We start from the raw sequence: 46,229 nt of genomic DNA on the forward strand, positions 1-46,229 counted from the left end.
TTCCTAGCTTCCATGCTTTCAAAATGTCCTAACCTGTGTGACTACGGCTATATTTATGCATTGAGGCAGGAGAAGCAGGGGGAGAAAAAAAGTCTTATCTCGACTGTATTGGGTCATACTTCATAGTTGAGAATTTTCGCTATTCAAACAGATGTAGAGATGTTGCAATGCAGCGTCTCTTGAAATTATCCAAAATCTAACACCATTGCTATAGTTCTACGGACATAGATTTGAGAAAAAAGATCACTATTTTTTCTCCTGAAAAATGTAAAAGGCAAGATGCCAAAGTGAATTGAGAGCATTAGATTTGGAATTAACCTCACCCAATGGAATGAATCTGCTGGATGAATCATAAATACTCTAAGTGATGGTAATCTAGGATTGTTAAGCTAAATTAAATAAAAACTTTAGTTTTTGAGACTTTTGTTTTTCGGACAATAGAAATTAAGTCATTAGCAATCAAGACTTGATTATGATTTAAGTAAGTTCTAGGAAATTTAGTTAATTTTTTAACAGGAGAAGTAGGGTGCTTAACAACTTTCATCGGTTATTATCTCCCCGTCAGTGGGGAATTTCCCTTGCGGGCTTAGGCTTACTTCTCGCTTTCGGCTGTATAGGCAACGAGACTGAAGTTGTCTCAGTTAAAAATGCTCCATTCTCATCGGCTCGGATTCAAAAAAGCTCTGAAACTTCTCTTTTATCAAGACTCAGACAAATTCGAGAACACAGAAGTCAACAGCAAATAGCTTCTGCGGATAGAGAAATTTTTGGTGATAGGAGCCAAAAAACAGCATCTACAAGCACAGCCCTGGTTCCAGATGCTGAAGCGGCTACAAAAGGGGTAGGAGTTTTGCCAAAAGCGAATTTTCCAACAAGAGATGGAATTTATCTTTACGGTCAATCGCCAAAAGCAAATCAGATCGGTCAAGCTTACATCATATTTCAGAAGCAACGTGACAGGGTGACTGGTGCTTTGTATATGCCTCAGTCAGAGTTTAATTGTTTTCAAGGTACACTCGACCAGTCGGGAGAGTTGGCGATGACGGTTAGTGCTTCACCCAATGACACCAGTGCTGATGCGTCTAATCAGGTGGCTACAAGCAATAGATTGCCTCAGGTTGGTGAAGATGAGCTAAGTACCTATGCTTACTCAGTAGCTTTGCAAGACTTCCATCGGTTAAATTCTATCAATGCTGGCGATCGCCGGATATTACAAATGTGTAAGTAATTTCCAAGAAGTTTCTACACGAAATTAGTCAAATAAAAGCATATTAAATCTCGATGGTGAATCCCAAGTAGCTCGGTTTACACAAAATCGAGCTACTTGGGATTCAATAAGCCAGATGCTCTATCAAGTAAAGTTTAAAATCCCAAATATTTTTGGGATAATTCAATACCTATAAATTTTCTTGTAATATATATTATTATATAGCACACAAAAATTGTGATCAAAGTGGCACTAAATATACAAAGTAAATTTAAATTATAAATAATTTGAATCCTACTTATTAAAGTATTTATGCCTTCAAGAACTAACATATGTATTAAATAAATCCCAAAAGAAAATTCGCCAAGAACAACTAAAACCTTGGGCCAATTATCGATGATTTTTCGCAAGCCTAGAAATAATAATATTAAACAAAAAGAGCATAAAATTGATGATATTTTAACCTGAGAACCAGCTAAGCTCTCTGATTCCAAAACTCTCCACAAATATAAGCTTTCTGTAATAGAAAACAATATGGAAGCTATATATAAAAAAATCACAATACCGATTTGATTTTTACAAAAATTAATTATTTTTTGCTGAGTTCTTGCTAGAATCCCAAAGTAATAAAATGTAGTCCATAGAGAAAAAGAAATTACATTCCAAGGAAAATTTATCTCATAGTTAAAATAGAGTTGCAAAAAATATAGAACCAATATGGATAAGGGAGTTAAGGATAGCCATAAAATACTTTTTGCTCTACTGTTTACAGATGAAATCATGAAGGGAGTTAGTATAATTAATTGTGTGAGAACAATTACAAAATAGTAAGGTCCTTGAACACGACCCGTAATTATATAGATAAATATCTTGTATAAGTTCCAATCGTAAGTAGATTTAAAAAACAAAATAATCAAAAAACACCAAAATAAATAAGGTATTAAAAGTCTAGTTAGTCGCTTCTTGTAAAAAATGAAGTAATCCGATACTGTAGAAAAATAATTTGTAGGTGCAAAAAAACCTGAGATGAATATAAAAGCTGCAACTCCATAATTAATAAATTGCCTAAGTACTAATGAAAGTTCGTAGTTTAAAGAGAAAAATTCACCATTAATAAATAATTTTCCTGTATTAGATGCGTGAATTGCCACTACTGCTACGATCGCAATTCCGCGAAATGCTTGAAAAGATAAATCTTTATTGTTAGTCATCAATTTATTGAATTATTATAGCGGTTCCCGATTACATGAGGTACAAAAATTTGTAGAGATCCATAGTTATGCGCCCCTACCTTGTACATCACGAAAGCGAGAATTGCTATATTACTAGACTAAGCAGAATATAGACAGAAGTCATATATAAATGACTTTACAAATCAAAAGATTTTCTTGCCGATCAAACTCAAATAGATGCTTGAACACACTAAAGTGTTTGCTCAGCAAGCAAATTTAATACTTCTGTTTGTTTCAGTGTAGTATTAGATTACCATATCCATACTTTGTTTCATAGCGTATCTATAAATTGCCGTATAGTAATTAAATATTTCCTCTGTTGATTGCTTAATACTCAATTCCTGGTTGCGCTTTCACACCTTGATCGCGGAAAGGATGCTTAACTAAGGTCATTTCTGTTACTAAATCAGCACGTTCAATTAAAGCAGCTGGCGCTCCTCTGCCTGTGAGAATAACGTGTTTGTTAGCTGGTTTTTCTGCCAAGCCTGCTAAAACTTCTTCTACTTCTAAATAAGCCATTTTGAGAGCGATATTGATTTCATCTAAAAGCACTAGATGAAAGTCTGGATTGCGGATGTATTCTAATGATTTTTGCCATGCAGCGCTAGCTTTGTCAAGGTCGCGATCGCGGTCTTGAGTTTCCCAGGTAAAGCCTTCGCCCATTGCGTGAAATTCTAACTGGTCTTGCCAGTGACTGAAAACCCTTTTTTCAGAAGGTTCCCAGCTACCTTTGATGAATTGGACGATCGCTACTTTATACCCGTGGCCAAGTGATCGTAACACCATTCCTAAAGCCGCAGTAGTTTTACCCTTACCGTTACCAGTATTTACAATAATTAACCCTTTTTCAGGTACAGCTTGTGCTATGCGTTTGTCCTGCACTTCTTTGCGTCGTTGCATCTTTTTACGATACTGTTCATCAGTCAGAGATGAGGACATGACTTCATCGATCAAGCGTTCAATCTCTCGATCTGAGTTCAATTCTTGCCGTGTGTCGTTTTTCATTAATTTTGTGTACAAATAACTGTTAAAAGTGTTGAAAATGAACCAAAATTATATTGATTATCTGATTTTACCTAAATCAGACAAATGGATATGTCTAGTCAGATTATGCAAAAATATTTATTCGATGTTAGATGTTTTTACATGTTTACCAAACAGACATGTAACAATATATGATATACAAATTAAAGTTATAATTTGAGTTAAATATTACTATTTTTAATATTTTAATTAATTTGATTTGAGCACTTTACTGGATAAATTTTCTGTTTTGGTCTGACAGGTTATTTGCGTAGGATAAAAATTATCGTTCATCACTCTCAGCAATTATTCGTAGCTTATTTGATGAAAAAACGAACATTTTGTCACACTCTCATATCTCACCATCTCCCTCATCCCTCATCTTCATCCCATTCATCATCTTCATTCCAATATTGCTGAGGTGCATTTCCGTGAGTTTCTAAAATCTTTGGTTTTTTGATTTTATTATCAGGTGAATTAATTGCTTCTAATTGCACATCAAATTCCCAGTTATCACCGAAATCATAAAGATAGGTCATTTTAGCACCTGGCTCTAGAGACAAATCACCAATCTGCACTTGGTCAGCAAATGGGGGTGTTTCCATGTAGGGATGGCCGATTTGAATTGTGCGTCCGAAAGGATTGAGTGTGCTTTCTAGCCGAGCAAATAAATCTTCCATAAAGAAAAATTCTAAATTCTAAATTCACGATTTAGCTTTGTATCTAACCCTGTTTTTTTATACTTTAAATACGGAAGTTATTTTCATAAATACTGACTTGCTTAATGTTACAACGGGAGTCACAACACCGTAAGCTTAATGAAATGTGAATAATAATAATATTTTCACGTTCTATTTGACAATCCTAGAAATTTGATATGAATAGTAACACTAGTTTACACATGATTTTAACTGATACACTTATTGATACAGTATTACCTGCGATCGCTCAACTAAATCTACCTAACTGGTGGTTAGCCGGAGGTGCAGTCAGAAATACAGTTTGGCGTTCGATTTTTGGCGAACATTGTGGCTTAGGTATTAAAGATTTTGATATTGCATTTTTTGATATCGAAGGAAATCGTTCGCAAGAACTAACAGCAAAGGCAAATCTCACAGAACAATTTCCTCTTGAGCAATTTGATGTCAAAAATCAAGCTAGTTTTGCTCGTTGGCGTCTTGGTCATAGACCCTACACTAGTACAGAGGATGGTATTACAGATTGGTTACACACTGCTACAGCTGTAGGAGTTCGACTAGACGCACAAGGGCAATGGCAATTTTTCACTCCTTACGGCTTAGATGACCTGTTTAGTGGCATTATTCGGCCTACACCAGCACATATTCATAATATTGATGCCCACAATAAAGCATCTGGGTTTTTAGAAAAGTGTCCTTATTTGCGGTTGGGGTAAAAGTTACAGTCAGATTTTAGCCTTGAGTACACTGTGGCGGATAAGACCAGGAGGTTAAGCACCTTGTCTTAATTTTTTGGTACGTAATCGCAATGTTAATAATTTTCTACGTATAGGGAATAATTGAAATAGAACCCCTTTCGGGAAAGAACGGGGGGTGATACGAATTTTATAACTTTATAATCAAAAATCAATGCCAAATCGTACTGGATATCAAATCAACTCGACTCTCCACGAAGGAATTCAAACGATTATTTATCAAACACAAAGACCAAACACACAACAGCAAGTTATTATCAAGCTACTTAAAAATGAATATCCTACCCTTGAAGCCTTTACTCGGCTGAAAAATGAGTATCAAATTCAGCAAGATTTAGACCATCCGAATATAGTTAAAGCCATCAGTTTAGAAACTTTTGACAATCGTGTAGGACTCTTATTAGAAGATTTTGGTGGTCAGTCTTTAGCACAAGTTTTACAAACAGAAAAGCTTGATTTAATTAACCATTTAAAAATTGCTATTCAACTGACTAAAGCTTTAGATTACTTGCATAAAAACCAGATTATTCATAAAGATATCAAACCTAGTAATATCATTATTAGCTCCCTGACAGGTATTGTTAAACTTACGGATTTTGGTATTGCTTCCCGCCTAAATAAGGAAAATCCTCAATTTACTAACCCTAACTCCGTTGAAGGCACACTTGCCTATATGTCTCCTGAACAAACTGGGAGAATGAATCGTATTATTGATTATCGCACTGACTTTTATTCTCTTGGTGTGACTTTATATGAAATGCTCACCAAGCAAACACCATTTTTTAGCGAAGATCCCCTAGAAATAGTTTATAGTCACATTGCTGTTCAACCAATAAACCCACAGTCATTAAATCCTAAGATTCCTGCCGCCATCTCTGAAATTATCATGAAGCTGATGGCCAAAAATGCCGAAGACAGATATCAAAGTGCCACAGGATTATTAGCAGACTTAGAATTATGTCTAAAGCAATTAGAAACTCAGGATACAATTAGTAATTTTGTTCCAGGTCGTTTAGATGTTTTAAGTCAGTTATTAATTCCTCAAAAATTATATGGTCGCGAACAACAAGTTCATGAACTGTTAGCAGCATTTGAGCGCGTGACATCTGGAACTAGTGAAATCATGCTAGTTTCTGGTTATTCTGGCATTGGCAAATCAGTTTTAGTCAACGAAGTCAATAAACCCATTACTCGCAGACAAGGTTATTTTATTTCTGGTAAATTTGACCAATTAAAACGAAATATACCTTATGCTTCTTTAATTCAAGCTTTTGCTTATTTAATGCGTTATTTGCTCACAGAGAATAATGAAAAAATAGAAATATGGCGTCATAAAATATTATCAGCTTTAGGAACCAATGGGAAAGTCATTACTGACGTAATTCCAGAAGTAGAATTAATTATTGGTACACAGCCAGAAGTTGCTCAAATTGGGGCAACAGAATCGCAAAATCGCTTCAATCGTGTTTTTAAAGAATTTATCCAAGTTTTCACTCAAAAAGAACATCCATTAGTCATATTTTTAGATGATTTACAATGGGCAGACTCAGCTACATTAAATTTAATTCAACTGCTGATAACTGACAGCGATACTAAACATTTGTTGTTTATTGGGGCATATAGAGATAATGAAGTGAGTCCCGCACATCCATTAATCCAAAAAATAGAAGAAATTAAGAGTATCGGCACAGTTGTTAATAATCTGGTGTTGCAGCCTTTGAATTTAGAAAATGTAACTCAGCTAGTTGCTGAAACTCTCCAAGAAACTGAAACCGGAGTTTTGAGTCAGCAAATTATCCAACTAGCTGAACTTATTTGTAATAAAACAGGTGGCAATCCCTTTTTTATTACACAATTAATTCAGGTACTTTATCAAGAAAAGCTTTTAAGATTTAACTTTGTTAATGCTAAATGGCAGTGGAATTTAGAGGAAATCCAAGCAATTGGAATTATTGACAAAAATGTAGTAGAACTCGTTGCAAGTCGGGTTAAAAAGCTACCAAAGGTCACCCAAGATGTTTTAAAGCTAGCAGCTTGTGTAGGTGATAGATTTAGTTTAGATATTTTATCGATAGTTAATGAAAAATCACCTTCTATCACAGCCAATGATTTACACTCGGCTTTGCAAGCAGGATTAATTCTACCTTTAAGTGAAGCTTATCGCATTCCTTTAGTTTTTAATCAAGAAGAAGCGGTAAATTTGAATTTCGATACTTCACGAGTAGGTTATAAGTTCTTGCATGACAGAGTTCAACAAGCAGCATATTCATTAATTCCAGAAGAGCGTAAGAAATCTACTCATTTAAAAATTGGTCAATTACTCCTACAAAATATACCCCAGCAGGAAATAGAAGCAAATATTTTTGATATTGTCAATCAGTTTAATGTAGGTATTGTTAACCTGAGAGAGCAATCTGAAAAAACTGAGTTAGCACGATTAAATTTAATTGCTGGGCAAAAAGCTAAAGGTTCTACAGCTTATGAAGCTGCTCTGAAATATTTAACAACTGGGATAGAACTTTTAAGTTTAGACTCTTGGCAAACTGAATATAACTTAACTGTAGGTTTATATGAAGGAGCCGCAGAGGTAGCCTATTTAAGCGGTAATTTTGAGCAGATGCAGCAATGGGCTAAGGTAGTGGAGCAAGAAGCTAAAATTCTTTTAGATAAAGTCAAAGTCTATGAAGTACAAATTATCGCTTCCATAATTCAAAGCAAACAGATTGAAGCTATTAAGATAGCAGTCTCGACTCTGCAATTGTTAGGAATCAGCTTTCCAGATGAACCGACATCAGTTGATATTCAACGGGGAATGGATGAAATCGCTGCTCATTTACAAGGGAAAGTGATTGCAGATTTAATTAACTTACCATTGATGACCGATCCTAACAAGATTGCAGCCATGAAAATCTTAATGGGAGTTCTCCCCGCAGCTTTTCAAACTGCTCCAGCAATGATGCCAATTATTGTCTGTGAAATGGTCAATTTGTCTTTAAAATATGGCAATACGGCTGTATCTGCTTATGGTTATAGTCTTTATGGATTACTTCTTTGTGGAGTTCAAGGAGAAATTGATTCTGGCTATGAATTTGGCAAATTGGGTTCCAGTTTAGTGTCACAATTTAATGCTCAAGAACTCAAGGCTAAAATTCTGACGGTTGTTAGCGCTCATGTGATGCACTGGAAAGAGCATGTTAAGCAGACATTAACATCATCAATGTCAGGATATTCTAGCGGTTTGGAAACTGGAGATTTAGAATATGCTGGCTATTGTGGTTACATTTATCCCTATCATTCATTTTGGTTGGGTAAGGAACTTTCTGTTTTAGAAAAAGAATTTATAGCTTATTGTGATTCGCTGAAAAAAATTAAGCAACAAGTAGCTTTAACTTGGAACTTAGTATATTTGCAAACAGTTTTAAATTTGCAAGGAAGTTGGGAAAATATTGATTGTTTAATTGGTGAAGCATACGATGAAGAAAGTATGCTACCAATTCATCAGCAAGTTAATGACCTTTATACAATTAATCATGTATTTGTGAATAAGCTGATGCTCTCTTACTTATTTGGAGAGTATTTTAAAGCTGTAGAAAATGCTGCGATCGCCGAAAATTCTTTAGGTGGTGTTACAGGATTATTTGTTGTTCCACTGTTCTATTTTTACGATTCTTTAGCGCACTTAGCTATCTATCATACTGCTAAAGAGTCTGAGCAGCAAGCTATTTTGAAAAAAGTCACAGCTAATCAGCAAAAAATGGAACTCTGGGCTACTCATGCTCCCACAAATCACTTACACAGATTTTATCTTGTGGAAGCAGAACGATATCAAGTTTTGGGTGACAAGCTGCAAGCAATGGACTACTACGAAAATTCTATTGCCACATCTGGCGAAAATGGCTTTCTCCAAGAAGAAGCTTTAGCTTATGAGTTAGCAGGCAAGTTTTATCAATTTCTAGGTAAACAGTTAATTTCTCAAACTTATATAACTAAAGCTTATTATGGCTATATTCGTTGGGGTGCGATCGCTAAAGTTAAACACCTTGAATCCAAGTATCCTTTTCTAGTAGGACAAATTACTAACGTAGAAACTTCTACTTCCAAACTAGATAAAATCCAGCTTACTACTACTACGACTACTAATAGTAGCTTAAGTGATTTTTTAGATTTTAATGCATTCATCAAGTTTTCACAAGCGATTACCAATGAAATTGTTTTAGAAAATTTGTTGAGTAAATTAATCAAAATTTTACTAGAAAATGCTGCTGCACACAAAGTATTGCTACTTTTACTTAAAGATAATCAGCTATATATCGAAGCTTCTGGAAATATTAATGAAAATTTAGTAACAGTTTTACACTCTATTCCTGTTGAAACCTATCAAGATTTACCGCTTACTGTTATTAACTATGTTTTGCGAACTCAGCAATATCTTGTCTTAAATGACGCCGTAATTGCAGAACCATTTAATTTTGATATCTATATTCAAGAATCAAAAACCAAGTCAATCTTTTGCTTACCGATTATTTATCAATCACAGCTGACTGGGATTATTTATTTAGAAAACAAATTATCGTCAGCAGCTTTTATTCCAGAAAGGGTAGAGGTATTAAAAGTCTTAGTTTCTCAAATGGCTATTGCCATAGAAAATGCGCGTTTGTATACAAGAGAGCAAGATAAATCTAGTCAATTACAACAGTCAATTGAAGATTTACAACAAGCACAACTACAACTTATCCAAAGCGAAAAAATGTCTTCTTTAGGAAATTTAGTTGCAGGTGTAGCCCACGAAATCAACAACCCCATTGCTTTTATTACAGGTAGTATCGCCCATGCGAAAGATACTGTGAAAGATTTAATAGACTATCTACAACTGTATCGAGAAAAATTCCCTAATCCTGGTGCTGAAATTGAAGAAAAAGGCGAAGAAATAGATATAGATTTTCTGATAACTGATTTCCCGAAAATGATTGACGGAATGACGGTGGGGACACAGCGTATTCGTAATATTAGTACCTCTCTCCGTACTTTTTCTCGTGCTGATACTACCTCTAAAGTATTAGCTGATATCCATGAAGGGATTGATAGTACTTTAATGATTTTACAGCATCGGTTAAAAGCAGATCATAACCGTCCAGCTGTTCAAGTCATCAAGAATTATGGAGATATTCCATTAGTGAAATGCTATTTGGGACAATTGAATCAGGTGTTTATGAATATTCTAGCAAATGCGATCGATGCTTTAGAAGAAGCAAATATCGGCCGTAATTTTATAGAGATTCAGGAGAATTATCCGAATATCATCAGTATTTTAACTCAGATAAGTGAAGATAAGGAAAATGTCGTAATTAAGTTTCGAGATAATGCCAAAGGAATGTCCGAAGCAATTAAGTCCTGCATATTTGAAAATCTATTTACTACTAAATGTGTAGGGAAAGGCACAGGATTAGGGCTATCTATTAGCCGTCAAATTATAGTAGAAAACCACGCTGGAAGCTTGATTTGTGAATCAGCTGTAGGAGAAGGAACAGAATTTATAATTTCTATTCCCATTTCTGGAGAATAAGAGATTTCTGTAGAAGCAGAATAACCTCAGATACCCAACTTAATTTTATGAGTTGGGTATTTTTTTATCATCAATAATTCAGGATTACTATAGTAATTATATTTAAGTTCTCAAAATTGTTAACTTAAAGCTTATTGAAATATTAATAAAAGTATGTAAGTAGTAAGTTTATTTCTTAACTAAATCAACATAAAATTATTTGCAATTAATAGTAACAAGTTTATTTTTCAGCTGTTATAAATAGTTATATAAATCAAATCTTGTACTAGCTTTCTCATTTATTAGCTGATATCAAAGTACGCTCTACCTAAATCTGCAAGGACTTTGGCCAATTTTTAGGAGCTAAATTTATCAGGCGAAACTTTAGCGTGCGTCAAGTACAAGATGCGAAAATTGTAACAATTAAAGGGGTCATCTTGTGGAAAAAAGAAGAGAAAATGGGCGAATAGTTTCTAAGGCTATTTCACTTTTGTTAAATCGTATAAGCCTGATTGCGCTTGCAGTAACTATTGTACTGTTTATTGGAGGTAGGTTTGAAATAGCAAGTGCCACTCAACCTAACGCAGAATTGGAGATTCAAAAATTAGCAAGCTGTTACGCGCTGGGAACTGACGCCATTGGTAGAGGAAATGTCTTAGAAGGAAAGAATATTTATCGGGATTGTTTTACCCAAGATGCAGTCCTGACTGCTGTTTTTCCTGATGGTGCAAGCGAAACACGTATTGGAACAGATGCATGGGCAGATTTTGTTTATTCGGTATTCCAAGGAAACGGATATTTAGCTACCCAACACTTGATGGGTTCGATAAACATCTCATTTCAAAATAACAAAGCAACGATGACTTCTTACCTTCATGCGACTCATAAACGTTCGGAAACTAGTATTGATGTCGCTAATGGTACTTATGAAGATGAAGTCGTCAATAAAAATGGGCGCTGGAAAATTCGTAATCGTACCCTCAAACTCATCGATTTCTTAAATCTAAGTTCTCCAACCAGCGATTCCTCAGCCACCAATGCCCGAACCACTAATTCCTCAACTACCTTTGTCACACCAAATATTCCTCGTTTAAAGAAGCGCTAATTCTTCAAACTACATAAGGTAAAACTAAAAAGTAAAAGAAATACTTTCTTTTACTTTTTATTTCGTTATCATCAGACTTTTGACTGCCTTTTAATATTAGAAATTATTCTCTGTGAGATCGATAATTTCATCGAAGCAAAAGTTACGAACTAAATTTGCTAATTCTTCTGCGAAGTTAGAATGATTTGGCTGAATTTGTTCAATGAGTTGGAAAATTCGCTCCGCATCAACTTCAATGGCTGCTTGATTTAATTGTGCTATCCATTGAGCAGGCATCATCTCAATTGCAGAGTGAAGATCCAAGATGAAAGATTGAACATTATCCGGCTTTTTATCTGTGGCATTTTCACTGCTTTCTTGTGCATAGATATAATCTACATCCAAATATTCAGCCATCTTTTCAAAAATCACTTGTTCGCGGAATGGCTTACGAACTAAGTCGTCACAGCCTGCGGCTAAGATACTTGCTTGTTGTTCTTCAAAAGCACTAGCAGTTAGAGCAATAATTACAGTGCAGTGATTTAGATCTGTATTTCTTTCCCTGGCTCTAATTTCTTTAGTTGCGTCATAGCCGTTCATTACAGGCATCCGCATATCCATCCAAATGAGGTGGGGTTGCCAATTTTGCCAAATTGCGATCGCTTGTTGTCCATTATTAGCAACTTTGGTATGAAAACCAACACTTCCAAGCAGTTGCACAATTAAATCGCAGTTTTCTTTGCGGTCATCCACTACCAGAATCCGATAATCTGGTTGGTTGGCTGCCAGTTTAATTACACGTCCTTTACCCAACTTGGGTGTAGCTTTTAAGGCTGCGACTAAATTCACTTGGATATCAAAGCTAAAAATAGATCCTTGCCCAACGGTGCTGGTAATGTGAATGTCGCCCCCCAACAAGCGCACAAACTGGCGGCTAATAGTTAATCCTAGTCCAGTGCCGTCCTTAGTTTGGATACCGCTTGATGTCTGCACAAAAGGCTGAAATAGATTCTTCATTTCTTCCGGTGCTATTCCCCGTCCAGTGTCTTCAATTTCAAAGATTAGGGAGTGGGAAGAGGCAGAGGGGCGGGGTGCAGGGGGCAGAGGGGAAAAGTCTTCTCCCTTGCTCCCTGCTCCCCACTCCCCATTCTCTAACCTCACCCGCAAGGTTACGCCGCCAGTTTGAGTAAACTTGACGGCGTTACCCAAAAGGTTAATTAGGATTTGGCGGAGTTTACCTGCATCTGTTTGGATGTAACGGGGGAGATTGGCGGACATTTCAAATTTGAGGAATAGTTGCTTTGCTTGTGTCCGCACCTGGAACATTTCTTGTAATGTTTGCAACAAGAAATAAAGGTCGAAGTCTTCGGGGTTGAAAATGATTTGTCCGGCTTCAATTTTGGACATTTCTAAGACATCGTTAATCAGATTAAGTAAGTGTTCTCCACTACGGTTAATGGTAGTTAAAGATTCACGCTGATTGGAGTTGAGGCTGGTGTCTCGTTCCATTAATTGGGAAAAGCCGAGAATCGCATTTAAAGGTGTGCGGAGTTCGTGACTCATGTTAGCAAGGAAAGCACTTTTGGCTCGGTTGGCGGTTTCGGCGGCTTCTTTGGCAATTCTCAAGGCCTCTTCTGCTTGATGTCTGGCTCGACCGATCGCTATTATTTCACCTACCAGTTTCAATAAATTAATATCTTCTTGGTTCCAGGTTTTGGTATCGTGAATCATCGCTGCACCAACAAAGCCAACGACTTTGCCAGCATGAAGCATGGGCACAGCGAGTAAAGATTGAAACGACATAGTTTCAAACAGTTTTCGCTCAGGTAGATGGGGCGCTAGTTCTTCCACACGAGAGATTTGGCGATGTCTACCACGCAGAATCGGCTCGTAGAAATAAGGGAAAACTTCCACAGGTGAACCTCTGGCAATATCAATTAATGGTGGAACATTTTCACCGCACCATTCATGAATGAGGTTAAATTCTTTTTGATCGTTGGAGCATTCAAAAATACAACTGTGTTCAACATCAATAAATTGAGCGATCGCTCGCAGTGTAAAATTAATTGCTGTTTCTAAATCTTGGTCGATAAATTGCCGAGAAATGCTACTGAGTAAAGTTTCTGCTTGAGTACGACGTTGCAAGGCTGCTTCTGCTAATTTGCGATCGCTAATATCACGAGCTACCCCGACAATCTGAAAGTTACCCTGGGCATCTTGTGTGCGGACTGCATTAGCAGTTAGCCAAACCCATCCCCTAGTTCGATGTTTGGCGCGGTACTCAGTATCTGAAATTCCCTCGCCTGTTGCTAGGATAGTTTGGGCGACTTCTAAACATTTTGGCACATCATCGGGATGAGTAAATAATGCCAAGGAATTACCCTCCATTTCGCTGGGGGCAAATCCGGTAGTCTTCAATATATTTGGAGAAATATAGTTGAAAACCCCATCAGGACTGATAACAAATAGCATATCGTTGACCTTTTCAACGATAGTGCGAAACTTTAACTCACTTTGTTGGAGGGCGGCTTCTGCTTGTTTGCGTTCCAATTCAGCACCAGCACGGGCAGCAAAAATTTTGACAATCAGTTCCCGTCCAGGATCGGGCTGCATTGGTTTGACATCTATCACTGCTAGATGTCCAATGATTTCGCCGGATGAACTGGTGAGAGGAACGCCAAGAAAACTTTCGGCATTCATCGCCACTAAATCTGCATCTTCGGGGAAAGCGGCTTGCACTCCTTGGGGATAGTGACACATATTGCCTTGCAACGTGTGTTGACAAGGAGTACCGTGCAAATTATATTCCAAGTTATCGCCAATATCCCCGGAACACCAAAATGCTAAAGTGCGGACTTTACTTTTTGGCTCATCATTGAACTCAGTAACTAGGGCATATTGAACTTGCAAGACTTCGGCAAGGTAACGGACACAGGAATTAAAGAATTCATTGCCTGTTTTCGCTGCCGTACCCTCAACAATTAAGCGTAAAGCTTGTTCTTGGTGTTTGCGATCGCTAATATCTGTAAATACGCAATCGAGACAAGATTCTTCGGAATTCAGGCGCAGTGACAATAATAGCCACACCACAGAATCATCCAAGCGACGCATTGCAACTTCAAAATTGCATACTTCGCCGTACTCTTCTACCTGTCTTAAAACCACTGCGCGTTCGCTGGGATTTACATATAAATCGGGGATAAAATACTTGCCAATTAAGTCATCAGCACAGGCAAAACCCAAGATATTTGCACCGCGGTCGTTAGCATCAAGAATTAATCCATCTTCTGGACGGGTGCGAAAAATTCCTACTTGAGAATTTTCAAAGATGTTGCGGTACTTCATTTCACTACGACGCAAGGCTTCTTCTGCTTGCTTGCGTTCTGTGATATCCCGTCCTACACCTGCGATCGCAATTTCACCGCTAGAAGTATTGATTGTGGAAGTGTTAAAGTTAAACCATCGCCAACTGCCGTCTTGGTGTCGCAATCGCACTTCAATATTAGTCAGCTTTTCGCCAGTTATCGCCCTTTGTAAAGCGGCGGCGCTAGTTGGTAAATCTTCAGGATTGGTAAACTCTACCACAGAATGACCTTCGATTTCCTCCAAGCTGTAACCCATAATTGCCGTGATATTCGGCGAGTGATAAGTAAAAATTCCCTCTGGCGAAAGGACAAATATCAAATCATTGGCATTTTCAACGATGCTGCGGAATTTTAACTCATTTTCTTGGAGGGCTGCTTGGACGCGTTTGCGTTCTGTGGCATCAGTGCCTACGGAAAGAATTTCGATTAAGTTTCCTTGTTCATCTAAAATGGGTTTATTCGCCCAGACTATCCAAACGCGATCGCCATTTTTGCATAAGTTCTCGTTTTCGTTAAATACGTACTTTTCTGGGTGCAGACAAATATCCACCATTAATGCCTGCAAGTCGCGTCCAGAAGTTTCGGTTTCTGGAACAATTGTACCGACAACATTATGCCCTATAATTTCATTTGCATCGAAACCAAACAGCCTTTGACCGTAGTCATTTAAAAATATGATGTCACCGTTGCCATCCCAACGCAGAATGATACAGTTGGCTGTTTGCACCAAATCATGATATTGTGCTTCGCTTTGGCGTAAGGCTTCTTGGGTGCGTTTGCGATCGCTAATATCCCGCACGATTGCTAAAATATGTTGCTTGCCATTATAAATGCAAGTCGTTCCTTTGACTTCCACATCAATTAAAGTGCCATCTTTGCAGATATCAACTGCTTGTCCATAATATTGCTCGCCAACTCGTGTTTTTTCTACAAACTCATAAAAAACAGGATGTGAATCTGGGTGAATGTAAGCAGATGGATGCAAAGCAATAAATTCTTCGTAAGTATAACCGTGCATCTGACAAGCAGCAGGATTTACTTCGGCAACTTTTTCAGTTTCTATTTCAGTAATAAATAGTCCATCATTGATAGCTTCAAAAATACTGCGGTACTGCAACTCACTTTGTCGCAGTGCTTCTTCTGCCCTATGGCGTTGAGTAACATCGCGGAAACTCCACACTCTACCAATAATCTGTTCGCCCGCGCGCTGAGGACACGAATAGCGCTCAAATATTCTGCCATCCCGCATTTCTAACCAGTCGTAACTAACTACTTCCGGATTTTGGTATAATTCTATGACGCGTTGCAAAAATCCATCGGGGTCTTTGAGTTGGTTTGCCAGATACCCTAACCGCCGAGGATGACTTGGTTCCGTCAAAAGTTCTGGTGGAATTGACCACATTTCTAAGAACTTTTGATTGTAATTAGTGATATTACTGAAGCTATCTACTACTAAAATACCATCTTGAATTGATTCAAAAATAGCGTTTAGTAAGGATAAAGAATTTTCTAGAGCTATTTGGGTTTGTTTGCGATCTGTAATATCACGCCCCAAAACCAGTAAAGCCTTGCGTCTACCATCTTGGTGAAACAAAGGAGCTTTAATCATATCTAAACTGCTCATTGTCCCATCAGGGCGGGGAATAACTTCTTCTACCCGATGCACAGATCCCAACTGCCAAGATTGCTCATCTGTTTTGCTGCAATTTAGTAAAGCATCCCGATAAAAATTGCTAAATTCTGCTAGTTCTGAGTCAGTTTTGCCTTGATAATCAACGTCTTGTAGTTCTAAAAATTCTAAGTTAGCTTGGTTTGACAGCAACCATTTTCCCTCGCCGTCTTTTAAACAAATGATATCGGGTGTTGCATTAATTAATGTCTGCAACCGTTCCTCAATTTCTTGCAAAGATTCTTGAGCTTGTTTGGTTGCAGTCAGATCCCGGATCACCAGTATTGCACAGCGATCGCCACTCAATCCGATACAGCTGGCGGAAATTTGTAATGTTAAAGTTCGCTCACCCTGCTGCAACTGATAATTTGTTGTGTCATACTCCCCATTGAGTATTCTGACATCAGGATAGCAGGGTAAAGCAAGTAACTGTCCAGCTTGTATTAGGGGTAGCAAGTCAGTTAACCTCAAGCCGCAGACAGTACCGTGGGCTTGGTTAACCAGAAATTCAAAGCTAGAATTGCACCATTGAATACGTTGGTCTTCTCCCACCCAGACTACAGCATCAGCGATCGCATCCAGTGTGACTTCCATCTTATTCAACGTCGTTTGCAATTGCTTTACCTGCTCTAGCTGTTGTCTACTCATCAACGACTCCTCTTCAAATAATTCGTAATAATCCTTAGTTAAATCCTTTACAAATTAATAATCATGTGCTGTTGATGATACTCATAAATCTGTATAGTGATTGTATCGCTACTCCCCGACTGGAATATTCGACTACAGTAAAACTACACATTCCCTTCAAATTTTACGGAAGTCACACGGATGGTCTTCAGCGAACAACATTGTTGTCCCCCTACATGTGCAGGGCTGTTTCATTCTATTTCAAAGAGGATTTATCAAGATGGTTGAGAAAAATTGTAAGTGAGACTGACGAAGATATGACTTCTATAACCCTATTGCCTCTTGCCTACTTATCGCGCTTGTGCTGCGCTTCTCTAGGGGAGGCTTTGCCAACGCGAACGCGCACCACACAGATAATTTCATAAATCAAAACGGATTCCTATACAGCCTAAAATCGCTATCAATGGCTTACTGACACTCTTTTCTCAACTTCATCTACCTGAATCTGCCCCAATCCAAACTGTTGAATTACTCCAGCATTCGTAGTCAAATGACTACTCACCTCAGCTACTCGGTAATGACTTTCTTGTGAGGCTAAAGCAGCTGGCAATAATAACTGGTCTGCTAAGTGTTCATCTACTGGTGCGCCTGTGTGATGAAACTCAAGTAGTTGCTGACAAGCAATTTCCGCAACGGTTTCGGCTGATAACCGCAAACGCCCAAACCCACCAAAACCAGCTAAGCTGTTCTGATACTCAGCAGTCAGGAAAATACCTGCCCCTGGTGCAACACCTTTTTCTCGTGATGCTTGTACAGCAACTTTTAAATGCGCTTCTCTTAATAAATTTTCGGCACGATTCGCCATCCGTTGGGGTATATGAGAAGGTAATTCTGTTACCACAGCAACTCCGCGCACTTGCTGTAAAGTCCCCCGTTCCAACAAATCTATCCCGCAGAGTTGACAACCACCACTGACTTGCAATTCTATTTCTCCGCCACCTTGGGGATACCAACCCCAAGCGCCTAACTTGACTTTTGCTTCTACTCCCATGCGTTGCAGTATCCGCAGATAAACTTGCTCAATGTATGTAACTGTGGGGCTAAAGTTCACATGAGTTCCACCTTTGAGTGTTACCTGGGAATTCCCAGGTGCTAGTGCCAAAGGCAAGAGAATTGTCTGGAGAATGAGAGCGATCGCACCCGCAGAACCACCAGGTTGTGCTTTACTAACATCAAAGGCATAAGTTCCAGCTTGCACAGCACTACCTGGGATAAATTCCAGCTGCATTGAACCCAAAGCATCACCCCTTAGTTGGGCATTACAAATTCTAGCAGCCGCACGCACAGCTGTTAAATGCTGTGGTGCTAGTCCTGGCTTTTTGCGTCCGGCGCGAATACCTGTAATCCGTATCGGTTCGCCAGTGATAGCGGCTAGACTTAAGGAAGTGCGAAGTACTTGTCCGCCTCCTTCTCCGTAAGAACCATCAATTTCAATCATGGGTGATTTTGGGATGTTGTTTTGGGTTCTGCCCACGGAATATTTAGAATTCAGAATACCGAATTCAGAATACCTCAATTTTTACAACGGATTTCAAGAAGCGTAAAGTACACAAACTATGTTTGGTAATCAGGTATTAAGCCTGTTTTACTTCTCAATTATGCTGTAATTGGAGAACTTTGCTTTTACCGGGGTTCATTAACCCATAGGGGTCTACTATTTCTTTAAATTTTAACTGCTCAGGATCGATAACTTTTCTCCCACCTTCTTCAATAATATAGGTGTGAGGATTAGCAATACTCACACCCTGTTCTTCGTGATAGCGGATAATTTCGTTGAGACGTTCTTCTATGGTATAGCGCACAAGTTGTAAACCACCAGCAACTACAGCACCCTTCACCCGAAAAAATTCTAAATGCATCATCACTTCATCACCAAAATGATTATACATATGCTCTACAAGTTGCAGACTTTTACCAGCAGGAAACATACTTTGTAAGTAGGTGATTGCAGTGTCTACAGTCCGGGCGTGTAAGGTGGTGTGGTTCCAGGTAAATTCTGCTAATGGTGTTCCTTTGGCTGCTTCCGACGCTGGTTTTTCATAAGTAATGCGGCCGCCGTATTGCTGCACCAAACTGGGCAATAATTCTAAACTCGGTTCAGCAACCATCAAAAATACTGCATGAGTACCTTCAGGAATGTACTGTTGTAAGGCGTGAAAGTATTGGGGAATAGGGGATGCGAAGACAGAAATCAATTTCTTAATCATGCCATCGGCACTGCCAAGGGCATGACCAAACTTTGCTGCTGCGATAAAGTCGTCAAATGTCACGATGACTTCTGCCCAAGGATAAGCAGGCCCTAAGGGAATTTCAACTTCGGTGATGATGCCGTTAATCCCCCAAGCATGGTTCACCTTTTGTACATCGTCTCCCCGCAATTCGATTGTTCGGGGTTCATCTTCTAAAGTTACCACTCGCAGTGCCAGAATATTACCGCGATCGGCTAGTAACCCATATTCTATCGAACCAATACCCCCACTCCCGCCACCAATAAATCCGCCTATTGTGGCTGTGCGGTAAGTCGAGGGCGCCATACGGATTTCCCAACCGATTTCTCGTGCTTTTTTATCTATAGCCGCCAACTTTATCCCCGCTTCTACCCGCGCCACCCCTGGTTTCACCCAAAGAATCTTTTGCATCCGTGTCATGTCTAAAATTATGCCACCGTGCAATGGTACGCATTGCCCATAATTACCAGTTCCAGCGCCCCGTACAGTTAAGGGTACGCGGTATTTCGCACAAGCGGCTGCCACTTTTAAAACCTCTGCTTCATTCAGGGGACGCACCGCAATATCCCCCACTTTTCCCTCTAATTTCGGCACAAGCACCGGGCTAAAGGTGTGGTAATCCTGAGATAATTTTGCCACTTGGGTCGGGTCAGTGATAATTTCTATACCTGCTAGAGAATTAATCAGTGTATCTAAGTTGGTTATGGTCATAATTTATGAATTACGGCTTCTAAGTTGGTTGTCACCATAGCTTATTTACTAATATTGAAGCAGGAAAACATTAGATTATGGAAATAAGTGCGATCGCAATTGAGTATAATCAAATTTAAATCTAATTTTCCTCTTTAACAGCACTTTCATGCCACTTACTTAATATCAAGTCAGACAACGCACTCAAGCCGACAAAAATTAATACACCCAACCCAGTTGTGAGAAATAATGCTGCAAACATCCGAGGAATTTGTAAGTTGTAGCTAGATATCAAAATCCGGTAAGCAATACCCGATTTTGCCCCACCAGTCCCGGCGACAAATTCCGCAACCACGGCACCAATTAATGCTAAACCACCGCTAATTTTTAACCCGCCTAAAAAGTAAGGCATGGCACTAGGTAAACGAAGATATAGTAGTGTTTGCCAGCGAGAAGCTTTATAAAGTTGGAATAAGTTGAGCAAGTTACGGTCAACGCTGTTGAGTCCTAATGTAGTGTTGGAAACGATGGGGAAAAAGGCGACTATCCAGGCACAAACTACTAAAGCAGCGAAGGTGTTATTTTTTAGCCAAAGAATTATTAAAGGTGCGATCGCTACTATCGGAGTTGTTTGTAAAATTACTGCATAGGGAAATAAACTGCGTTCAATCCATTTACTTTGAGCGAACAAAATCGCCATCAGCAAACCAGAAATTGCCGCAGCAACAAAGGCATAAATTGTGATTTGTAGTGTAATTAATAGTGATGGGAAAAGTTCATTCCAGTCATTAATTAAGGTTTTAAATACTAATATAGGGCTAGGTAGGATATAAGGAGGTAAATGCATTAGCCGTACTAATATATCCCACAGGAATAATGCTAGAATACCAACTGCCAAAGGTGCAACAACATCCGCGGAAATTAATTTTTGCAGTGTTTTTTGTGACTGGAGACGACGGATAAACAGCATTTTCAAAAGTTAAAAATTTAATTTAATAAACCGTAGAGAATACAGAGGATACGGAGAGAAAGAGTAATTTTTGTATTTCTTTCTCTCTGCGTCCTCTGCGCCTCTGTGGTTATTTATCTCATAGCTTGGGCTAGATGCAGAGAAATCTCACGGCAATATTGGTTATACAGCAATGATGTACGAAAGCCATCGTCACGGGGATAGGAAGCATCAATTTCTATATCTGCTACGATACGTCCGGGACTTGTGCCCATGACTAACACTCGATTTGATAAATAGACTGCTTCGTAAATATTGTGGGTGACAAAAACCACTGTCCAGTGATGTTGACACCATAAATCGAGTAAATCGCTATTGAGTTTACTACGAGTAATTTCATCTAATGCCCCAAATGGTTCATCCATTAACAAGACATTTGGTTGAGTTACTAATGCCCTAGCAATTGATACCCGCATTTTCATGCCACCAGATAACTCACGGGGATAGTTTTCCTCAAAGCCTTCTAATCTTACCAGTGTTAATGTCTGCTGCACCAATTTTTGGCTATCTTTTTTAGAGATTCCCGCCAACTTTAGCGGTAGACGTATATTCTCCCAAACGCTTGCCCAAGGCATAAGGGCAGCATCTTGAAAAACAAAAGCCAGTTTTCTTGCTTGCTGAGTTATGCCCCAATCAATACTACCAGAATTCATCCGCCCCAGTCCGGCAATCAATCGCAGTACTGTACTTTTACCGCAGCCAGAGGGGCCAACTAAACTCACGAATTGCGCCTCTGGAATAACTAAATTCAGGTCTTGCAAGGCAACAGTACCATTGGCGTAGACTTTGCTAATCTGATTGATTGTGATAATGGGACGGTTACTCATTAATTCTGTAGATTAAAATTTGACTATATCAAACAATATGGAAAAGATATTTTATGGTTAACCTAATTATAAGTTCAAACTAAAAACTGGAGAAAGTATTAACAGCATTTTAGTGAGTAAATGTTAACTAAACATTATTTATAAATACTGGTAATGCAAATTTTATTAGTATATATTTGAGTTGAAATGAACAACTTAGTGTTAAATTAGAGAGTTATATAAAATAGCAAACTTATGAGTAAGCTGATAGCATTCGGTTGGTATGGAGGAAAATATAGTCACCTTGACTGGCTTCTACCGCTCTTGTCAACAACTACTCACTACTGTGAGCCTTTTGGAGGTTCAGCAGCGGTTTTGATAAACAAAGAACCATCACCTGTAGAAACTTACAATGATTGTCAAAAAGCTACGTACAGAAGTCCTCTGGACAAACTATGACTTAGAATATCAACCTGTACAAATATCTCAAAGTAAGTCCAAAAAGTCTAAAAAAGCTATTATGTCAATGCCTCCAGAGATTCTTAATTCAGCCTTTGATAAAGCATCTGAGTACATTAGAACGGGGGATTCAATGATGATTGCTCCAGAAATTGTTGATAGAGTCGAATTTGTATGTAGACACCCTCAAAATAAAGCTGGAATAAGGTGCAGTTAGTCAAGCCTTAAAGGAGGCTTTTTTGGCATTACGCCAAGCTGTTGAGAGTGTTGAAGTTGAAATCAACTCAGATGTTGAGACTGAATTGGATACTCAACTTTGAGAAATAGCTAAAAATTTGGAGAATAAGAGCGATCGCTCACTTATTGTAATAGCCTACCCCTTTATTCACAAATTGCAAGGTGTACGCTTCTTTATAATTAACGTTGGGTTGGGAAATCTTAGTATCAATCATACTATCGAAGAGTGATTTCCACTTTTCGTCGCTCATTGCCCCGATACCTTGTTTTTCTGCTATGTCAGAAAGAATTATTCCATATTCGTTGAGCTTTTGAATGCTATAAGCCAGTTGTTCATCTGTCATTTCTGGATTATCTTTTTTAATCAGTTGATTCCCTGGTTGGGGATTTTCTAAATAACTATACCAACCTTTAATTGAAGCATCAACAAATCGCTGCACTAATTCTGGATTTTTTTCTACGAGTTCTTTTTTGGTTTCAATAGTGGTTGCATATGGTTGATAACCATAATCTGCTAATAAAAATACCACTGGCTGAAAACCGCCCTGCTTTTGAATAGCAAAGGGTTCAGATGTAACATAACCTTGTTGGGCTGAATTTTTATCAGTTAAAAAAGGAGCCGGATTAAAATTGTAAGGACGCTTTTGGTCGTCGGTAAAACCATACTTTGCTTCCAGTAAAGGCCAATAGGTAATATTGGCAGAAGCAGAGACATAAATTGGTTTGCCTTTAAGATCTCCAAGGGTTTTAATTGCTGTGTTGGGATGGGCGATGAGACACCAAGGATCTTTCTGAAAAATTGCTGCGACTGTGATTTTGGGAATACCCTGTGCAATGGCATTTACAGCATCAATGCCGTAACCCATAAAGAAATCTACCGCACCCCCCATCAACAATTGAGTACCACTACCAACCTGGGGGCCACCCATTTTGATGGTGACATCTAAACCGTAGTCTTTGTAAATACCAGTGGCGATCGCTTGGTAAAATCCGCCGTGTTCTGCTTGTGCTATCCAGTTTGTGCCGAATGTCACTTTCTCCAACCCAGAACTGTTAGTTGACGGTTGGTTGTTGTTAGTACAAGCTGTAATCAAACTGCTAGCAATACAGATAGAACTGTATTGAATAAAATCACGGCGAGTTAGGCGATGAATTGTTGCTGATGAGGGTGATGACGGATTCATAAAAAAGTATGATGCTCTCTCCTATCTACCGTCGTAACTCAATCTAAATGTACATTCTAGAATCAACTTTTGATTCACCAGCGAATAGGGCTGAATTTCCAGAGCGCGTTTAAAAGCTCGGATAGCTTCACCATACCTTCCTAGTGCTGCATAACACAAGCCCATGCCATGAAGGGCACCAAAATGTATTGAATTTATCTGTACAACCATCTGACAATCTGCCAGAGATTTTTGATAATCACCAATACTGTAATAGAGAAAAGCTCGTCGATTCCAAGCTTCAGCAAAATCTGGCTGTTCTCTGAGAAGTTCCGTCAGTGCTGTTTCGGCTTCAGTAATTTCGCCCGCGTCCAGTAACTTTTGACTGCGGTCAATCCTTTCTAGCCCATAGATTCCCTTTTGCTGAAACCAGATTCGCCAGATTTTTCTGGTTGCCTGTTCGCGGACTGTAGCATCGGGATTTTTCAACTCTTCAAGTAACGAACTAATAGATAAAGAATCCATGAATTTGAGATCAGTGAATATACCTTTCTTTTTACTTTCTCACAAAATTTATCTGATAAAACATTTTTAAAGTCATCTTTAAATTTACGGATATCAATTGCTATTTATGAAATTTATGTGTTATTTTTTGTATTCGACAATATGACTAATGCCAAACTCGCCATTGAAAGTCATAACTGCTTATTGGTAAGGGTGTCACGGTTTTAAAAATAAAAACTGACTATAGGTAGTTGACAAATCCCTAGTGACGAATAGTTCATAAAAACATTACAAAAAAACTCATGACTATGCCAAAGCAAAACGACGTTTCCAGGCATATTGTTCTCACTTCGCATCCTAGTAGCTTTGGCCCTAAGCCAATTCCCATTCAATGGGGGGCAACCGATCCCATGCAACGGGGCCCGATTATTGCTACGCTGACCAAGCAAACACATCGCAATGTCATTGGTACCCACTCTGGCAGTTATGCGATTTATCGTGCTCTAGCAGTGGCTAGCGGTGCTTTGCAGTCAGATCATCGAGCAGATTTGACAAATACATCCCCAGTAGAGCATATCGGCCCCTACCCCAGTTGGTTTGATGCACAAAAGATAGTATCCTCGATCCGTTTGGGGGGATGCCATCTGAGGTATTTTCATCCTATTACCAACAGGGGTATGATATTCGTCCCACCATTGCCATTACTAAAGCTCACATCAATATGCCGGAACTGCAAGATGCAATAGACAAAGGGCGCTTGCAGGTGGATGGCAAAATTATGAAACCAGGTGGCGATTTAGTTGTCACCAAAGCCGCCATTGAACCAGTTTGGTATTTACCAGGAATTGCCAAGCGCTTTGGCATCGCAGAAGCACAATTACGACGGGCTTTATTTGAACAAACTGGTGGCATGTTTCCGGAATTGGTGACGCGTTCGGATTTGGAGGTGTTTTTGCCGCCAATTGGAGGCGTAACAGTGTATATTGTCGGTGATATTGCTGCGATCGCCGATCCTAAAAAACCCGTAGCCGTGCGAGTTCATGATGAATGCAACGGTTCTGACGTATTTGGCTCAGATATCTGCACCTGTCGCCCCTATTTGGTACATGGAATTGAAGTGTGCGTCCAAACGGCACAGGAAGGCGGTGTCGGTGTAATTGTTTATTGTCGCAAAGAAGGCCGCGCCTTAGGAGAAGTGACGAAATTCCTAGTATACAATGCCCGGAAGCGTCAAGAAGGAGGCGATCGCGCTGATGCCTACTTTGCCCGCACAGAATGTGTTGCCGGAGTAGAAGACATGCGCTTCCAAGAATTGATGCCAGATGTCTTACATTGGCTCGGCGTCACCCGCATTGACCGCATGGTGTCCATGAGTAATATGAAATACAATGCCATCACCCAGGCGGGAATTGAGATTGTGGAAAGAATACCAATCCCAGAAGATTTGATTCCCCAAGATGCACGGGTAGAAATCGAGGCTAAAAAAGCGGCTGGTTATTACACCACAGGCGATGTGTTAGATGCTGATGGTTTGGCTGAGGTGAAGGGGCGAGGCTTGGTAGAGTAGGGAGGGTGAAGTGGGGAGATAGAGGAGACAAGGGGACAAATTACGCTTTTTGCTCTTCTCTAAGTATGTAGGCGTTAAAAAATACAACGAGATTAAGAAATATGAATTGCTTAAAAGCTTATATTCAAAGCCTTGCTGGTGCTTTATATAAGTTTACGTAGTTGGGTTTAATTGTGCCTACTTAACCGTCGAACTCACATTTTATTAGGGGACTTATTGTAGAGCGGAGATTGGCTTATTTTCAAGAGGAAATTCAAAAGAGAACTTGATGAAATAAAAGCCTTAAAAATTTTTACCAAATGACAAAAAAGCCTTATCATTATCCATAATCACAAGGCTTTTTTGGAAAAAATGACAGCGCAAATAGTTTTAAATCACAAAGTATCCTTATCTGCAAATGTTCTGACTCAAGACTTAGCAGGGGAGTCTGTTTTGTTGAATTTACAAAGCGAAGAATATTTTAGTCAAAACGAAGTTGGTACAAAAATATTCTTTGTGCTAACTGAGTCAGATTCTATCCAGACAGCTTACGAAACCTTGCTAAAAGAGTATGACGTAGAGCCAGAAAAATTAAAACAAGACTTGCTCAAGTTTATTGATAAATTGGTTAAGGCTGGACTAGTAGAAATTACTGATTCTTAACTTGAAGCAAAAAATCAAATCATGCGTGTACTGATGATTGGTGCTGGGGGCATTGCCTTGACAAGACCCTTAGATTGGGCAGTTAAAGCAGGTTATGAAGTTTGGCTACTAGGAGATGTAGATCCCTATGAAACTGAAGCTCCCAAAAATTATCGCTATTTCCCCACTGTTTGGCGAAAGTATCTAGAGGAGTTTACCAACACCTACCCCTACGAAGATCGGATGGCGGAGGAAATGGTAGAGCCGTTACGTAAACTTGTAGACGAATTCCAACCTGATATTATCCATGTCCACGCCATTGGTTGGCACGCCTACTGTTGTGCCTTAGCAAATGTTAAACCTCTTGTCGTCTCTGCTTGGGGCTTTTTAAATCATTTGCTAAAACCAGAAAGGGAACACAGCAAGCATAACGATATAGTTAGCCAAGTGTTTAAGAACACTGGTGTGCTGATTGTAGAGACACCAAGTTTGATAGAAAAATCCAAAGCACTGTTGAACCCTAATCAACGGGTAGAATTAATTCCTTTAGGGACAAATCCCCAACATTTTCGCACTGGAGTCACCAAGGATTTGCCAAAATGGCGACGGGAAGTGTTGAAGATTGATGAAGAAGCCACAATTCTGCTTTCGCCCCGTGGTTGGTCTAAGTTGTACAATCACGAGCAGATATTTATAGCCTATGCACAGGCTTATTCCCAATTCACCAAACCCACGGTACTCGTCTTTTCAAAGCTAGGGCGTGGCGGTGGGGAGGAAGCAGTGGCTATTTACGAAAGCATCCGCAAAAAAGCAGAAGAACTCGGCTTATTAGAAAATCTGCGCTGGATGCCTGACCTACCTTATAATTTCATGCCTACAGCCTACAACTTAGCAGATGTAGTTATCAATTATCCTACCAACGATGCCTTTCCTTCGACACTCATTGAAGCAGTTGCCTGTGAACGCCCAGTGATTACCTGTGATTTGTTAGCTTATCGAGGCACTTTTATTGAAGAATTTTGTACTTTGGTAGAATCGGAAAACCCAGATGCTCTGGCAGAGGCAATGATTAAAGTTGTGAATCAACCTCCCCAAGAGCGAGAAGCGCATCTTGCACAAGCACGGCAAGTGATAGTCGAGCAGTATGATGAGGCAATTTTACAAAAGCGGATTTTCCAAATATATGAAGATTTGGCATCTGCTACTAAGGTAATCTCTGCCTAAATTTTCCATCACTAAATTTGATTTCTGCAAGCCGCACACTCGTAACTTACAGTCATGAGTTAGGCGTTCCGTAAATGAAGTGAATTTGTATTAAAATCACTCTATTGTTCAGTTATAAAAACGAGATCCCATAGTTTCTCTTCTTTTAATTGCGCGAGCGTAGCTATTTTCTTGTAGTAGACCAATCCGTTCTATGTTGTACTTGTTCAGTACTCGTTTACGTGCAGCCTGACCTAACTGCATTCGCAAAGATGGGTTGCGTAGTAATTTAACCACTGCTTTAGCAATCTGATTAGGGTTATGAGGGGGAACGAGCTTTCCACATTCACCATGATTGAGTTGCTCAACCATACCTCCGGAACTGCTTCCAACTATTCCACGTGCAGCAGCCATAGCCTCAAGACAGACGAACGGAAAGTTTTCCCATAAACTAGGAAATACGCACAGATCGGTGGTTCCTAAATAAGATGGGATTTTTTCAAATGGTACGAAACCTATGAACTCAAGTGAATTTCTATAAGGTTGCAACATACCTTCAATATACTGCTGCATATCTAAATTAGGGTTAGGTGAAGAAAGTTTTCTGCCAATAAATCGAAAGCTTACTTCCGGGTGCTGCTTCAATACAATCGGTATTGCTTGAGCAAGATCGAGAATACCTTTTCGGTTTTCAAGTCTGCCAATAAAAGTTACTACATTAGTCTGACTCTCAACAGGAATTTCTAAAAGCTCCCTTGATGGAATATATGGGTAGGGTACAAGAGATATCTTGTTACGATTTAACTTCCAAGCCTCGATCAACTCATCAGCTATTGCTTGAGAAGGGGCGACAATTTCATCTGCATTTAAAGCATGGATATATTCAATATCATCTTTAAAATTATATTTCCATCTGGGTTTAATACTTTTACCACGTAAGGCTTCCATATATTCATTTACTTCACGTAAAAATGACGGCTTTTCTTGACTTATCTTACTTGCCAAGAAATATGGCGTATGTAACTTAACTACAAGTGGTATTTCTGGAACAAGGCGAACAGCTTCTCGTGCATCAGCATTATAATCAGTGCCTTCGACCACATCAAACTTGACTAATGAGTGCCTTTCGGCAAAAAGTTGACCAATTCGCTTTACAAAGTTTCTTAGATCGCGTTCATTAATTCGATGAACTAATATCTCGTTTTCAGTTTCGGTTGTAGTACGATACCTACTACCTGCAAATACCTCAACTTGATGACTTCTTTGTTGTAGAACCCTAGCTGCCTGATATACATATGTAGCAATACCTCCATATGCTGTATCGGGTGGATATTCGTAGCTAATAAAAGCAATTTTCATGTGTCTTTACTTTTGGTAGACTATAACTTAAGTCGGTCGGTACAATTAAAGCTAACTAGTGTGGGCTGTCATTTGTTCTTTATCATTAGTCATTAGTAAGAGTTTTAAGCCTATTTACGTTTCGTAATATAGTAGTATTTATTCTCGCCATCTTACTTACTAACCCAAAATTCTAATAAAACCCTATCACTGATTTATCAATTTTTAGAAGAAGAACCCTTGAGTAAACTGTAAGGTTGTTTCATTTTCCACAGGGTATGAGTAGTCAAGTTAATCTCGTCATTTGTACCCCAGGGCAAACGCATCTAAATTACTCTTGATCACAACGAAGGTTAAAAACCAACGAAAAAATCAGGATTTCGCGCTTGATTATTTTTTAAGCCCCAAAGCGATCGCCTAAAATTTTCGCAATAAGCAAGAGTTAATGACATTAATTTTAGTTCTATTGAGAATAGACTTTGCTTGTTGACATGATGCGGCCGCCCTGATTTGTACCCTAAATAATTTAGGCTAAAGAGTACTAATAAATTTAACAATCTTCATGTAAATTTAATTTCGTGATGGTATTATTTTATAGTCTGATAACTCCAAATAAGTAAAATACAAAAAATAAGGGTTACTCAAATGGCTCAATCTGAAAACGTGAAAAAAAACTATTCGGAACCGGAATTAAAAGCTCACGGTAAAATATGTGGTTTGACACAACAAGTGGGTGGTAGCGGTGGTTTTGGTACTACAACCGACTTCAACGTATTCACTGGACTGCCTGATTAGTATAAAAAAATACGTTATTTATTGAATTGACTCGCTGTCATATAAACAATGGGAAGGTAGAGTTCACAACTAGGAAGAATTTATTAAGTAAATAAAATTGCCTCATAAATCTAGCCTAAATACACCTTTCTACCTCCCCTCCTACAAGCCTATTCTGTACACACATAAAGGTTTTTGAAATGTCTCAATCTGAAAACACGAAAAAAAACTATTCGGAACCAGAATTGAAAGCTCACGGTAAAATATCTGGTTTGACACAACAAGTCGGTGGTAGTGGTGGTTTTGGTACAACTACAAGACCTGGCCCCCCCATTACTGGTCTTCCTTAAGCAAGCAGTATAAAAAACATAATGACAGTAAATTTGAATTTCTGTCATATAAATAATGGGAAGGTAGAGTTCACAACTAGAATTTATTAAGTAAATAAAATTGCCTCATAAATCTAGCCTAAATACACCTTTCTACCTCCCCTCCTACAAGCCTATTCTGTACACACATAAAGGTTTTTGAAATGTCTCAATCTGAAAACACGAAAAAAAACTATTCGGAACCAGAATTGAAAGCTCACGGTAAAATATCTGGTTTGACACAACAAGTCGGTGGTAGCGGTGGTTTTGGTACTACAACTGGATTCCCCATATCTACTACCACTGTGTCTCCTCCTTAGTAGTTAAGTAGAAAAAACACGAAAAGCTCAACTTCACTCCCTGTCATATAAATGATGACAGGGTAGAGTTAGCAAGTAGGAAGGGTTTATTAGGCAATTTTATGACCTAACAAATCTAGACTAAAAGGGATTTTTGACCTACCTTTTTCCTTAACAGTTTGTCAAAATAAAGTGTGTAAGTTTCTCCTTTCCAAAAGAACCCCAATTTTTTCAAAAAGTCGGGGTTCTGAAACTCCTGAGTTTGCAGATAAAAATAAATATAAATGCAAATGTCGATTAAAAACGATAATTATTACTATCAATTTTATGGACTCAACCTATCTATTAATAGACTGCTCCCAGGGTTAGTTACTGTTAACAGTTCTGCACCGATAGATGTTGCAATTCACCTAGTTGGTGAACAGCAGAGTCAACCGCCATTACTCGACCAAGCTTTTTGGAATGTGCCGCTTGAGTGGTATCAACAAACAGGCTTCCACCTGTGGACAGCGCATCGGGATGACGGTACTTACTGGAGAATACGCTCTTTTGATGGGGTTGATTGCTTAGAATTCATTTTGAATGCTGATGGTAGTCAAGTTTGGGGTTTTTGGTCTAGAGATGCACTATTTACGGATGCGGTATCTTTGCTGCTGGGTTGTGTACTTGGTCATCTGTTACGGCTGCGGGGAGTGACTTGTCTTCATGCCAGCGTGGTTGCGGTTGATAATAGCGCGATCGCCATTTTAGGACAATCAGGCGCAGGTAAATCAACCACAGCAGCAGCGTTGGCTAGCCGTGGATTCTCCGTATTGGCAGATGATATTGCCGCACTGATTCCTAATGAAAAAAGGTTTTGGGTACAGTCTGCTTATCCTCGTCTACGCCTGTGGCCTAATTCTGTAAATGCCATTCACCGTTCAATAGAAGATTTATCACTGGTATCAACAAATCTAGATAAACGCTTTATAGATTTGCAAATAAAAGATAGAGAACAGTGGCAGTTTCAACCCCAAGCTTTGCCATTAATTGCTGTGTACATATTAGGAGAACGTGACTCAAACCTCACAGCACCTATAATTAATTTTCTTTCTCTGCCTGAAGCAATGAAGCATCTAATGTTCAATTCCTACGGGCGTGCTTTACTCACTTCTCAACAGTGTAGACAGGAGTTTCAAGAATTAGGTCAATTGGCAAAGACTATTCCTGTGCGGGAGTTATTACTTCCTGATAATTTGGGAAGTTTGGGGCAAATTTATGATGTTATTTTAGAGGATTTACACCTGATTCACACTTTGGTTTAGCAACACCAGTAATTTGAATATCTGCCTATATTTACTAAGCAAATTTTTAAATATGCAAGTTTTTAAGCCAACCGTCAGTGTTATTATTCCTACTTACCAGCGTGGCCATCTTGTCAGTCAGGCAATTAACAGCGTTCTGGCACAAACCTACAAAGACTACGAAATTATTGTCATCAACGATGGTTCTCAGGACAATACTCCGCAAGTCTTGGATGAATTTAGCGATCGCGGCATTATCGCTATTCATCAAGCCAATCAAGGATTATCTGCGGCTCGCAATGCTGGAATTCGCTCTGCTAGAGGGAAGTATATCGCCTTTTTAGATGATGACGATCTCTGGGAACCTCAGAAGTTAGAAAAACAAATTTCCGTGTTGGAAGCCAATCCACGCATTGGTTTGATCTATTCAGATTCACTCTTTTTTTGCGATCGACGGGGTTTGTTTCCAGGTTCGTACAATACAGCATATCCTACCCCGAATCTTCAGGTATTATGGACTCTTTTTAGATACAACTACATTCCAGTCCCAACAGTTATTGTGCGTCGAGACTGTTTAGATAAAGTGGGTTTATTTGATGAAACTCTGAGATGTTGTGAAGATTACGATTTATGGCTGCGCCTGATTGAAAAATTTCCGATTTACTTTTTAAATCAACCCTTAGCACGTTATCGGCAATCGCCAAATAATCTTTCTCAAGATAAAGAGCAGATGTTCGCTAACCACCTGCGCGTTAAGGAAAAAGTCATCGATCGCAATCCAGAATTCCTAAAATTTCCTGTTAATTTTCTCGATCCTTACTTTTACAATATCTACCTCGGACTTGCCAATTTACATATTCAAAATCATCAAATAGAGCAAGCGTGTAGAGTTTTGCATCGCTATCGAGAAATGCGGGGTGAAACCCCTAGGTATGAAGAGTTGCGATTATCTATATCTACTGAACAAATTTAAGATCATGCATTTTATTGTCACTGGCGGAGCCGGATTTATTGGCTCTCATCTTACAGAACAATTGTTATCAGAAGGTCATCGTGTCACTGTAGTTGATAATCTCACTACTGGACGTTTAGAGAACTTACCCAAACATCGTCATCTGACGTTTCTCCAAAAAGATATTTTGATATGTCAACCAGAAGATTTTACAGAGAAAGTTGATGGAATTGCCCATTTAGCAGCTATTTCATCAGTGACAGAATCTTTGTATCGTCCCCTAGAGGCTCATCACAATAATCTTTCGGCGACCCTGGCTGTGATTCAACTTTGCCAAGCTTTAAGTATTCCTAAGTTAGTATTTGCCAGTTCTGCATCTGTATACGGCAATCTCACCCAATTACCAATTTCAGAAGAGCAAAAAACCTCTCCTCTGTCACCCTACGGCTTACAAAAACTGGTGAGCGAACAATACGCTAGTATCTTTGCTAAACAACTAGGTTTTTCATTTGTTGGCTTACGAATTTTTAACGTATTTGGCCCTAGACAAATTCCTAATTCAAGCTATTCTGGCGTAATTTCCCGATTTGTTGATGTTATGCAACGTAGCTTACCAATTACTATTTATGGCGATGGAAGTCAAACCAGGGACTTTATTTATGTTAAAGATGTAGTTAGGGCTTTTTCTCAAGCATTAAAAGCAAATGTTACCCCTGGTTCATCCTTAATTTGTAACTTAGGAACTGGAAAATCTACTTCTTTAGTGCAGTTGATTGATATTCTCAAAAATCATTTTCCGCAATGGCAATCAGAAATTAATTTCCTTTCTCCTCGTTTGGGAGATATTCAACATTCACAAGCTGATATCTCCAGGATATCTTCATGTTTAGACTTTCATCCTCAGTGGTCAGCAGAGTCGGCCATTAATTTTTTAGTTGCATCATCTTTCAACAACAATGATAATTATTCAAAACCACGGTTTTCTCTATCTGCTTAAGAGGATGTTTGAAAAGTTCTCTTGTCGGTATCGAAAAGTTCTAGATCCCCCTAAATCCCCCTTAAAAAGGGGGACTTTGATTCCGGGTTCCCCCCTTTTTAAGGGGGGCTAGGGGGGATCTACAAGTGCCTAAAATGACAGCAAATCACTTTTCAAACAACCTCTAATATTTAGATAATTAAAATTCCGTTATAAATAAGAAAATCATCAAACATTTCAGGAAAAATGAAGCACTTATCTAAATTTTTCAAATTAGATTATCAAAAAAAACAACTTTTAATTAACACTTTTATTGTATTGACATTAGTTAGATTAGGTTTATGGTTGCTGTCATTTAAAACCTTACATAAACTTCTATTAAGGCTAAGTAACACCAAACCTAAATGCCAAGAAAAACACCACATTTCTCTTGACAAAATTATCTGGGCTGTGGAAGTTAGCAGTCATTATATGCCTGGTGGTGTCAAGTGTTTAGCGCGTGCCTTGACTTGCCAGGTGTTCATGAGTCGCCACGGTTATACATCTAATCTCTGCATTGGTGTGGCCAAAGATATAGAAGGAGAGTTAAAAGCTCATGCGTGGTTAGAAAATCAGGGACAGGTTGTAATTGGCGATGTTGCAGACCTTTCTCATTTTAGCCAACTGGCATCTTTTACAAAAGAGCATATTTAAAAACATGAAAGCAGGCAAAACTTTAAGATATAAAATCCAGCAAAGCTTACGCATTCTGCCTGCCTTACGCTTAGTTTGGAATAGTAGTCCTCGTTTGACTATTGCTTTGGTTGCACTTTTGGTTATTCAAGGTTTATTGCCCCTACTCTCTCTCTATCTAACCAAACTCATCGTAGATACAATAGCCGCCAGTGTTAATGTTGCCGACAAAGGAGCCGCCTTTGATCGAGTATTACTTTTGCTTGGCTTGTTTGTTGCTATCACCCTAGTAACTAACCTGTGTTCTTCCCTGACGGAACTGGTGTATGCCGCCCAATCTCAGCAACTAACTGACTACATGCAAAACGTCCTCCATGCTAAATCAATAGAAGTAGACCTGGAGTATTACGAAAACTCTGAATATTATGATGCCTTGCAGCGAGCGCAAAAAGAAGCTCCATCTCGACCAGGGCAAATCCTACATCGTTTGGCATGGCTATGTTTGAGTAGTATCTCTTTGGTGGCGATGCTGGGGTTGCTACTGTCATTGCATTGGGGAATAGGAATTATCTTATTTGTTGCCGCGATTCCAGCCCTGGCAGTGCGGGTGAGATACTCTGGCATCATGTATCATTGGCAGCGCCGAAAGACAGCCCAGGAACGCCAAGCAGGCTACTTGAGTCGGATACTGACTACAGAGCAACACGCTAAAGAAATTCGCTTGTTTGATTTGGGTTCTTTCTTTAGTGAGTGGTATCTGCGTGTGCGATCGCAACTATACCAAGAAAACATAGCCATGACCAAAAGACAATCTGTGGCTAATCTTGGCGCTCAAGCCACAGCGACAACTTTAGTTTTTGCTGCCTATGGTTTCATTATTTATCAAACTATGCAAGGCACTATCCGTTTTGGTGATTTAGTCCTCTATTACCAAGCATTGCAACGGGGACAAAACGACCTAAAAAGTCTCTTGGGTGGTCTGTCTGGTTTATATGAAGACAACCTATTTCTCGCAAACTTATATGAATTTCTAGACTTGAAGCCAAAGGTTGTAGAACCGTTACATCCAAAACCATTTCCCATACCAATGCAAAATGGCATTGTGTTTAATCACGTCAGCTTTCAATATGCAAATACGAAGCGTCAGGCACTCCAGGATATTAATCTGACTATTCGCCCAGGAAAAGTTGTCGCGTTGGTAGGAGAAAACGGTTCCGGCAAGACTACTTTAATTAAGCTTCTCTGTCGCTTATACGATCCCACTTTTGGAAGTATTACCATTGATGGCATAGATTTACGCCAATTTGAAATTGCTGCCCTCCGCAGTCAAATTAGTGTCATTTTTCAAGATTATACAAAATATCATCTGACTGCTAAAGAAAATATTTGGATGGCAAATATTAAGCTGCCATTTACCCACGACAAAATCATCGCTGCTGCCCGTTGTTCTGGTGCTGATGATGTTATCAGAAAGCTACCTCAAGGTTACGACACCACACTGGGTAAATTCTTTGAACAAGGGGAAGAATTGAGCATCGGTCAGTGGCAAAAAATTGCTTTAGCCAGAGCATTTTTGCGAGATTCACAGTTAATTGTGTTGGACGAACCAACTAGTGCTTTAGACCCTAAAGCCGAAGAAGAGGTGTTTCAGAATTTCCGCCAACTTATTAAAAATCAAGCTGCTATCCTCATTAGCCATCGCTTATCAACTGTCAAAATGGCTGACTGTATCTACGTAATGGCAAACGGTTCAATCATGGAAAGCGGCACTCACGAGGAACTAATAAATCTGGGTGGTAGCTATGCAGACTTGTTTGAAACGCAAGCCCAACACTATAAGTGAGTAATTTATGATTACCTTAAACCAGCCTATTATTCAATTGCCAATAAAGGTTAGCCATCCAGAAACTGAGCTACTGGTGTGTTGTACCCGAACTGACATAGATTCCGAAACCGCAAAGCGAATTAAAACTTTACTCCAGCAAGACATAGACTGGACATTGCTCATGCAAATAGCAACATATCATGGAACGATACCACTTTTATACCAGAGTCTCAATACCACTGGAAAAGAAGCTATTCCCAAAACAGTCTTAACTCAGCTTCGGAATCGCTACCATGCTAATGCTAGCCGCAACTTATTTTTGAGTCATGAGTTGCTTAAAATCCTTAAGCTTTTTGAAGCTCATAAAATTCCGGCAATTCCTTTCAAAGGACTTGTTTTAGCTGCTTCTGTTTATGGCAACTTAGCGATGAGACAGTTTAGCGATTTAGATATTTTGGTGAAACAAGAAGATATAGCCAAAGCTCAAAAATTATTGATTACTCAAAAATATCAACTAGAAGCTGACTACTATGGTTGGCAACATACTTTTGTCCATAGCCAGAAACCAGAAATAGTGGTGGATCTTCACACCGAATTGACCCCCTTATCTTACTTCCCTTTTAAACTTCCTGACTTTGAAACTTTGTGGCAACGAAGCAGGTCTTTATCTCTCAATGGTGAATCTATCATCGACTTATCTTTTGATGATTTGTTGATTATTCTTGCTGTACAAGTTGCCAGAGCCGTTAATGAAGGTAGAGAGTCTTTAGCTCAGATTTGCGATTTAGCTGAATTATTGCGTATTCAACAGACATTGGATTGGGAAGAATTATTGCAGAAAGTAAACAGTCTGGAACTGAAAAGACCATTCTTTATTAGTCTGTTAATAGTTAATACTCTCCTGAATACCCCTTTACCAGACCAACTCAAGCAGGCTATTCAACAACAGATCCAAATCGATCCAACAATTTTAATTTATGCTGTCCGGATGCAGAAACAGCTTTTCATGGAAGTTAAAACTCCACGATTCATTCAACTTTTTTTTCAACACTTGATGATCGACGGGCCACTTAGTAGAATGCCAGTTCGTGTTTATTTAGTGTGGCAATTTTTGAGTTTTATAACCAGACTAGTAATCACTGATACTAATCAAGCAGACCGAGAATTTTTCTCATTGCCGTCTAGTCTCTCTTTCCTATACTACTTAATCAGACCAATACGACTAGCAAGCAGATACATAACGAATAGTGTATATAGATGAAAAACGGCATTGCTGAATTGGAATATGAAATTTAAAAATCAACTCTTCTCAACTCTTACTCTAGAGCAAGTACAAGTGACAAATGACTAATGATAAACAAGAATTGATTGCATATCTTCGTTCCCCAGTGGCGATTCGGGAACGATGCGGGCAACTGTTTACACTGGCAAATGAAGGAAAATCGCGTTATTTTAATTGCGATTTGACGAAGTTGACAAAGGTTGCAGATTATGTAGTTGAAGTTATGCGGTGCGAGTACCCAGATTTGCAAATTCCGTTTCACAGTCGTTGGCGACATTTTGAGGCTGGGGGTGTGCCGCGTTTAACTGTGTTGGATACTCAGTTAGCGGGACTGACGCCTCTGGAAAAAGCTGGTGCTAAGTTTGATTTGGCAATTGTCAGTGTGTTGTTGGATGCGGGTGCGGGGAACAATTGGCGTTATGATGAACAAGAAACTGGGTTAAAATTAGGGCGATCGGAAGGTTTGGCTGTAGCCAGTTTTCAAATGTTTTGTCAAGGTGCTTTTTCCAGCCATAATTTGCCCCAAGTAGATGCTCAAAAATTGCAAGCATTTACAGAAGCAGAACTCACCACAGGTTTTCAGGTAAATGCAGAAAATCCTCTAGTAGGAATTTATGGGCGTTTGCAATTATTACAAAAATTAGGACAAGCTTTAGTTTCTTCACCTAATTTGTTTGGAAATGAAAAACCTCGCCCAGGAAATTTGGTAAATTATCTTTTGGGCAAATCTGAAAATGGACAACTAGCAGCTGCAACTGTTTTTAGTGCAGTTTTAGAAGGATTGAGTGAAATTTGGCCTGGGAGATTAGAAGTTGGTGGGGTAAATTTGGGAGATGTTTGGCGACATCCAGCCGTTAGGGATGATGGTTTAGTGCCTTTTCACAAATTGTCTCAGTGGCTGACATATTCTTTATTAGAACCACTACAAGAACTCGGTTTAGTCATTACTGGTTTAGATGTCCTCACTGGATTACCAGAATATCGTAATGGGGGATTGTGTATTGATTTGGGACTTGTTAATGTTAAAGACTCAGAGGTTTGGCGATCGCCTCATTCAGTAGCATCAGAAGTTATAGTTGAATGGCGTGCTTTGACGGTGATTCTCTTAGATTCTATTGCTGCTACAGTGCGCGAAAAGTTGCATATGACTCCTGAAGAAATGCCACTAGTAAAAATTCTCCAAGGCGGAACTTGGACAGCTGGGCGTAAAATTGCTGCTGAACTCAGAACAGGTGGTACATCGCCTATCCAAATAGATAGTGATGGTACAGTATTTTAACTATCAAATTTTATAGCAAGTAGCTAGAAATAGTTTATCAGCTGAAATTACCTTTAGCTAAAGCTAGATAATAAAATTTCAGAAGCTCTATTATCTATGCAGTTCCTTTTTTGATGGTTTTGAGTAAGTCTTAAATATTCATCTAAAAGTTTTACAAAATATGTACAACCAAGTAACATTAATCGAACATCCATTGATTCAGCACAAACTAACGCTGATGCGGAAAGCTGAAACCAGCACCACGAAATTCCGCACTCTCCTAAAAGAAATTAGCTTGTTGTTGGCTTATGAAGTCACGCGAGATTTACCGCTGAAATCTGAAAACATTCAAACACCATTAGCCCCAATGAATGCGCCAATGTTGGCTCCTGATAAAAAATTGGTGTTAGTCTCTGTGATGCGTGCAGGACAAGGAATTTTGGATGGTATGTTAGAATTAATACCATCAGCAAGGGTGGGACATATTGGTTTATATCGTGACCCTAAAACTCTAATTCCTATTGAGTATTATTTCAAAGTTCCTCATGATGTTGACAAGCGGGATATGCTTGTGGTTGACCCAATGCTAGCCACTGGAAATTCAGCTGTGGCAGCTGTCGAACGCCTAAAATCAACTAATCCCTTATCAATTAAGTTTATCTGCTTACTCGCTGCACCGGAAGGTATTGAGCGTTTCTGTGAAGCGCATTCTGATGTACCGCTGTATACCGCTGCCATTGATGACCATTTGGATGAGCATGGCTATATTATCCCTGGGTTGGGAGATGCAGGCGATCGCTTATTTGGTACAAAATAAACTAATTACTTATAGAACCAAAGAGGAAGGACGAATAATTAAATGCACACAGCACAAATCCTTGATTAGGAATTTTTACACTTCTGGCATGTGGGATTCTTTGCCTTAAAAATCCTACTAAATACATTACATTGATACACGAACTCAATCACCAGCATCGATAAAATTTTCAGAATATTACCTGATATAGTATAATTTTCAAAACTCCTACTCGGAGAGTCTAAGAATAAATATTATACTTTAACTACTAATGATACAACCTACCATTGGACAATTAGAAACAGAAATATCGGACCAGGTTAAAAATTTATATAACGAAAGACTGGGACAGCCTCCCAGCCAAATAATTTGCCATTTTTTTGATACTGAAATTGTAATTTCTCTAGAAAACTCTGTTACTCAAGTTGAAGAAACTCTACTTCAGGGAGGCTATGACAACTTAGCTGAACAAGTACGATTATATTTAGATAAATTAATTAAACCACAATTGAAAAAAATGATAGAGGAGATTATTGGCAAACCTATCCTTGACCTGATGACGAATACAAATTTAGCAACAGGGCGTACTGGAATTATTGTTGTTTTAAAATCTATTAGCTGAAATCTATCCCCAAGGAAAATGTCAAAAATTTAACTGATTGATTCATGATATTAGCGCCAAAATGTCTAATTTAGACGCGCATCAGCTGAGTCGAAAAAAACGTAGGTTGGGCTTGCATTAACTTAACATCCCAATAAATGTTGGGTTGAGACAAAGATCAAACTTACTTGTTACAAGGCTGTTAACCCCAAGATCGTAGTAGTTCCCCAACCTACGCCTCATACGTTTTCAAAGCTGAGAGTTTGGTTGCTTCCCGCTTTGAAAATACTTAACGACACTGGCGATATTTGATGTGATAAACCAAACCACGATGCGCAAGGTCAAAGGAGTCAACAGTGGCCATTCCTTTACCCCTGGCGGTCATAGCAGCATTCACACGCATATTTACACTGTCGCCACAGCGTGACCAAACATCAGCCACAGTCACTAGCTGATCTCGAACGTTGTAATCAGTTTCGCCGTTAAACACCCTAGAAAAAACAGGGCCACGCTGACCAGCAAAAAAGTACTCGGCTCTGAGTCTGCCAATTGTGGACGGAGCAACATAGCCCCGATAATCAGCATCGTAGAGGGAAATTTGAAAGCCTTGGGGTACTTGAATCGGGATACTCATATTACAGTTTTTACGAGTTTCTCCTGGCTTATTCCCCACAGCAATAAATTGATCGAATAGAATACTTAGCTCTTGACCATCGGGACTGACGCTGACGCTAGCAGAACCATCGGGGCAACCGTTACCACCATATTCTGCGCCTAAAATTTCAACTTTTTCGTTAGCAAGGGCGGGACCGATGGAAGCCGTAATCAGTGTCGCCGCAGCTAGAAAAGCTTTAACAAAGTTAACACTTCTTTTCTGAAAATTTTGACTATTCATTACTCACCTAACTTGAGTATTTTGTACAGTGTTAGCTCCAAATTTGATATGAATAATTCCGGAAATTTTTTTGAGAAACTGTATTATTTTTGGAATAAATTTTGATGTATAACTTGTAACTTTTTCAAGAATTTTTGTATGGAGAAAATATCTAAAATAAGCTCAATTCTGTCAAACAATGAACTCATTGACGGTGAGATTAAGATAAGTTTAGTAACTATAATTTTTAGAGATTGTAAACTCTCACGTTCTTTATTAGAAGGTGACGCTTAGACCATTATCGGCATCATAGACACCTCAAAAGTCCTGATAGATAGGCTTTTGCGGTCTAATCGAGCTATGTTTACATACTGAAGTTAACTATCATTGAACTGAATAGCTGATAGAAATATCTCAACTAAGTTCAGTCTCATCAGTCAGAATAAATGCAGAAATTATGTAGTATTGTTAAATTAATAAACAAAACTTTTCCTCGCTAAATATTTTATTTAGCAACCCACAATTAAGCTATTACGCTTTTAAATTTAACAGTCACTCATGAGGTTCATTGAGCATTAACGCTTAACCCTTCAATATTCAATCCGTGCTTGCTTAACGACTAAAAATTTTTATCTAGTGTTCCCGCAAAATTTGAGTAGGCGATCGCTATTGATTTGAGATTACGCATTGATACAAAACCTGGAAAATGTGTCGTAAACAACACATGTTTTATAAGTGTTTAGCATTCCTAAACTCCTACTAATCCAGATTTTCAGGCAAATAGGGAAGACCTAATGCTTTTGGGGTTACGGATTTACCAGTCTTACCCACCAACGCCAAAATAGCGATCGCATAAGGTAGCATCACCAGAAATTGATAAGGTATATTCGCGCCCAAGGCCTGAATTCGCAACTGCAAGGCTTCTGTAGCCCCAAATAACAAACAAGCTAAAGCAGTGCCTACAGGATGCCACCTACCAAAAATTAAAGCAGCGATCGCAATAAATCCTTTACCAGCACTCATATTCTCTGTAAAAAATCTTACTTGTACCAAAGCGAGATCGGCACCTCCCAAACTGGCAAGACAGCCTGCGATCGCCACTGCCGAATACCTCACTGATTCTACAGATATTCCAGCAGTTTTGGCTGCTTGAGGATGTTCTCCCACCGCCCGCAGAGTTAAACCAAAACTTGTACGAAATAAAATATACGTACTTATAATCACCAATATAATAAGTAAATATGCTAAAATGTCTTGCTGAAATAGCAACGACCCCAACAGCGGAATATTAGCAAGACCAGGAATAACTATAGCTTCAATTCCCGGTAATCGTTGAGTACTACCACCCCTAAACACTAACCGCGCCAGAAACGATGTCATCCCAGATGCTACTAAATTAATTGCTAACCCTGATACCAGCTGGTCAACACGCAAAGTCACACACAAAAAAGCATGAAGTAGTCCCACCAAAACGCCAGCAATCAAAGCTGCAAAGATACCAACCCAAACATTCCCTGTGTAAAAAGTAGCAACAGCACTAGTAAAAGCTCCAGTTAGCAACATCCCTTCTAGAGCAATATTTAGCACCCCTGAACGTTCCGAATACAATCCACCAAGTGCGGCAAATGCTAGGGGTACAGTTAGACGCAGACTGGCAACTAGGTAATCAGAAAAAAAAGTTAGGTTATCCATAAAAAAGTGCTGATACTAATTCTGTATGAAAATGCGCCATATATGAGAAACGAACCGCAAAGGACGCATAGACGCGGAGCGGCTTCCCGCAGGGTAGGACGCAAAGAAAGAAACAAATAAGAAGTTAAAAAATTTGGCGCAGCCTCATAAAGAAATGGTATGAGTGCGGAGTAGAGACGCGATTAACCCAAGTCTTTCCAAGAGTTAGGAGTTAAGAATTATTCTCTTTATCCTCTTATCCCCTCTGTCCCTCTGCCTCCCCTGCCTTGATTAAATGACGTGCCAATGCGATCCCCTCTGTTGCTGTTGACACTTTCCCTTCGGCTTGTGCGATGGCAATTTCTGTCAACAATTTGCCCACTATTGGCGAAGCTGGAATATCTAGTGCTATAATCAACTCCTTCCCACTGACTAATGTAGTGGGATGAGCGACCAGATCATCAGGGTTCAGGTAGCGGTTGATTAAAGGTGCAAAGACAAGGCAACGCGTTGCATAGGCTTCCTCTGTTGTAGCGACTGCTGTGTTTAGCTGCTTGTTGCCAGACATCGCCTCTACCAAATTATCAAATGCTACAGCTAGCGCTACCGTGGCAGGAAACATAATATTTGCATCTTGGAACAAAAAGTATTGTTCTCGCAAAGACATATTTGCTATTTTCAGCTGCGGTGATAATTTTAGAGCAGTGGTTACACCGCGAATTTCAGCACGACTATAGGTAAGTTCCTGTAATTCTACTTCTGCTAATTCTGGATTTGGGTTCACAAGACAAGCAAGTTTAGCAATGGCTAACCAAGTAGTTTTGATAGTATCCCGGACATATGCTTGTAGTTGTACTCCCAGTTGTTGCCAATTTTGGGCCAGTAAAACTGCTGCATCGTCAACTGCTGCTAGTTTATTTAAGCTTTCACGGGTGGCGTTTTTGAAGAAAGGGCTAAGTAAACCATCTTCCCAAGCAGTTGTTATCCAGGGAGTACCTTGAGAATTTGCCAATAAATAACCGATTTCTACCCGAAATCGTTCTGCTGCAACCTTGCTGATGTGTGATGCCAAAGAACGAATTGTAGTTTGGGTAGCTGACTCAATAGTAAAATTCAGTTGGGCAGCTTGGCGATAAGCTCGCATTAACCTCAAAGGGTCATCCTCTAGGTTAGCGGGTGATACCATTCGCAAAATGCCCTGTTGTAAATCTGCATATCCTTGTAGAGGATCGATGATTTCTTGCGTGTGGGGATTGTAGGCGATCGCATTTATTGTAAAGTCCCGTCTGTGCAAGTCAACCTCTAAACTATCTCCTTCTTGTTGGGCAAAGTCAGCTGTGGCGTGAGGAAAAACCACACGGGCGATTTGTCGTTCTGCATCGAGTAACACAAACCCAGCATTATAATGATGAGCGATCGCTCTTGCTACCTTTACCGCCTTTGATGGTATAACAAAATCTAGATCTAGGTATTCGCGAGTTCTGCCAAGGATGGCATCCCGCACAGCACCACCCACCATATAAGCGGGTTGTGGCAATAACGCCAAGCTAAAAGGCCAATTTTCGGGAGCTAGGGTAGAAGCAACAAAAGAATGCATTGTAATAAAAATCAACCCTGCAACTAATGAATAACAGTCCGGCTTAAGCTAGATTAACAATAAAGGCCCCTGGAGTTGGTTCTATTATGTGTATTTGCGTGAACTGCCACTATGTAGACCGCTGTCTCACCTATCATGCCGTAGAAGGGCAGCACCAACAACCCCACTTGACCGAAACACCAGATTTTGACCCGAATGAACCTTCTATCAACGTCAACATCCGGACTAAAGACGATGTGATTGAAATGGAATGGGATGTTGTTGGTTGTCTGAGCTTTAAACGGGAAACGGGTAAATGGTCGAAGTTGCGTCCTGGTGAATTAGTACCGACTTGAAAAGTCAAACAATTTTGGATTTTAGATTTGCAATTTTAGATTGACTTCCAAGTTTTTTCACAAAAATCTTTGCAACATCATAAATCGTCTGTAGGGGCGTATAGCTCGCCCCTACCTATTTAAGTACGGCATTGACAAATCTAGCGAAAGATGCATCTTAAAGAACCATCAATTGCTGTTTAATCTTCAAGATTATCCATAATTTCACTACGTCTGCGATCAACTCAGCAGGGCTGAGTTGTTTTGCATGGCTTAGTTTAAAGTCGAGTTAAATTATTAACCAAAAAAAATCTCGTTTTGCCCAAGAGTATTAGCGAGAGTAGGTAAACCTACACCAGCAGCGCTTTGTTCAGCGAGAATAGAAAAAGCCCACATAATATTGACGCAGTTATGACGACTACACTTACCTCTCGTGTTAAACCAAGAGCTGAAGATAGTTTTGCCATTAGCTTTGCACCATTGTCTCTTGAAGAGATCTATACCAAGTCTGACGATCCAGCTAACGGTGCCGTAGTTGTGATGAGTGGAATGGTTCGCAATCAAACCGATGGTAAACCTGTGGTTGCCTTAGAGTATCAAGCTTATGAACCTATGGCATTGCAAGTATTTTATCAAATTGCTACTGATATTCGTTTATCTACGTCTGATGTGAATCGAGTGGCAATTCATCATCGCATCGGACGTTTGCGAGTTGGGGAAATCAGCGTTTTAGTTGCAGTGGGTTGTCCTCATCGCAGTGAAGCGTTTGAAGCTTGCCGCTATGCTATTGATACCCTCAAACATAATGCGCCTATATGGAAGAAAGAGTGGTATAGCGAGCCAGATGGTAAACTATCTGGTAGTTGGGTAAGTATTGGTGCTTGTGAACAGTTAGGAGAAAATTGTTAAAATTCCCCAATTGGTTGCCTATGCCCGTGTTTCGTCTAGAGCTGGAGTTTAGACTAGTCTAAACTCCAGGTGAAAGGTAGATCCAGGAAAATAGGCAATATCTCTTTCAACTAAGGGAAATAGAGATTGAACCAAGAAACTAGCGATCTCCAGAGATAGCGATCGCATATCGCAGCGATACTCTAAAATTTCTCCAGAGAGCGATTGCACATCGCACAAAACATAATTCTGCCTGAAATCACAAAAGGCGAACAGTAATGACTCATCTGGGAAAGAAAGAGAAGAAATATTCACTTTGCCTACTCAAAAAATGAAAAGCTGTTACAGCAACATATTGGTAGTGTCTGCCATATAGATTTGATTGTGCGATCGGTCTATGGAGAGTTAGAGCCAAAAGTTAGTTTGGAAGGTAGTCAAAGGTAGAGTTCACTCAACACTGACTAAAAATTGGGATAATTTTTGCAACTCTATTTTAACTTCTTCGATCGAGCCTCAAGAACTGGATAAATTTTATACCTTTGTTATCTCTTGTCAGACTTTTTTGTAGCAATAACCACTTGTAAGTAGGTAGACACAATTAAATGTAAAATACCGTTCTCCAGAAACTAGATAGGATAAGCCTTTTTACTTCTGCCATCTAGCTTGAAAAATAGCTTAGGGCGGAGGTAGGCAGCAAGATATGTTGCTGTGG

General features: G+C 39.3%; 37 protein-coding genes and 1 pseudogene. 23 read left to right on the top strand and 15 right to left on the bottom strand.

The window, feature by feature from the left end:
• Nucleotides 1-526: 526 nt before the first annotated feature.
• Nucleotides 527-1,228: a hypothetical protein gene (locus ACM0OY_RS27475; protein WP_414571956.1), complete on the top strand. Its 702-nt coding sequence runs from the start codon at nt 527-529 to the stop codon at nt 1,226-1,228.
• A gap of 134 nt (nt 1,229-1,362) precedes the next feature.
• Here the strand turns inward: ACM0OY_RS27475 and ACM0OY_RS27480 are convergent, their stop codons facing one another.
• The 3 genes from ACM0OY_RS27480 to ACM0OY_RS27490 form a co-directional block, all read right to left on the bottom strand.
• Nucleotides 1,363-2,418, bottom strand: coding sequence for an acyltransferase (locus tag ACM0OY_RS27480; RefSeq protein ID WP_414571957.1), 1,056 nt, complete (start codon nt 2,416-2,418; stop codon nt 1,363-1,365).
• Between the two features lie 348 nt (nt 2,419-2,766).
• Entirely contained in the window at nt 2,767-3,444 is a 678-nt protein-coding gene (gene cobO, locus ACM0OY_RS27485; protein WP_414571958.1) for a cob(I)yrinic acid a,c-diamide adenosyltransferase, read from the bottom strand.
• Nucleotides 3,445-3,833: 389 nt separating this feature from the next.
• A complete protein-coding gene (locus ACM0OY_RS27490; protein ID WP_414571959.1) occupies nt 3,834-4,142 on the bottom strand; it encodes an IS1096 element passenger TnpR family protein in 309 nt (102 codons plus the stop codon).
• A gap of 197 nt (nt 4,143-4,339) precedes the next feature.
• Between ACM0OY_RS27490 and ACM0OY_RS27495 the strand changes: the two genes are divergently transcribed.
• The 3 genes from ACM0OY_RS27495 to ACM0OY_RS27505 all read left to right on the top strand — a co-directional run bounded on the left by ACM0OY_RS27495 (nt 4,340) and on the right by ACM0OY_RS27505 (nt 11,562).
• Entirely contained in the window at nt 4,340-4,876 is a 537-nt protein-coding gene (locus ACM0OY_RS27495; RefSeq protein ID WP_414571960.1) for a nucleotidyltransferase family protein, read from the top strand.
• Nucleotides 4,877-5,069: 193 nt separating this feature from the next.
• Nucleotides 5,070-10,478 (top strand): AAA family ATPase, encoded by a 5,409-nt coding sequence (locus ACM0OY_RS27500; RefSeq protein WP_414571961.1) that lies wholly within the window; start codon nt 5,070-5,072, stop codon nt 10,476-10,478.
• Between the two features lie 418 nt (nt 10,479-10,896).
• Complete coding sequence (locus ACM0OY_RS27505; RefSeq protein WP_414571962.1) at nt 10,897-11,562, top strand: nuclear transport factor 2 family protein; 666 nt, start codon at nt 10,897-10,899, stop codon at nt 11,560-11,562.
• 96 nt (nt 11,563-11,658) lie between these two features.
• Here ACM0OY_RS27505 and ACM0OY_RS27510 read toward each other — a convergent pair whose 3' ends face one another.
• From ACM0OY_RS27510 to ACM0OY_RS27530, 5 genes are all read right to left on the bottom strand, one after another.
• Entirely contained in the window at nt 11,659-17,223 is a 5,565-nt protein-coding gene (locus tag ACM0OY_RS27510; RefSeq protein ID WP_414571963.1) for a PAS domain S-box protein, read from the bottom strand.
• Between the two features lie 439 nt (nt 17,224-17,662).
• Complete coding sequence (gene rtcA, locus ACM0OY_RS27515; RefSeq protein ID WP_414571964.1) at nt 17,663-18,700, bottom strand: RNA 3'-terminal phosphate cyclase; 1,038 nt, start codon at nt 18,698-18,700, stop codon at nt 17,663-17,665.
• A 154-nt stretch (nt 18,701-18,854) separates the two neighbouring features.
• On the bottom strand, nt 18,855-20,201 hold the full coding sequence (locus ACM0OY_RS27520) for an FAD-binding oxidoreductase (protein WP_414571965.1): 1,347 nt from the start codon (nt 20,199-20,201) through the stop codon (nt 18,855-18,857).
• Nucleotides 20,202-20,322: 121 nt separating this feature from the next.
• On the bottom strand, nt 20,323-21,150 hold the full coding sequence (locus tag ACM0OY_RS27525; RefSeq protein ID WP_414571966.1) for an ABC transporter permease: 828 nt from the start codon (nt 21,148-21,150) through the stop codon (nt 20,323-20,325).
• 113 nt (nt 21,151-21,263) lie between these two features.
• Entirely contained in the window at nt 21,264-22,016 is a 753-nt protein-coding gene (locus ACM0OY_RS27530; RefSeq protein ID WP_414571967.1) for an ABC transporter ATP-binding protein, read from the bottom strand.
• A 234-nt stretch (nt 22,017-22,250) separates the two neighbouring features.
• Here ACM0OY_RS27530 and ACM0OY_RS27535 point away from each other — a divergent pair, with 234 nt between their 5' ends.
• Both ACM0OY_RS27535 and ACM0OY_RS27540 read left to right on the top strand, forming a co-directional pair.
• Nucleotides 22,251-22,454 carry a DNA adenine methylase gene (locus tag ACM0OY_RS27535; protein WP_414571968.1) on the top strand — a complete coding sequence of 68 codons (204 nt, stop codon included), beginning with the start codon at nt 22,251-22,253 and terminating at the stop codon, nt 22,452-22,454.
• On the top strand, nt 22,408-22,671 hold the full coding sequence (locus tag ACM0OY_RS27540; protein ID WP_414571992.1) for a hypothetical protein: 264 nt from the start codon (nt 22,408-22,410) through the stop codon (nt 22,669-22,671). The genes ACM0OY_RS27535 and ACM0OY_RS27540 overlap by 47 nt, the downstream gene beginning before the upstream one ends.
• Nucleotides 22,672-22,810: 139 nt before the next feature.
• Here the strand turns inward: ACM0OY_RS27540 and ACM0OY_RS27545 are convergent, their stop codons facing one another.
• Entirely contained in the window at nt 22,811-23,875 is a 1,065-nt protein-coding gene (locus ACM0OY_RS27545; RefSeq protein ID WP_414571969.1) for an ABC transporter substrate-binding protein, read from the bottom strand.
• 21 nt (nt 23,876-23,896) lie between these two features.
• The gene (locus tag ACM0OY_RS27550) at nt 23,897-24,379 is read right to left on the bottom strand and encodes a tetratricopeptide repeat protein (protein WP_414571970.1); all 483 of its coding nucleotides are present in this window, start codon (nt 24,377-24,379) and stop codon (nt 23,897-23,899) included.
• Nucleotides 24,380-24,666: 287 nt separating this feature from the next.
• Here ACM0OY_RS27550 and ACM0OY_RS27555 point away from each other — a divergent pair.
• The 3 genes and pseudogenes from ACM0OY_RS27555 to ACM0OY_RS27565 all read left to right on the top strand — a co-directional run bounded on the left by ACM0OY_RS27555 (nt 24,667) and on the right by ACM0OY_RS27565 (nt 27,770).
• A pseudogene (locus ACM0OY_RS27555) lies at nt 24,667-25,925 on the top strand (GTP cyclohydrolase II).
• A gap of 351 nt (nt 25,926-26,276) precedes the next feature.
• Entirely contained in the window at nt 26,277-26,567 is a 291-nt protein-coding gene (locus tag ACM0OY_RS27560) for a PqqD family protein (RefSeq protein WP_414571971.1), read from the top strand.
• Between the two features lie 21 nt (nt 26,568-26,588).
• Nucleotides 26,589-27,770, top strand: a complete 1,182-nt coding sequence (locus ACM0OY_RS27565; RefSeq protein ID WP_414571972.1) for a glycosyltransferase — start codon at nt 26,589-26,591, stop codon at nt 27,768-27,770.
• 108 nt (nt 27,771-27,878) lie between these two features.
• Here ACM0OY_RS27565 and ACM0OY_RS27570 read toward each other — a convergent pair whose 3' ends face one another.
• On the bottom strand, nt 27,879-29,108 hold the full coding sequence (locus ACM0OY_RS27570; RefSeq protein WP_414571973.1) for a glycosyltransferase family 4 protein: 1,230 nt from the start codon (nt 29,106-29,108) through the stop codon (nt 27,879-27,881).
• 624 nt (nt 29,109-29,732) lie between these two features.
• On the opposite strand from ACM0OY_RS27570, the gene ACM0OY_RS27575 reads away from it, so the two are divergent.
• The 12 genes from ACM0OY_RS27575 to ACM0OY_RS27630 all read left to right on the top strand — a co-directional run bounded on the left by ACM0OY_RS27575 (nt 29,733) and on the right by ACM0OY_RS27630 (nt 40,194).
• Nucleotides 29,733-29,882, top strand: coding sequence for a hypothetical protein (locus ACM0OY_RS27575; RefSeq protein ID WP_414571974.1), 150 nt, complete (start codon nt 29,733-29,735; stop codon nt 29,880-29,882).
• Nucleotides 29,883-30,061: 179 nt separating this feature from the next.
• Entirely contained in the window at nt 30,062-30,211 is a 150-nt protein-coding gene (locus ACM0OY_RS27580; RefSeq protein ID WP_414571975.1) for a hypothetical protein, read from the top strand.
• A gap of 182 nt (nt 30,212-30,393) precedes the next feature.
• Nucleotides 30,394-30,549: a hypothetical protein gene (locus ACM0OY_RS27585; RefSeq protein ID WP_414571976.1), complete on the top strand. Its 156-nt coding sequence runs from the start codon at nt 30,394-30,396 to the stop codon at nt 30,547-30,549.
• Nucleotides 30,550-30,818: 269 nt separating this feature from the next.
• Nucleotides 30,819-31,832, top strand: coding sequence for an HPr kinase/phosphorylase (locus ACM0OY_RS27590; RefSeq protein WP_414571977.1), 1,014 nt, complete (start codon nt 30,819-30,821; stop codon nt 31,830-31,832).
• A 52-nt stretch (nt 31,833-31,884) separates the two neighbouring features.
• Nucleotides 31,885-32,784 (top strand): glycosyltransferase, encoded by a 900-nt coding sequence (locus tag ACM0OY_RS27595; protein ID WP_414571978.1) that lies wholly within the window; start codon nt 31,885-31,887, stop codon nt 32,782-32,784.
• A gap of 4 nt (nt 32,785-32,788) precedes the next feature.
• Complete coding sequence (locus tag ACM0OY_RS27600; RefSeq protein ID WP_414571979.1) at nt 32,789-33,760, top strand: NAD-dependent epimerase/dehydratase family protein; 972 nt, start codon at nt 32,789-32,791, stop codon at nt 33,758-33,760.
• 225 nt (nt 33,761-33,985) lie between these two features.
• Nucleotides 33,986-34,432 (top strand): lasso peptide biosynthesis B2 protein, encoded by a 447-nt coding sequence (locus ACM0OY_RS27605; protein ID WP_414571980.1) that lies wholly within the window; start codon nt 33,986-33,988, stop codon nt 34,430-34,432.
• Between the two features lie 4 nt (nt 34,433-34,436).
• Nucleotides 34,437-36,254 carry an ABC transporter ATP-binding protein gene (locus tag ACM0OY_RS27610; RefSeq protein WP_414571981.1) on the top strand — a complete coding sequence of 606 codons (1,818 nt, stop codon included), beginning with the start codon at nt 34,437-34,439 and terminating at the stop codon, nt 36,252-36,254.
• 7 nt (nt 36,255-36,261) lie between these two features.
• Entirely contained in the window at nt 36,262-37,497 is a 1,236-nt protein-coding gene (locus ACM0OY_RS27615; protein WP_414571982.1) for a nucleotidyltransferase family protein, read from the top strand.
• Between the two features lie 82 nt (nt 37,498-37,579).
• Complete coding sequence (locus tag ACM0OY_RS27620) at nt 37,580-38,797, top strand: URC4/urg3 family protein (RefSeq protein ID WP_414571983.1); 1,218 nt, start codon at nt 37,580-37,582, stop codon at nt 38,795-38,797.
• A gap of 160 nt (nt 38,798-38,957) precedes the next feature.
• Nucleotides 38,958-39,593: a uracil phosphoribosyltransferase gene (upp, locus tag ACM0OY_RS27625; protein ID WP_414571984.1), complete on the top strand. Its 636-nt coding sequence runs from the start codon at nt 38,958-38,960 to the stop codon at nt 39,591-39,593.
• A 250-nt stretch (nt 39,594-39,843) separates the two neighbouring features.
• Nucleotides 39,844-40,194, top strand: a complete 351-nt coding sequence (locus tag ACM0OY_RS27630; RefSeq protein WP_414571985.1) for a DUF2294 domain-containing protein — start codon at nt 39,844-39,846, stop codon at nt 40,192-40,194.
• A gap of 268 nt (nt 40,195-40,462) precedes the next feature.
• On the opposite strand, the gene ACM0OY_RS27635 is transcribed toward ACM0OY_RS27630, so the two are convergent.
• The 3 genes from ACM0OY_RS27635 to ACM0OY_RS27645 form a co-directional block, all read right to left on the bottom strand.
• Entirely contained in the window at nt 40,463-41,068 is a 606-nt protein-coding gene (locus ACM0OY_RS27635) for a DUF4360 domain-containing protein (protein WP_414571986.1), read from the bottom strand.
• 738 nt (nt 41,069-41,806) lie between these two features.
• Nucleotides 41,807-42,739 (bottom strand): ABC transporter permease, encoded by a 933-nt coding sequence (locus ACM0OY_RS27640; protein WP_414571987.1) that lies wholly within the window; start codon nt 42,737-42,739, stop codon nt 41,807-41,809.
• 235 nt (nt 42,740-42,974) lie between these two features.
• Nucleotides 42,975-44,315, bottom strand: a complete 1,341-nt coding sequence (locus ACM0OY_RS27645) for a CCA tRNA nucleotidyltransferase (protein WP_414571988.1) — start codon at nt 44,313-44,315, stop codon at nt 42,975-42,977.
• 86 nt (nt 44,316-44,401) lie between these two features.
• On the opposite strand from ACM0OY_RS27645, the gene ACM0OY_RS27650 reads away from it, so the two are divergent.
• Both ACM0OY_RS27650 and ACM0OY_RS27655 read left to right on the top strand, forming a co-directional pair.
• A complete protein-coding gene (locus ACM0OY_RS27650) occupies nt 44,402-44,650 on the top strand; it encodes a Ycf34 family protein (RefSeq protein WP_414571989.1) in 249 nt (82 codons plus the stop codon).
• Nucleotides 44,651-45,040: 390 nt separating this feature from the next.
• The gene (locus ACM0OY_RS27655) at nt 45,041-45,538 is read left to right on the top strand and encodes a molybdenum cofactor biosynthesis protein MoaE (protein WP_414571990.1); all 498 of its coding nucleotides are present in this window, start codon (nt 45,041-45,043) and stop codon (nt 45,536-45,538) included.
• A 48-nt stretch (nt 45,539-45,586) separates the two neighbouring features.
• On the opposite strand, the gene ACM0OY_RS27660 is transcribed toward ACM0OY_RS27655, so the two are convergent.
• Nucleotides 45,587-45,832, bottom strand: a complete 246-nt coding sequence (locus tag ACM0OY_RS27660; protein ID WP_414571991.1) for a hypothetical protein — start codon at nt 45,830-45,832, stop codon at nt 45,587-45,589.
• Between the last annotated feature and the right edge of the window lie 397 nt (nt 45,833-46,229).

Source organism: Nostoc sp. CCY 9925 (assembly GCF_963920935.1).
GTDB lineage: Bacteria > Cyanobacteriota > Cyanobacteriia > Cyanobacteriales > Nostocaceae > Nostoc.

Bases quoted from the DNA above. Each gene is read 5' to 3' on its own strand.
- ACM0OY_RS27480 (WP_414571957.1), bottom strand. From the start codon at position 2,418: ATGACTAACAATAAAGATTTATCTTTTCAAGCATTTCGCGGAATTGCG.
- cobO (WP_414571958.1), bottom strand. From the start codon at position 3,444: ATGAAAAACGACACACGGCAAGAATTGAACTCAGATCGAGAGATTGAA.
- ACM0OY_RS27490 (WP_414571959.1), bottom strand. From the start codon at position 4,142: ATGGAAGATTTATTTGCTCGGCTAGAAAGCACACTCAATCCTTTCGGA.
- ACM0OY_RS27495 (WP_414571960.1), top strand. From the start codon at position 4,340: ATGAATAGTAACACTAGTTTACACATGATTTTAACTGATACACTTATT.
- ACM0OY_RS27500 (WP_414571961.1), top strand. From the start codon at position 5,070: ATGCCAAATCGTACTGGATATCAAATCAACTCGACTCTCCACGAAGGA.
- ACM0OY_RS27510 (WP_414571963.1), bottom strand. From the start codon at position 17,223: ATGAGTAGACAACAGCTAGAGCAGGTAAAGCAATTGCAAACGACGTTG.
- rtcA (WP_414571964.1), bottom strand. From the start codon at position 18,700: ATGATTGAAATTGATGGTTCTTACGGAGAAGGAGGCGGACAAGTACTT.
- ACM0OY_RS27520 (WP_414571965.1), bottom strand. From the start codon at position 20,201: ATGACCATAACCAACTTAGATACACTGATTAATTCTCTAGCAGGTATA.
- ACM0OY_RS27525 (WP_414571966.1), bottom strand. From the start codon at position 21,150: ATGCTGTTTATCCGTCGTCTCCAGTCACAAAAAACACTGCAAAAATTA.
- ACM0OY_RS27530 (WP_414571967.1), bottom strand. From the start codon at position 22,016: ATGAGTAACCGTCCCATTATCACAATCAATCAGATTAGCAAAGTCTAC.
- ACM0OY_RS27535 (WP_414571968.1), top strand. From the start codon at position 22,251: ATGAGTAAGCTGATAGCATTCGGTTGGTATGGAGGAAAATATAGTCAC.
- ACM0OY_RS27540 (WP_414571992.1), top strand. From the start codon at position 22,408: ATGATTGTCAAAAAGCTACGTACAGAAGTCCTCTGGACAAACTATGAC.
- ACM0OY_RS27545 (WP_414571969.1), bottom strand. From the start codon at position 23,875: ATGAATCCGTCATCACCCTCATCAGCAACAATTCATCGCCTAACTCGC.
- ACM0OY_RS27550 (WP_414571970.1), bottom strand. From the start codon at position 24,379: ATGGATTCTTTATCTATTAGTTCGTTACTTGAAGAGTTGAAAAATCCC.
- ACM0OY_RS27560 (WP_414571971.1), top strand. From the start codon at position 26,277: ATGACAGCGCAAATAGTTTTAAATCACAAAGTATCCTTATCTGCAAAT.
- ACM0OY_RS27565 (WP_414571972.1), top strand. From the start codon at position 26,589: ATGCGTGTACTGATGATTGGTGCTGGGGGCATTGCCTTGACAAGACCC.
- ACM0OY_RS27570 (WP_414571973.1), bottom strand. From the start codon at position 29,108: ATGAAAATTGCTTTTATTAGCTACGAATATCCACCCGATACAGCATAT.
- ACM0OY_RS27575 (WP_414571974.1), top strand. From the start codon at position 29,733: ATGGCTCAATCTGAAAACGTGAAAAAAAACTATTCGGAACCGGAATTA.
- ACM0OY_RS27580 (WP_414571975.1), top strand. From the start codon at position 30,062: ATGTCTCAATCTGAAAACACGAAAAAAAACTATTCGGAACCAGAATTG.
- ACM0OY_RS27585 (WP_414571976.1), top strand. From the start codon at position 30,394: ATGTCTCAATCTGAAAACACGAAAAAAAACTATTCGGAACCAGAATTG.
- ACM0OY_RS27590 (WP_414571977.1), top strand. From the start codon at position 30,819: ATGTCGATTAAAAACGATAATTATTACTATCAATTTTATGGACTCAAC.
- ACM0OY_RS27595 (WP_414571978.1), top strand. From the start codon at position 31,885: ATGCAAGTTTTTAAGCCAACCGTCAGTGTTATTATTCCTACTTACCAG.
- ACM0OY_RS27600 (WP_414571979.1), top strand. From the start codon at position 32,789: ATGCATTTTATTGTCACTGGCGGAGCCGGATTTATTGGCTCTCATCTT.
- ACM0OY_RS27605 (WP_414571980.1), top strand. From the start codon at position 33,986: ATGAAGCACTTATCTAAATTTTTCAAATTAGATTATCAAAAAAAACAA.
- ACM0OY_RS27610 (WP_414571981.1), top strand. From the start codon at position 34,437: ATGAAAGCAGGCAAAACTTTAAGATATAAAATCCAGCAAAGCTTACGC.
- ACM0OY_RS27615 (WP_414571982.1), top strand. From the start codon at position 36,262: ATGATTACCTTAAACCAGCCTATTATTCAATTGCCAATAAAGGTTAGC.
- ACM0OY_RS27620 (WP_414571983.1), top strand. From the start codon at position 37,580: ATGACTAATGATAAACAAGAATTGATTGCATATCTTCGTTCCCCAGTG.
- upp (WP_414571984.1), top strand. From the start codon at position 38,958: ATGTACAACCAAGTAACATTAATCGAACATCCATTGATTCAGCACAAA.
- ACM0OY_RS27630 (WP_414571985.1), top strand. From the start codon at position 39,844: ATGATACAACCTACCATTGGACAATTAGAAACAGAAATATCGGACCAG.
- ACM0OY_RS27635 (WP_414571986.1), bottom strand. From the start codon at position 41,068: ATGAATAGTCAAAATTTTCAGAAAAGAAGTGTTAACTTTGTTAAAGCT.
- ACM0OY_RS27640 (WP_414571987.1), bottom strand. From the start codon at position 42,739: ATGGATAACCTAACTTTTTTTTCTGATTACCTAGTTGCCAGTCTGCGT.
- ACM0OY_RS27645 (WP_414571988.1), bottom strand. From the start codon at position 44,315: ATGCATTCTTTTGTTGCTTCTACCCTAGCTCCCGAAAATTGGCCTTTT.
- ACM0OY_RS27650 (WP_414571989.1), top strand. From the start codon at position 44,402: ATGTGTATTTGCGTGAACTGCCACTATGTAGACCGCTGTCTCACCTAT.
- ACM0OY_RS27655 (WP_414571990.1), top strand. From the start codon at position 45,041: ATGACGACTACACTTACCTCTCGTGTTAAACCAAGAGCTGAAGATAGT.